The 55,084-nt window shown below is 70.8% G+C and carries 52 protein-coding genes (1 of these 52 cut by a window edge); 23 read left to right on the top strand and 29 right to left on the bottom strand.

What is annotated here, in order from left to right; translation table 11 throughout:
• Positions 1–1,776: the 5' portion of a diguanylate cyclase gene (locus tag N5D62_RS06390; RefSeq protein WP_279756820.1), read on the bottom strand. 141 nt of this gene lie to the left of the window's left edge; only the first 1,776 of its 1,917 coding nucleotides appear in the window; its start codon is at positions 1,774–1,776; its stop codon lies off the left edge, out of view.
• A 137-nt stretch (positions 1,777–1,913) separates the two neighbouring features.
• Here N5D62_RS06390 and N5D62_RS06385 point away from each other — a divergent pair, with 137 nt between their 5' ends.
• Genes N5D62_RS06385 through N5D62_RS06375 form a run of 3 tightly spaced genes read left to right on the top strand, consistent with a single transcriptional unit; the run spans position 1,914 to position 4,392 of the window.
• On the top strand, positions 1,914–3,155 hold the full coding sequence (locus N5D62_RS06385) for a low temperature requirement protein A (protein ID WP_279756819.1): 1,242 nt from the start codon (positions 1,914–1,916) through the stop codon (positions 3,153–3,155).
• The gene (locus tag N5D62_RS06380; RefSeq protein ID WP_279756818.1) at positions 3,152–4,099 is read left to right on the top strand and encodes an alpha/beta hydrolase; all 948 of its coding nucleotides are present in this window, start codon (positions 3,152–3,154) and stop codon (positions 4,097–4,099) included. Before N5D62_RS06385 ends, N5D62_RS06380 begins: the two co-directional genes overlap by 4 nt.
• Before the next feature lie 59 nt (positions 4,100–4,158).
• The gene (locus N5D62_RS06375; RefSeq protein WP_279756817.1) at positions 4,159–4,392 is read left to right on the top strand and encodes a hypothetical protein; all 234 of its coding nucleotides are present in this window, start codon (positions 4,159–4,161) and stop codon (positions 4,390–4,392) included.
• 12 nt (positions 4,393–4,404) lie between these two features.
• On the opposite strand, the gene N5D62_RS06370 is transcribed toward N5D62_RS06375, so the two are convergent.
• The 6 genes from N5D62_RS06370 to N5D62_RS06345 all read right to left on the bottom strand — a co-directional run bounded on the left by N5D62_RS06370 (position 4,405) and on the right by N5D62_RS06345 (position 12,595).
• A complete protein-coding gene (locus N5D62_RS06370) occupies positions 4,405–4,710 on the bottom strand; it encodes a HigA family addiction module antitoxin (RefSeq protein WP_279756816.1) in 306 nt (101 codons plus the stop codon).
• 69 nt (positions 4,711–4,779) lie between these two features.
• The gene (locus N5D62_RS06365; RefSeq protein WP_279756815.1) at positions 4,780–5,211 is read right to left on the bottom strand and encodes a type II toxin-antitoxin system RelE/ParE family toxin; all 432 of its coding nucleotides are present in this window, start codon (positions 5,209–5,211) and stop codon (positions 4,780–4,782) included.
• Positions 5,212–5,624: 413 nt separating this feature from the next.
• Positions 5,625–7,040 carry an efflux transporter outer membrane subunit gene (locus N5D62_RS06360; protein WP_279756814.1) on the bottom strand — a complete coding sequence of 472 codons (1,416 nt, stop codon included), beginning with the start codon at positions 7,038–7,040 and terminating at the stop codon, positions 5,625–5,627.
• Positions 7,041–7,134: 94 nt separating this feature from the next.
• A complete protein-coding gene (locus N5D62_RS06355) occupies positions 7,135–10,398 on the bottom strand; it encodes an efflux RND transporter permease subunit (protein ID WP_279756813.1) in 3,264 nt (1,087 codons plus the stop codon).
• A 48-nt stretch (positions 10,399–10,446) separates the two neighbouring features.
• The gene (locus N5D62_RS06350) at positions 10,447–11,697 is read right to left on the bottom strand and encodes an efflux RND transporter periplasmic adaptor subunit (RefSeq protein WP_279756812.1); all 1,251 of its coding nucleotides are present in this window, start codon (positions 11,695–11,697) and stop codon (positions 10,447–10,449) included.
• A gap of 49 nt (positions 11,698–11,746) precedes the next feature.
• The gene (locus N5D62_RS06345; protein WP_279756811.1) at positions 11,747–12,595 is read right to left on the bottom strand and encodes an alpha/beta hydrolase fold domain-containing protein; all 849 of its coding nucleotides are present in this window, start codon (positions 12,593–12,595) and stop codon (positions 11,747–11,749) included.
• Positions 12,596–12,851: 256 nt separating this feature from the next.
• On the opposite strand from N5D62_RS06345, the gene N5D62_RS06340 reads away from it, so the two are divergent.
• Complete coding sequence (locus N5D62_RS06340; RefSeq protein ID WP_279756810.1) at positions 12,852–13,865, top strand: LysR family transcriptional regulator; 1,014 nt, start codon at positions 12,852–12,854, stop codon at positions 13,863–13,865.
• 286 nt (positions 13,866–14,151) lie between these two features.
• Positions 14,152–15,630: a reverse transcriptase family protein gene (locus N5D62_RS06335; protein ID WP_279756895.1), complete on the top strand. Its 1,479-nt coding sequence runs from the start codon at positions 14,152–14,154 to the stop codon at positions 15,628–15,630.
• Here the strand turns inward: N5D62_RS06335 and N5D62_RS06330 are convergent.
• The 3 genes from N5D62_RS06330 to N5D62_RS06320 all read right to left on the bottom strand — a co-directional run bounded on the left by N5D62_RS06330 (position 15,616) and on the right by N5D62_RS06320 (position 18,249).
• Positions 15,616–16,011, bottom strand: coding sequence for a DUF488 family protein (locus tag N5D62_RS06330; protein ID WP_279756809.1), 396 nt, complete (start codon positions 16,009–16,011; stop codon positions 15,616–15,618). The genes N5D62_RS06335 and N5D62_RS06330 overlap by 15 nt on opposite strands.
• Before the next feature lie 133 nt (positions 16,012–16,144).
• The gene (locus tag N5D62_RS06325; RefSeq protein WP_279756808.1) at positions 16,145–17,542 is read right to left on the bottom strand and encodes a sensor histidine kinase; all 1,398 of its coding nucleotides are present in this window, start codon (positions 17,540–17,542) and stop codon (positions 16,145–16,147) included.
• An 11-nt stretch (positions 17,543–17,553) separates the two neighbouring features.
• Entirely contained in the window at positions 17,554–18,249 is a 696-nt protein-coding gene (locus tag N5D62_RS06320; protein ID WP_279756807.1) for a response regulator transcription factor, read from the bottom strand.
• 135 nt (positions 18,250–18,384) lie between these two features.
• On the opposite strand from N5D62_RS06320, the gene N5D62_RS06315 reads away from it, so the two are divergent.
• The 5 genes from N5D62_RS06315 (at position 18,385) to N5D62_RS06295 (ending at position 21,483) form a co-directional block, all read left to right on the top strand.
• Entirely contained in the window at positions 18,385–19,308 is a 924-nt protein-coding gene (locus tag N5D62_RS06315) for an alpha/beta fold hydrolase (RefSeq protein WP_279756806.1), read from the top strand.
• A complete protein-coding gene (locus N5D62_RS06310) occupies positions 19,292–19,567 on the top strand; it encodes an acyl carrier protein (RefSeq protein ID WP_279756805.1) in 276 nt (91 codons plus the stop codon). Before N5D62_RS06315 ends, N5D62_RS06310 begins: the two co-directional genes overlap by 17 nt.
• A gap of 14 nt (positions 19,568–19,581) precedes the next feature.
• The gene (locus N5D62_RS06305; RefSeq protein WP_279756804.1) at positions 19,582–20,811 is read left to right on the top strand and encodes a beta-ketoacyl-[acyl-carrier-protein] synthase family protein; all 1,230 of its coding nucleotides are present in this window, start codon (positions 19,582–19,584) and stop codon (positions 20,809–20,811) included.
• 80 nt (positions 20,812–20,891) lie between these two features.
• Positions 20,892–21,197, top strand: coding sequence for a type II toxin-antitoxin system RelE/ParE family toxin (locus tag N5D62_RS06300; RefSeq protein ID WP_279756803.1), 306 nt, complete (start codon positions 20,892–20,894; stop codon positions 21,195–21,197).
• Positions 21,190–21,483 (top strand): addiction module antidote protein, encoded by a 294-nt coding sequence (locus tag N5D62_RS06295; RefSeq protein ID WP_279756802.1) that lies wholly within the window; start codon positions 21,190–21,192, stop codon positions 21,481–21,483. The genes N5D62_RS06300 and N5D62_RS06295 overlap by 8 nt, the downstream gene beginning before the upstream one ends.
• On the opposite strand, the gene N5D62_RS06290 is transcribed toward N5D62_RS06295, so the two are convergent.
• Both N5D62_RS06290 and N5D62_RS06285 read right to left on the bottom strand, forming a co-directional pair.
• Complete coding sequence (locus N5D62_RS06290) at positions 21,477–22,115, bottom strand: response regulator (protein ID WP_279756801.1); 639 nt, start codon at positions 22,113–22,115, stop codon at positions 21,477–21,479. The two genes, N5D62_RS06295 and N5D62_RS06290, sit on opposite strands and share 7 nt — an antisense overlap.
• The gene (locus tag N5D62_RS06285) at positions 22,112–24,031 is read right to left on the bottom strand and encodes a PAS domain S-box protein (protein ID WP_279756800.1); all 1,920 of its coding nucleotides are present in this window, start codon (positions 24,029–24,031) and stop codon (positions 22,112–22,114) included. Before N5D62_RS06285 ends, N5D62_RS06290 begins: the two co-directional genes overlap by 4 nt.
• A 174-nt stretch (positions 24,032–24,205) precedes the next feature.
• Between N5D62_RS06285 and N5D62_RS06280 the strand changes: the two genes are divergently transcribed.
• From N5D62_RS06280 to N5D62_RS06270, 3 genes are all read left to right on the top strand, one after another.
• Entirely contained in the window at positions 24,206–25,228 is a 1,023-nt protein-coding gene (locus tag N5D62_RS06280; protein WP_279756799.1) for a TRAP transporter substrate-binding protein, read from the top strand.
• A gap of 130 nt (positions 25,229–25,358) precedes the next feature.
• The gene (locus N5D62_RS06275; RefSeq protein ID WP_279756893.1) at positions 25,359–26,009 is read left to right on the top strand and encodes a TRAP transporter small permease; all 651 of its coding nucleotides are present in this window, start codon (positions 25,359–25,361) and stop codon (positions 26,007–26,009) included.
• Positions 26,006–27,334, top strand: coding sequence for a TRAP transporter large permease subunit (locus tag N5D62_RS06270; RefSeq protein ID WP_279756798.1), 1,329 nt, complete (start codon positions 26,006–26,008; stop codon positions 27,332–27,334). Before N5D62_RS06275 ends, N5D62_RS06270 begins: the two co-directional genes overlap by 4 nt.
• Positions 27,335–27,393: 59 nt before the next feature.
• Here N5D62_RS06270 and N5D62_RS06265 read toward each other — a convergent pair whose 3' ends face one another.
• Both N5D62_RS06265 and N5D62_RS06260 read right to left on the bottom strand, forming a co-directional pair.
• Entirely contained in the window at positions 27,394–28,095 is a 702-nt protein-coding gene (locus N5D62_RS06265) for an SDR family oxidoreductase (protein ID WP_279756797.1), read from the bottom strand.
• A 91-nt stretch (positions 28,096–28,186) separates the two neighbouring features.
• On the bottom strand, positions 28,187–29,320 hold the full coding sequence (locus N5D62_RS06260) for a thiolase family protein (protein ID WP_279756796.1): 1,134 nt from the start codon (positions 29,318–29,320) through the stop codon (positions 28,187–28,189).
• Between the two features lie 154 nt (positions 29,321–29,474).
• Here N5D62_RS06260 and N5D62_RS06255 point away from each other — a divergent pair, with 154 nt between their 5' ends.
• From N5D62_RS06255 to N5D62_RS06240, 4 genes are all read left to right on the top strand, one after another.
• Complete coding sequence (locus tag N5D62_RS06255) at positions 29,475–30,596, top strand: HlyD family efflux transporter periplasmic adaptor subunit (RefSeq protein ID WP_279756795.1); 1,122 nt, start codon at positions 29,475–29,477, stop codon at positions 30,594–30,596.
• Positions 30,593–31,633, top strand: a complete 1,041-nt coding sequence (locus N5D62_RS06250) for an ABC transporter ATP-binding protein (RefSeq protein WP_279756794.1) — start codon at positions 30,593–30,595, stop codon at positions 31,631–31,633. The genes N5D62_RS06255 and N5D62_RS06250 overlap by 4 nt, the downstream gene beginning before the upstream one ends.
• Positions 31,630–32,835, top strand: coding sequence for an ABC transporter permease (locus tag N5D62_RS06245; protein WP_279756793.1), 1,206 nt, complete (start codon positions 31,630–31,632; stop codon positions 32,833–32,835). The genes N5D62_RS06250 and N5D62_RS06245 overlap by 4 nt, the downstream gene beginning before the upstream one ends.
• Before the next feature lie 310 nt (positions 32,836–33,145).
• Positions 33,146–33,550 (top strand): hypothetical protein, encoded by a 405-nt coding sequence (locus N5D62_RS06240; protein ID WP_279756792.1) that lies wholly within the window; start codon positions 33,146–33,148, stop codon positions 33,548–33,550.
• A gap of 116 nt (positions 33,551–33,666) precedes the next feature.
• Here the strand turns inward: N5D62_RS06240 and fdhD are convergent, their stop codons facing one another.
• The 4 genes from fdhD to N5D62_RS06220 all read right to left on the bottom strand — a co-directional run bounded on the left by fdhD (position 33,667) and on the right by N5D62_RS06220 (position 39,110).
• Complete coding sequence (fdhD, locus tag N5D62_RS06235) at positions 33,667–34,515, bottom strand: formate dehydrogenase accessory sulfurtransferase FdhD (protein WP_279756791.1); 849 nt, start codon at positions 34,513–34,515, stop codon at positions 33,667–33,669.
• Between the two features lie 82 nt (positions 34,516–34,597).
• On the bottom strand, positions 34,598–34,912 hold the full coding sequence (locus tag N5D62_RS06230) for a hypothetical protein (protein WP_279756790.1): 315 nt from the start codon (positions 34,910–34,912) through the stop codon (positions 34,598–34,600).
• Between the two features lie 10 nt (positions 34,913–34,922).
• A complete protein-coding gene (locus N5D62_RS06225) occupies positions 34,923–37,280 on the bottom strand; it encodes an FdhF/YdeP family oxidoreductase (protein WP_279756789.1) in 2,358 nt (785 codons plus the stop codon).
• 159 nt (positions 37,281–37,439) lie between these two features.
• Positions 37,440–39,110, bottom strand: a complete 1,671-nt coding sequence (locus tag N5D62_RS06220; RefSeq protein ID WP_279756788.1) for an OFA family MFS transporter — start codon at positions 39,108–39,110, stop codon at positions 37,440–37,442.
• Between the two features lie 470 nt (positions 39,111–39,580).
• Here N5D62_RS06220 and N5D62_RS06215 point away from each other — a divergent pair, with 470 nt between their 5' ends.
• The 3 genes from N5D62_RS06215 to N5D62_RS06205 are packed head-to-tail and all read left to right on the top strand — an operon-like array spanning position 39,581 to position 43,851.
• Positions 39,581–39,958: a hypothetical protein gene (locus N5D62_RS06215; RefSeq protein WP_279756787.1), complete on the top strand. Its 378-nt coding sequence runs from the start codon at positions 39,581–39,583 to the stop codon at positions 39,956–39,958.
• A 55-nt stretch (positions 39,959–40,013) separates the two neighbouring features.
• On the top strand, positions 40,014–40,865 hold the full coding sequence (locus tag N5D62_RS06210; protein ID WP_279756786.1) for a hypothetical protein: 852 nt from the start codon (positions 40,014–40,016) through the stop codon (positions 40,863–40,865).
• Between the two features lie 10 nt (positions 40,866–40,875).
• The gene (locus tag N5D62_RS06205) at positions 40,876–43,851 is read left to right on the top strand and encodes a TonB-dependent receptor (protein ID WP_279756785.1); all 2,976 of its coding nucleotides are present in this window, start codon (positions 40,876–40,878) and stop codon (positions 43,849–43,851) included.
• Between the two features lie 19 nt (positions 43,852–43,870).
• On the opposite strand, the gene N5D62_RS06200 is transcribed toward N5D62_RS06205, so the two are convergent.
• From N5D62_RS06200 to N5D62_RS06190, 3 genes are all read right to left on the bottom strand, one after another.
• Positions 43,871–44,296: a type II toxin-antitoxin system HicB family antitoxin gene (locus N5D62_RS06200; RefSeq protein WP_279756892.1), complete on the bottom strand. Its 426-nt coding sequence runs from the start codon at positions 44,294–44,296 to the stop codon at positions 43,871–43,873.
• Positions 44,297–44,307: 11 nt separating this feature from the next.
• A complete protein-coding gene (locus N5D62_RS06195; RefSeq protein WP_279756784.1) occupies positions 44,308–44,490 on the bottom strand; it encodes a type II toxin-antitoxin system HicA family toxin in 183 nt (60 codons plus the stop codon).
• 209 nt (positions 44,491–44,699) lie between these two features.
• The gene (locus N5D62_RS06190; RefSeq protein WP_279756783.1) at positions 44,700–46,022 is read right to left on the bottom strand and encodes an epoxide hydrolase; all 1,323 of its coding nucleotides are present in this window, start codon (positions 46,020–46,022) and stop codon (positions 44,700–44,702) included.
• 260 nt (positions 46,023–46,282) lie between these two features.
• Here N5D62_RS06190 and N5D62_RS06185 point away from each other — a divergent pair, with 260 nt between their 5' ends.
• Complete coding sequence (locus tag N5D62_RS06185; RefSeq protein ID WP_279756782.1) at positions 46,283–46,828, top strand: cysteine hydrolase family protein; 546 nt, start codon at positions 46,283–46,285, stop codon at positions 46,826–46,828.
• 81 nt (positions 46,829–46,909) lie between these two features.
• Here N5D62_RS06185 and N5D62_RS06180 read toward each other — a convergent pair whose 3' ends face one another.
• From N5D62_RS06180 to N5D62_RS06160, 5 genes are all read right to left on the bottom strand, one after another.
• On the bottom strand, positions 46,910–47,677 hold the full coding sequence (locus tag N5D62_RS06180) for a hypothetical protein (protein WP_279756781.1): 768 nt from the start codon (positions 47,675–47,677) through the stop codon (positions 46,910–46,912).
• 168 nt (positions 47,678–47,845) lie between these two features.
• Positions 47,846–48,595 carry a flagellar basal body L-ring protein FlgH gene (locus N5D62_RS06175; RefSeq protein WP_279756780.1) on the bottom strand — a complete coding sequence of 250 codons (750 nt, stop codon included), beginning with the start codon at positions 48,593–48,595 and terminating at the stop codon, positions 47,846–47,848.
• Positions 48,596–48,608: 13 nt separating this feature from the next.
• The gene (locus N5D62_RS06170) at positions 48,609–49,142 is read right to left on the bottom strand and encodes a cell division protein FtsI (protein ID WP_279756779.1); all 534 of its coding nucleotides are present in this window, start codon (positions 49,140–49,142) and stop codon (positions 48,609–48,611) included.
• Positions 49,143–49,218: 76 nt separating this feature from the next.
• Entirely contained in the window at positions 49,219–49,575 is a 357-nt protein-coding gene (locus N5D62_RS06165) for a hypothetical protein (RefSeq protein WP_279756778.1), read from the bottom strand.
• A 20-nt stretch (positions 49,576–49,595) separates the two neighbouring features.
• Positions 49,596–49,844, bottom strand: coding sequence for a hypothetical protein (locus N5D62_RS06160; protein ID WP_279756777.1), 249 nt, complete (start codon positions 49,842–49,844; stop codon positions 49,596–49,598).
• Here N5D62_RS06160 and N5D62_RS06155 point away from each other — a divergent pair.
• Complete coding sequence (locus N5D62_RS06155) at positions 49,839–50,060, top strand: hypothetical protein (RefSeq protein ID WP_279756776.1); 222 nt, start codon at positions 49,839–49,841, stop codon at positions 50,058–50,060. The two genes, N5D62_RS06160 and N5D62_RS06155, sit on opposite strands and share 6 nt — an antisense overlap.
• Here the strand turns inward: N5D62_RS06155 and N5D62_RS06150 are convergent.
• The 3 genes from N5D62_RS06150 to dmeF all read right to left on the bottom strand — a co-directional run bounded on the left by N5D62_RS06150 (position 50,036) and on the right by dmeF (position 51,702).
• Complete coding sequence (locus N5D62_RS06150) at positions 50,036–50,266, bottom strand: hypothetical protein (protein ID WP_279756775.1); 231 nt, start codon at positions 50,264–50,266, stop codon at positions 50,036–50,038. The two genes, N5D62_RS06155 and N5D62_RS06150, sit on opposite strands and share 25 nt — an antisense overlap.
• Positions 50,267–50,498: 232 nt before the next feature.
• Positions 50,499–50,639 (bottom strand): hypothetical protein, encoded by a 141-nt coding sequence (locus tag N5D62_RS06145; RefSeq protein WP_279756774.1) that lies wholly within the window; start codon positions 50,637–50,639, stop codon positions 50,499–50,501.
• 55 nt (positions 50,640–50,694) lie between these two features.
• Positions 50,695–51,702, bottom strand: coding sequence for a CDF family Co(II)/Ni(II) efflux transporter DmeF (gene dmeF / locus N5D62_RS06140; RefSeq protein ID WP_279756773.1), 1,008 nt, complete (start codon positions 51,700–51,702; stop codon positions 50,695–50,697).
• Between the two features lie 126 nt (positions 51,703–51,828).
• Here dmeF and N5D62_RS06135 point away from each other — a divergent pair.
• The coding region (locus N5D62_RS06135; protein ID WP_347881805.1) for a CheR family methyltransferase at positions 51,829–55,084 on the top strand (3,256 nt) is incomplete at its 3' end.

Raw genomic sequence — 55,084 nt, 5'->3', positions numbered from 1 at the left:
GATGCTGGCCGAGATCGCCACGTCCGCCGGCCGCGCGGCCCGCACCGCCTCGACGATCTTGGCGGCCACCTGCTCGGCCTCCTCGGCCCGGTTCAGGCCCTCCAGCACCGCGACGAACTCGTCGCCGGCGATCCGCGCCACATGGTCGCTGCCGCGCACCGCGCGCCGCAGCACCGCCGCGAACTCGCGCAGCACCGTGTCCCCGACGCCGTGGCCGTGGGTGTCGTTGATCGACTTGAAGCGGTCGATGTCCAGGAACAGCAGCGCCATCACGCGGCCCTCGCGGGCCAGGCGCCGCTGGCGGGCCAGCGCGCCGGCCAGCGCCTGGTCGAACTCGCGCCGGTTCGGCAGCCCGGTGAGCGCGTCCGAGCTGGCCAGCCGCGCCAGCTGCGCCTCGGCCTGCTTCATCACGGTGATGTCGATGGACAGCGTGAAGATGCCGCGCACCTGGCCGTCCCCGGCGACGTCGGGCACGTAGATCGAGCGCAGGTGGCGCTGCTTGCCCAGCATGGTCTCGGTGATCTCGAACTCGACCCGCTCCCCGCCGAGCGCCAGGTCCAGCTGCGCGCTGCGCCGGCCGGTGCTCGCGGGTCCGAAGACCTCGTCGATCGGCAGCCCGATGGCGGCCTGCGTGTCCAGGCCGAACCAGGTCCGCAGCGTCTCGTTGGCGTAGCGCAGCCGCCGCTGCGCGTCGATGTAGGTGATGAACACCGGCAGGTTGTCGGTGACCGCCTTCATGCGGCGCTCGCTGGCGGCGACGCGTTCCTCGGCGCGCTTGCGCTCGGTGATGTCCATCGAGCAGGCGTAGAAGCCCTCGACCTTGCCGCCGGCCATCTCGGGCACGAAGCGCTGGTGGAAGTGCAGCGTCTCGCCGTCGATGACCTGTTCGGCGTCGAACTCGACGGCCTCGCCGCGCAGCGCGCGTTCGATGAAGGGCTGCATCTGCGCGGCGTTGGCGCTGCCGCGGACCTGCTCCAGCGTCTGGCCGTCCAGCGCGGCCGGATCGACGTGGAAGACCCGGCCCACCTCGGCGTTGGCGAAGCGGATCCGGCCGCGGCCGTCGTAGTGGCAGATCAGCGCGGGCACGTTGTCGGCGATGCCCTTGAGCCGCTTCTGCGCGCGCAGCAGCTCGCGCGAGCGCAGCACCACCTGCGTCGTCGCCAGCACGCTGAACAGCGCCAGCATCGCCAGGCCGGCCAGCATCAGCAGTTCGGTGTGGGTGGCCTCGCGGCTCAGCCGCTCGCTGATCGCCGCGCGCTCGGCGCGCAGCGACGAGGTCAGCTCGCCCAGCACGTCGCGCAGTTCGTCCATGTGGTGCAGGCCCTGGTCGCCGAACACCAGTTCCAGCGCTTCCTCGTGGCGGCCCGAGTCGTGCATCCGGATCGTCTGGCTGAGCTCGTTCATCTTGAGCTGCACCAGTTCGCGGACGCGGGCGAGCCGCGCGGCATGGGCGGGGTCCTGGTCGCGCGCCATCAGGTCGTCGACGCGGCGTTCCAGGTTGCGCATCGCGTCGCGGTAGGGCTGCAGGTAGCCCGCGCGCTGGGTGAGGAGGTAGCCCCGCTGGCCGGTCTCGGCGTTGAGCAGGTCCTCCATCAGCATCGTCATCGCGGGCAGCACGCCGTTGATGCGGTCGGCGCGGCGCAGGTCGTCCAGCGTCGCGCGGGCCCGCCAGGCCAGCAGCGCGACGATCACCGCCATCGCCAGCAGCGCCGCCATCAGCAGCCCCACGCCGCGACCGAGGCTGCTGCGGTGGATCGTCTGGGCGGAAACACGCATGCGACGTTTCGGGCAGGTCGTTCTCGGCGGCGCGAGAGCGCGGACGGTGCGGCCGATTATGGGCGCTGGCGTGCGGCGTGCGTCAAGCTGGCATCGGCCCCGGTGGACGGGCCCGGCGCCCATGCGACAGTCCGGGGATGACTCCGATTCCCCCTTCCCCGGCGGCGTCCGCGCCCGGCCGGATCCCGCTGCTGCGGCCGCCCGATCCGCACGGGCATGCCAAGGTCACCTTCGTCGAGCTGTTCTTCGACCTGGTCTTCGTCTTCGCCGTCACGCAGCTGTCGCACACGCTGATCGGGCACTTCTCGCTGGCCGGCGTGCTGCAGACCGGGTTCCTGATGCTGGCGGTGTGGTGGGTCTGGATCTTCACCTCATGGGTGACCAACTGGCTGGACCCGGAACGCGTGCCGGTGCGGCTGTGCCTGTTCGCGATCATGCTGGCGGGGCTGCTGATGTCGGCGGCGCTGCCGCAGGCCTTCGGCGAGCGCGCGTTGATGTTCGCCGGCTCGTTCGCGGCGATCCAGCTCGGGCGCACGCTGTTCTTCCTCTGGGCGGTGCGCGGCGCCGACGTGACGATGGTGCGCAACTTCCAGCGCATCGGCACCTGGCTGACGATCTCGGCGGCGCTGTGGATCGCCGGCGCGATGGACCCGACGCTGCGGGTACCGCTGTGGGTGGCGGCGCTGGCGATCGAGGTGGTGGGGCCGTCGATGGGCTTCGCGGTGCCGGGGCTGGGCCGGTCGACGACCTCGGACTGGAACGTCTCCGGCGGCCACCTGGCCGAGCGCTGCGCGCTGTTCGTGATCATCGCGCTGGGCGAGTCGCTGCTGGTGACCGGCGCGACCTTCGCCTCGGAGCCGCTGACGGCCACGGGGCTGCTGGCCTTCCTCGTGTCCTTCGCGGGCAGCCTGGCGATGTGGTGGCTGTACTTCGACACGACCAACGACTTCGCCGCCGGCCGCATCGCCCACAGCGACGACCCCGGGCGGCTGGCGCGGCTGGCCTACACCTATCTGCACCTGCCGATCGTGGCCGCGATCATCGTCAACGCGGCGGCGGACGAGTTCGTGCTCGCGCATCCGGGCGGCCACACCGACCTGCGCACGGCGGTCTGCCTGCTGGGCGGCGTCGGGCTGTACGCGACCGGCGTGGGGCTGTTCAAGCGCGCGGTGGTCGGGCGCTGGCCGTGGTCGCACGCGGTGGCGGTGATCGTGCTGGCGGCCGCCGGACCCTTCGTCGGCGCCTGGCCGCCGGTGGCGACCAGCGCCTACGCCTGCGCGGTGCTGATGGCGCTGGCGGCCTGGGAACGCCATTCGCGGGCCCGGTGTCTCGTGCCCGACAGCGCCGGGCAGGACGAGGCGCCTAGCATCGGGCCATGAGCACCTTCACGCCTTCCGCCGAGTTCGTCACCGCGCCGCATCCGGCCGACGCGCTGTTCCCGCCGGCCGCGCGGCGCCTGTTCGTCGAGGTCGAGCCCGGCGTGCGCGTCCATGCGCGCGTGTGCGGCGACGGCCCGCCGCTGCTGTTGATCCACGGGCATCCGCAGACGCTGGCGATCTGGCATCGCGTGCTGCCGGCGCTGGCGGCGCGCTTCACCGTCGTGATGCCGGACCTGCGCGGTTATGGCGACTCGACGAAGCCGGCGGGCGACGCGGACCATGGCAACTACAGCAAGCGGCGGATGGCGCTGGACCTGGTCGGCGTGATGGCGGCGCTGGGCCATGCGCGTTGCCGCGTCCTGGCGCACGACCGCGGCGCGCGCGTGGCGCATCGGATGGCGGCGGACCACCCGGCGGCGGTCGAGCGGCTCGCGCTGCTGGACATCGCGCCGACGCTGGCGATGTACGAGCAGACCACCGAGGCCTTCGCCCGGGCGTACTGGCACTGGTTCTTCCTGATCCAGCCGGCGCCGATGCCGGAACGGCTGATCGGGGCAGATCCGGCGGCCTACGCGATGGAGACGATGGGACGGCGGCATGCGGGCGCGGCGGCCTTCGACCCGCGCGCCTTCGCGGAGTACCAGCGGGCGCTGGCGCTGCCCGGCACCGCGCACGGCATGTGCGAGGACTACCGCGCGGCGGCGGGCATCGACCTGGCGCACGACCGCGCGGACCGCGATCGCGGCGCCCGGCTGGCGATGCCGCTGCGGGTGTACTGGGGCGCGCAGGGCGTGGTGGCGAAGTGCTTCGACCCGCTGAAGGAATGGCGACGCGTGGCGGCGGACGTCGACGGGGGCGAGCTGCCGTGCGGTCACTACATCCCGGAGGAGGCGCCGGAGGCGCTGCTGGCGGCGGTGATGCCGTTCCTCCTCGAAGGGCTTTGACGGCGGATGGCCGCGGGGCCCGTTAGGCTGCGCCCTTTGCCGTCTCGCGGAGTGTTGGAATGGACAAGCTGGTCGCCCTTGGGCAGTTGGTGGGCGGAGCCGTGTTGTGGATCGCGGCGGTGGTGGCGGGCGTGAACGCGCTCAGGCCGCTGATCGGTGCCGGCGAGGACGCGGCCGCGCCGGCGGGCGCCGGCGGCGCGTTCGTGATCGTGCTGCTGCTCGCGGGCGTCGGCACCTGGCTGATGCGGGCCGGCTGGCGCCGGTTCAGGGCGCGGGCCGGCGGGCATTGTTGAGCGAGCAACGCTTCAGGCCGCCAGCGCCAGCGGGCGGATGTCGCGCTTGATGATGCGACCCGCAGCCTTCTCCGCGCGACGCAGGTCGTAAGCCGATTGCAGGTTCAACCACCCCTGGGCATCGCTGCCGAAGTAGCGCTCCAGCCGCAGCGCGGTATCGGGAGACACGCTGCGTTGGCCATCCACGATCTCCCGCAGCCGCGAGTACGGCACATGCAGCGCCTTCGATAGCGCATGGACGCTGATGCCCATCGGCTTGATGTAGTCCTCGAAGAGGATTTCTCCGGGGTGGATCGGGCGCATTCCGTTCCTGAACATTGCGTACCTCGTTCGTCTCTGCTGGCTGGAGTCACTGTCGGCGATACCCGAAGGCGGGTTCCACATCCTTCAATGCGGATCCTCGATCTTGACGTCGAAGGGGCCTTCGAGCCCCCATCGGAAAGTCAGCCGCCATTGGTCGTTGATTCTGACGTGCCAGGCCTCTTCGTACCACTTGAGGTCATTGCCCGGCGGTGTCCGCATGAACTCGACCGCGGGTGCGGCGTCGAGCTGCGCCAGCCTTCGCTCCGCGGTTGCCCTCACGTTCACGAAGCGCGTCGAACGCCCCATCGTGAAGAGGCGCTCGGTCTCCCGACAAGCGAAGGACTGGATCGACATCAGCCCAAGGTAACGATGCGCCCGGTGCCGCTCAACGAGACGAACTTGTGTTGATGCGGCCGCGCTCACCAGTTCTTTGCGATCAAGCTGATTGGAATCACTGATCGGCGTCGAGCCCTTCTGGTCCCGGAAGGGAAACCGCTTGGCGAGCCGTGCCGACATCGCCTCAAGCTCACCACCCCGAGCACGGAGAGCCTCATCCAGGGCGACGCGCTGCCGATCGCTGCATCGGCGAAGCGCGATCTCGCTCGAGGTTCCAGGGCGTCCCCGCATGCGCTCGCGACGTCGCGCGCGGCGTGATGTCCGGTCGATCGTTGTCGCCGTTCGTCAACTACCCGCCCCATGTCGTTCCTCCAGTCCTGTGTTGATGGGGCAGTCACCTTAGGCAGGCGGTTGTCACGCCGCCATGGCCTCCACTCGTGCGATTCGCCCCCTCGCCCACGCCGGCAAGTCAGGGCGCTGACTGGAACTGTTGGCGCATGAAAAAAGGGCGTGCATCACTGCACGCCCAACGGGGCACACCGGTAAAGATCGATCGCGAGGACAGGGGCCAGGCCTTGCCCGGCCCCGGGCCGTCAGGCCGGCGTGTTCTGCCAGCCGCCGCCCAGCGCGCGCACCAGCCCGACCGTCGCCTGGTACTGCGCCGCCTGCACCTGCAGCGCCGCGCGGCGGTTGCGCAGCTCGCTGCGGCGCGCGTCCAGCAGGTCCAGCTGGCTCACCAGCCCGTTGCGGTAGCGCGAGTCCGACAGCGCCGTCGCCCGCACCGACGAGGTCACCGCCTGGCCCTGCACGTCCGCCTGCTGCGACAGCGTGCGCAGCCCGCTCAGCGAGTCCTCGACCTCGCGCAGCGCCTGCAGCAGCTGCTGCCGGTAGCTCGACATCGCCAGGTCCAGGCCCGCCGTCGCCGACGCCACGCCCGCCTTGCGCCGCCCGCCGTCGAAGATCGGCAGCGACAGCAGCGCGTCGACCGACCAGGCCCGCGCCGACCACTTGAACACGTCGCTCAGCTCCGGCGACGCATAGCCGCCGTTGGCCGTCAGCGACAGGCTCGGGAACCACGCGGCCTGCGCCACGCCCACCCGCGCCTGCGCGGCCAGCAGCCCGCGCTGCGCCGCCGCCACGTCCGGCCGCCGCGCCAGCATCGCGCTGGGCAGCCCCGCCGGGATCGCCGGCAGCGCCGCCAGCGCCACGTCCTCCGCGACCTGGAAGCCCGACGCCGGCTCGCCCAGCAGCACCGCCAGCGCGTTCTCCAGCTCGGCCCGGCGGCGGTCCAGGCTGATCGCCTCGGCCTCCGTCGCGGCCACCTCGGTCTGCACCCGCGCCAGGTCCAGCTCGGCGACGTCGCCCGCCTGGTAGCGGCGCTGCGTCAGCGCCAGCGTCTCGCGATAGGCCGCCACCGTGTCGCGCACCAGCCGGCGCTCCTGGTCGGTGAAGCGCAGCGCCAGGTAGGTCTGCGCCACGTCCGCCTGCACGATCAGCCGCGTGCTCTGCAGCAGCGCCTCGCGCGACTGCGCATCCAGCGACGCCGCGCGGCTGGCCTGCGACAGGCGGCCGGAGATGTCGACCTCCCAGCTCGCGGCCAGGCCGGCGTTGTAGACCGTCGTCGCGGCCGGGCCCTGCCCGGCCACCGTGCCGCGCGCCGCGCCGGCGCTCGCGCCCAGTTGCGGCAGGCGGTCGGCATCGGCGATGCGCAGCAGCGCGCGCGCCTGCGCCAGCCGGGCCGCCGCGCCCTGCAGGTCGGTGTTGCCCACCAGCGAGCGGCGGATCAGGTCGTTCAGCGTGGCATCGCCGAACGCGACCCACCAGTCGCCGCGCGGCTCGGCATCGGCCGGCGGCACCACCGCCCAGCGCGCCTCGCCCACCGTCGCGGTCTGGGACTTGAAGGCCGCCGGCGTCGCCGGCAGGCGCGACTCGTCGATCGGCGGCGGCGTCGCGCAACCGGCCAGCACCAGGGCGGCCAGCAGCGTCGTCATCATCAGTTTCGTTTTCATGGCATCGACTCCTTGGAGCCCCGCCCGACTCGGGAAGGGCTCCGCCGGCCCCGGCGTCGGATCGACGCCGGGAGTCCGGATCACGGTTGCGGGATCACTCGTGCTCGTGGCGCGGCGCGGCCGGGTGCGGCCGGGCATTGCCGCCCGGGCCGAAATCGTGGCCCGCGCCCTGCTCGGGCTGGACGAAGGCCTCCACGTCGTGCGGTACCTCGCCGTGCTGCTTCAGCGGGCGGTTGCCGGTGAGGCGGCGCACCACCACGTAGAACACCGGCGTCAGGAACAGGCCGAAGGCCGTCACCCCGATCATCCCGGCGAACACCGCCACGCCCATCGCGTTGCGCATCTCGGCGCCGGCGCCGGAGGCCAGCACCAGCGGCAGCACGCCCATCACGAACGCCATCGACGTCATCAGGATCGGGCGCAGCCGCAGCCGGCTCGCCTCGATCGCCGCCTGCAGCGGACTCCTGCCGGCGAACTCCAGTTCGCGGGCGAACTCCACGATCAGGATCGCGTTCTTCGCCGACAAGCCCACCAGCACGATCAACCCGATCTGGGTGAAGACGTTGTTGTCGCCCTTGCTGAGCCACACGCCCGTCATCGCCGCCAGCAGGCCCATCGGCACGATCAGGATGATCGCCACCGGCAGCGAGAGGCTCTCGTACTGCGCGGCCAGCACCAGGAACACCAGCAGGATCGCCAGGGGGAAGACCCACACCGCGGAATTGCCGGCCAGGATCTCCTGGTAGGTCAGCTCGGTCCATTCATAGCTGATGCCCGGGGGCAGCGTCTCCGCGGCGATGCGCGCGATCGCGTCCTGCGCCTGGCCGGTCGAATAGCCCGGCGCCGGGCCGCCGTTGATGTCGGCGGACAGGAAGCCGTTGTAGCGCATCGCGCGTTCCGGACCGAAGCTCGGCTCGACCTTCATCAGCGCCGACAGCGGCACCATCTCGCCCGAGGCCGACCGCACCTTCAGCAGGCCCACGTCCTCGGCGCGCGCGCGGTAGGCGGCGTCCGCCTGCACCCGCACCGTGTAGGTCCGGCCGAACTTGTTGAAGTCGTTGACGTAGAGCGAGCCCAGGTAGATCTGCATCGTGTCGAACACGTCCGTCACCGCCACGCCCAGCTGGCGCGCCTTGGTGCGGTCCAGGTTCGCGTACAGCTGCGGCACGTTGACCTGGTAGCTGGTGAACATGCCGGCCAGCTCGGGCGTCTGGTAGGCCTTGGCCATGAAGGCCTTGACCGCCTGGTCCAGCGCCTCGTAGCCCAGGCCGCCCTTGTCCTCGAGCTGCAGCTTGAAGCCGCCGGTCGTGCCCAGGCCCTGCACCGGCGGGGGCGGGAACATCACGACGAAGGCATCCTGGATCTGGCCGAACTGCGCGTTCAGGTTGGCCGCGATCTCGCCCGCGGACAGGCCCTTGCCGGTGCGCTCGTCGAAGGGCTTGAGCGGCGTGAACACGATGCCCGAGTTGGAGCTGTTGGTGAAGCCGTTGATCGACAGGCCGGGGAAGGACACCGCGTGGTCGACGCCGGGGGTCTTCATCGCGATCTCGCTCATGCGGCGGATGACGTCCTCGGTACGGTCCAGCGTGGCGCCGTCGGGCAGCTGCGCGAAGCCGATCAGGTACTGCTTGTCCTGCGCCGGCACGAAGCCGCTGGGCACCGCCTTGAACAGGCCCACCGTCAGGCCCAGCAGGCCGCCGTAGACCACCAACATGATCACCTTGCGCGAGATCGCCTTGGTGACGCCGCCGCTGTAGGCCTTGGCGCCGCGGTTGAACAGCCGGTTGAAGCCGCCGAAGAAGCGGCCCAGCACCTTGTCCATCGCGCGGGTCAGCCAGTCCTTGGGCTCGTCGTGGCCCTTGAGCAGCATCGCGGCCAGCGCGGGCGACAGCGTCAGCGAGTTGACCGCCGAGATCACCGTCGACATCGCGATCGTCAGCGCGAACTGCTTGTAGAACTGGCCCGTCAGGCCGGTGATGAAGGCCAGCGGCACGAACACCGCCACCAGCACCAGCGCGATCGCGATGATCGGGCCCGACACCTCGCGCATCGCGCGGTAGGTCGCGTCGCGCGGGCTGAGGCCCGACTCGATGTTGCGCTCCACGTTCTCGACGACCACGATCGCGTCGTCCACCACGATGCCGATGGCCAGCACGAGGCCGAACAGCGACAGCGCGTTGATCGAGAAGCCGAACAGGTGCATCACCGCGAAGGTGCCGATGATCGAGATCGGCACGGCCAGCAGCGGGATGATCGACGCGCGCCAGGTCTGCAGGAACAGGATCACGACCAGCACCACCAGCGCCACCGCTTCCAGCAGCGTGTGGATGACGGACTCGATGGAGGCCCGCACGAACTGCGTCGGGTCGTAGACGATCGAGTAGTCGACGCCCTCGGGCATCGCCTTCTTCAGCTCCGCCATCGTGGCGCGCACGTTGTTGGAGATCTCGATCGCGTTGGAGCCCGGGGCCTGGAAGATCGGGATCGCCACCGCGGACTTGTTGTCCAGCAGCGAACGCAGCGCGTATTCCGACGCGCCCAGCTCGATGCGGCCCAGGTCGCGCAGGCGCGTCACCTGGCCGTTGGCGCCGGACTTCACGATGATGTCGCCGAACTCCTGCTCGTTGTTCAGGCGGCCCTGCGCGTTGATCGGCAGCTGCAGGTCGATGCCCTGCAGGCCGGGCGACGCGCCGACCACGCCGGCCGCGGCCTGCACGTTCTGCTCGCGGATCGCCTGGACGACGTCGCTGGCCGACAGGCCGTGCTCCGCCACCTTCTGCGGGTCCAGCCAGACGCGCATCGAGTAGTCGCCCGAGCCGAACAGCTGCACCTGCCCCACGCCCTGGATCCGCGCCAGGCGGTCCTTGACGTTGAGCACCGCGTAGTTGCGCAGGTAGGTCATGTCGTAGCGGTCGTTGGGCGACAGCAGGTGCACGACCATCGTCAGGTCGGGGCTGCTCTTGACCGTGGTCAGGCCCAGGCGGCGCACTTCCTCGGGCAGGCGCGGCTCGGCCTGCGAGACGCGGTTCTGCACCAGCTGCTGGGCCTTGTCCGGGTCGGTGCCCAGCTTGAAGGTGACCGTCAGCGTCATGAGGCCGTCGGTGGTGGCCTGGCTGCCCATGTAGAGCATGCCTTCGACGCCGTTGATCGATTCCTCGAGCGGCGTGGCCACGGCTTCGGCGATGACCTTGGGGTTCGCGCCGGGGTACTGCGCGCGGACCACGACCTGGGGCGGCACGACCTCGGGGTATTCCGAGATCGGCAGCACCCGCACCGCGAGCAGGCCCGCGACGAAGATCAGCACCGACAGCACGCCCGCGAAGATCGGGCGGTCGATGAAGAATTTGGAGAGATTCATGTCAGTCTTTCAAGTCGACTGTGAAGGGCGTTCAGCGGAGGCGTCCGATCAGGACTTGTCCGCCTTGGCCTCGCCTTCCTTGGCTTGCACGTCCTTGGCCGCGCCGGTCTTGGCCTGGATCTCGGCCTTGGCGTTCATCGGCACGACCGTCGGCGCGACCAGCGCGCCCGGGCGCACCCGCTGCAGGCCGTTGACCACGACGCGTTCGTTGGCCTTCAGGCCGGTGGTGACGATGCGCAGGCCGTCGACGCTGGCGCCGAGCTGCACCTCGCGGTAGCTCAGCGTGTTGTCCGCGCCGACCACCATCACGAAGCGCTTGCTCTGGTCGGTGCCGACCGCGCGCTCGTTGACGAGCACCGCCGGACGCGACTTCGACTGGCCCAGCCGGATGCGGGCGAACTGGCCCGGGATCAGCGCGCCGTCCTTGTTGTCCAGCACCGCGCGCACGCGCACCGTGCCGCTGCGGGCGTCGACCTGGTTGTCGATCAGCTGCAGCTTGCCGTTGAACGGCGTGTCCGCGGTCGCGGCCGTGCCGATCTGCACCGGGATGCTCGACAGGTCGCCCAGGCCGCCGACGGCGCCCTTGTCGTTGCCGTGCAGCTCGTTGAGGGCGCGGGCGACGGTGCGCTCGTCGGCGTCGAAGCTGGCGTAGATCGGGCTGACCGAGACCAGCGTCGTCAGCACCGGCGCGCCGGGGCCGGCGGCCACCAGGTTGCCCTGCGTCACCTCGAGCTTGCCGACGCGGCCGGCCACCGGCGCGCGGACCTGCGTGTAGCCCAGGTTCAGCTTGGCCGACTGCAGCGCCGCCTGCGACGCGCGCAGGTTGGCGTTGGCCTCGTTGGAGGCGTTGCTGCGCTCGTCGAGCTCGCGCTGCGCGATGGCGCGCTCGCTCCACAGCCGGGTGGAGCGCTCCAGCTCGCTCTTCGTGTAGCTGACGCGGGCTTGCGCGGCCAGCACCTGCGCCTCGGCGCGGTCGACCTCGGCCTGGTAGGGCGCGGGATCGATGGTGATCAGCAGGTCCCCGGACTTGACCAGCGCGCCTTCGCGGAAGTGCACCGACTGCACCGCGCCGGAGACGCGGGCGCGGACGTCGACGCGCTCGACGGCCTCGAGGCGGCCGGAGAACTCGTCCCAGGCGGCCACGTCCTGGGCGGCGACGGTGGCGATGGACACGGGGATCGCCTGCGGCGCTCCCGAGGGCTGGTTGGCGACCGCCTGCTGGCTGTGCAGGCCGACGACGACGGCCCCGACGACCGCGGCGACGGCGGTCAGCGAGGTGGCAAAGATCTTCTTGTTCATGGTGGTGCTCCGTGGACGGGGGTAGACGTTGGGAGTTCTCGGGATGGCCTCAGGCCGGTTGGAGCCGGGCCTTGCCGGCGGGTGGGATCAGGGACAGGAAATCGGCGAGCCGCTGGCGCAAGGCCGCGGCCCAGGGCAGCTGCAGCGCGGCCAGCGACGGCAGCTTCATCAGGCTGCAGGGCCAGCCGGTGGCGCCGGGGATCAGCGCCTGCTGGACCTGGACGCCGGCGCGCTTCATCGCGCGGGCGTAGGCCAGCGCCTCGTCGCGCATCGGGTCGTCCTCGCTGCTGACGACCAGCGCCGGCACCAGGCCCGCCAGGCGGCTGGTGTTGGCGGGCGCGGCGTAGGGGTGGTCGCCGTCCTCGCACTGGCCGAGGTAGGCGCGCCAGCCCTGCATCCAGCGGCATTCGCCGTAGCCGGCCTCGGCCTGGCGCAGCGAGGCGGTGGCCATGCAGGGGTTGAGCATCGGCCCGATCAGGATCTGGCCGGCGAGCTTGCGGTGGCCCTGGTCGCGCGCCATCAGCGCCAGCGCCGCGGCCAGGTTGCCGCCGGCTTCCTCGCCGGCGACCAGCAGCGGGGCGCCCTTGCCGGAGAGCTTGGCGCGGGCCTTGTGCAGGCCGGCCAGCAGCGCGTCCAGCGTCTTGAGCGCGGCGGGGAAGACCTGGTCGTCGCCGGTGGGGTAGTCGACGTCGACCACCACCGCGCCGGCGTCGGCCAGCAACCGCGACACCCATTCGCCGCTGTCCAGGTCGCCGCCGGTGAAGGCACCGCCGTGCAGGTGCATGACGACCGGCGCGTCCTTGCGGCGTGCGGCACCCTTGTACACGCGCACCGGCACGACGCCGTCGCCGGCGGGCAGGAGGTCGTCGTGGCAGGAGGTGAGCGGCAGCGCATCCATGGCGGGAGCAAAGGCCTGCTCCCCGTGGGGGCAGGCCGGTTCATGTTGCAATGCAGCGAAATTTAGAGATCGGACGCCGTCCGATAAACAGGTCCCGACGCGAATCAGCGTTTCATCGACGAAACAATCGATCGGGCAGGATGGCGACCTCGCGCACGCGCAAGACGTGCCGTTCCGATCGGACCGCGCCCTCGGGGGGCGCGTCGGCATCAGTCTCGGAAGCAGTCGCGGCGCACGCCGCAATCAGGGGTTCAGGATGGACAAGCTCAATGCCATGCAGGCTTTCGCGCGCGTCGTGGAAGCGGGCACCTTCACGCGGGCGGCGGAATCGCTGGACCTGCCCAAGACCGCGGTGACGCGGCTGATCCAGTCGCTGGAGGACCATCTCAAGGTCAAGCTGCTGAACCGCACGACGCGGCGCGTGAGCGTGACGCCCGATGGCGCCGCGTATTACGAGCGGGTGACGCGGCTGCTGTCGGACATCGAGGAGCTGGAGGGTTCCGTCTCGCATGCGCGCGCGGCGCCGAAGGGGCGCATCCGGGTGGACGTCGCGTCGAGCGTGGCGCGGCTGCTGCTGATCCCGGCGCTTCCGGAGTTTTATGCAAGACATCCGGACATCCAGATCGACCTGGGCGTGTCGGACCGGCCGGTCGACCTGATCGGCGACAACGTCGACTGCGTCGTGCGCGGCGGCGAGATCACCGACCAGTCGCTGGTGGCGCGTCGCATCGGCGACTGGGGGTACGGCTGCTGCGCGTCGCCGGAGTACATCCGCCAGCACGGCATGCCGCAGCATCCGCTGGACCTGGAGTCGGACCAGCACCACGTGGTCAGCTACTTCTCGACGCGCACGGGCAAGCGCTTCCCGTTCGACTACAGCAAGAACGGCCAGCGCTACGAGATCTACGGCCACTACAAGGTGTCGGTGAACGACGGCAACGCCTACATGACGGCCGGGCTGACCGGGCTGGGCGTGATCCAGGCGCCCTACTTCATGATCAAGCCGCACATCGACGCCGGCGAGCTGGTGCCCTTCCTGTGCGACTGGGAATCGGATCCGCTGCCGCTGTACGTGGTGTACCCGCCGAACCGGCACCTGAGCACCAAGCTGCGGGTGTTCGTCGACTGGGTCGCGGAGCTGTTCGACCGCCACGGCCAGTGGCAGAAGCAGTTGGTGGCCAGCTGCGAGGCCAAGCGCGCCGAAACGGACGAGGCCTACATCCCGCTGCAGGCGAATGCGACGAAGCAGGCGGTGTTGAGCGCGGCTTGAAGGCGCGCGGGCCGGCCACGGCCCGGCGTTCCTTGCCGGCTTGACGGACGCATGACGCGCGCTTGAACGCCGTCACGCGCCGCCACCATAATCGCCGCCGACCTCCGACGCCGCCAAGCCTTCGGAAGCGTTCGCGCCTCCGGCCGCGGGGTTGCCCCGCGGCGCTCTCCACAGTCGGACATCCGGCGCCGGGACCTCCCCGCACGTCCGTGCGGATCCGTCCCGGTCCAGACCGGTGAGTTGGCGGCGTCCGGGGGTCACCTCTTGCCTCGCCGCGTCCTTGCCGATGCCCCTTGCCGCGCCGTTGACCTATGCCCGATGGATCGCCCTGGCGCTCGCCCGCGCGCTGCAGGCCGACGACCACCGGCCGCGCGCCCGCGAGGCCGAGTCGCTGCAGGCGCGCGCCGAGCAATGCCTGGGGCTGGAGGCCCGGCCGTGGCTGAAACCCCTGTGCGTCGAGCTGGCGCGGATGCCGGAACCGGTGTGGCGCGCGCACTCGGTGGCCAGCCTCGCGACGATGCTGGAAGACACCACGGCCTTCTTCGACGGCTTCGACCCCGAACGCTTCCCGCGTCCGGCGGTGCATCGCCTGCTGCTGCGGCCGTCGCGGATGCGGCCCAGGCCGTTCGCGATCGAGCACCTCGCGCTGCCGGCTTGGCCGACCGAGGCGGACCTCGCCGCCTGGCTCGGACTGAGCCTCGATGACCTCGACCTGTTCGCAGGTCCGGCGCAGCGTTTCCGCGAGGCGATCCCCACGGCCCTGCGGCCGCGGGCCGAGGCGACGCGCCACTACCGCTGCCTGCTGATCCCGAAGCGCCGCGGCGGCCTTCGCCTCATCGAGGCGCCGATGCGCCGCCTTCGCGCGCTGCAGCGGCGGCTGCTCGACGGCCTGCTGAACGCGCTGCCCTGCCACGAGGCCGCGCACGGCTTCGTGCCGGGGCGCAACGTCGCCAGCCATGCGGCGATGCACGTCGGGCAGGACGTGGTGATCCGATTCGACCTGCGCGACTTCTTTCCGAGCGTGGGCGCGGCGCGCGTGGCGGCGATCTTCCGCACGCTGGGCTACGGCGACGCGGTCGTGGCGCGGTTGACGACGCTGTGCACCGCGCGCACGCCGGCCATGGTGCGCGAGCGGCTGCGCGAGGACGGCTCGATCGATCGCGACGGCGCGACGCGCCTGGCGTCGCCGCATCTGCCGCAGGGCGCGCCGACCTCGCCGGCGCTGGCCAACCTCAGCCTGTTCTCGATGGACCTGCGACTGGCGGGACTGGCCGGACGCTTCGGCGCGAGTTACTCGCGCTACGCGGACGACCTGGTGATCTCCGGACCGGCGACGCTGCGCCGCGACCAGGACCGGCTGCGCGCCTGGGTCGCGGCGATCGTCGAGGACGAAGGCTTCCGGCTGCGGCGCGACAAGACACGCGCGATGCCGGCGGGCGGGCGGCAGCAGGTGACCGGTGTCGTCGTCAACGAGAAGCCCAACCTTCCGCGCGAGGACTACGACCGCTTGAAGGCGGAACTGCATCGGCTCGGCGCGATGGCGTCGGTCGACGCGGCGCTGCGCGCGCCACTGCTGGGGCGGCTCGCCTGGGCGGGGCAGTTCCTCGCGCCGTCGCGGATGGAGAAGCTGCGGCGGCAGTTCGACGCGATCAGGTTCGACGATCGCGGCGCTCAAGGAGACCGCGGAGATCGCCCCGGTCCGGGGGATCCCCCTGTCGGGGACGACCGCGATGCGGCGTCCTCTTCCGGCTCACTCGACGCGTAGCTCCGCGCCGCGTTCCTCGAGCAGCCGCGTCAACAGGCTGCGATGGCAGCGCGCGGGGTCCTCGCAGTAGCAACCCATCGACAGGTTGGCCGTGCGCGACATCGCCGCCAGCGCGTCCAGCACCTGCGACGGGGCGGCCTCGCTCATCTCCTTGCGATAGGCCTTCGCGAACGCGGCCCAGGCCTTGTCGTCGTCCGCGGCCTTGCCCTGGGCCATCAGCTCGGCGCTGGGCGACAGCAGGGGCAACCAGCTGTCGTAGTAGTCCAGGCGGGCGTAGTCCTCCTTGCGGACGCCACGCGGCGGACGGCGGACGGTGCCGAGGCGGGGGCCCTCGTCGGGCAGGCGCGGCGTGACGCCGAGTCGGACGATGCGGATGCTCATCGCGCGATGATCGCCGCCACCCGGCCGGCGGCCAAGCGCGGCCTTTCCCGGATCGCCCGTCGGATCGCGAGCCGGATCATCGCCATGGCCAGGCGCCCGCGCGGCACCGTGCGCCGGCCCCAGGGCCGTGCGATCAGGCCGCCGCGCGCAGCCTCGGCAGGCTCAGCCGCACCCGCAGCCCCTGCCCCGCCAGCGCGTCCAGCAGCTCCAGCCGCCCATCGTGGCGCTGCGCGATGTCCAGCGCGATCGCCAGGCCCAGCCCGCTCCCGGTGCCCTTGGACTCGCTGCCGCGCTCGAAGCGGCGCAGCGCGCGCTCGCGCTCGTGCGGCGGAATGCCGGGGCCGTTGTCCTCGACCTCCATCCGCGACCAGTCCTCGTCGCAGCCGGTGCGCACCGTGATGCGCGGTCCCGGCCCGGCGTAGTTCAGGCTGTTGTGCAGCACGTTGGCCAGCAGCTCGCGCAGCAGGAAGCTCTGGCCCAGCGCCGGCGCGCTCTCGAGCTCGAACTCCAGGTCCGCGCCGGCCTGCAGCGCCCGCGGCACCCAGTCCTCGGCCACCTGCGCCGCGATGTCGCGCAGGTCCAGCGGATGCTCCCGGCCGCCGGGCTCGGCCTCGGCGCGCGCGATCGACAGCATCTGCGTGGCCAGCCGCGCGCTGCGGTCGACCGAGCCCTGCAGCCGCTTGAGCAGCGGCTCGACCTGCGGGTCGTGCGGCTCCAGCAGCGCCAGGTCGATCTCGGTGCGCAGCGAGGTCAACGGCGTGCGCAGCTGGTGCGCCGCGTTGGCCAGGAAGTCCTGTTGCGCCGAGGACGCGCGGCGCAGCCGCTCGAACAATCGGTTGAAGGCCGCGATCAGCGGACGCAGCTCGCCGGGCACGTCGTGCTGCAGCGGCTCCAGGCGGGCGAGGTCGCGCTGCTCGAGCTCCGCGCTCAGCCGCGCCAGCGGGCGCAGGCCGCGGTAGGTGGCCCACCAACCGGCCGCGGCCAGCAGGATCGCCATGCCGCCGATCAGCAGCGCCACCACCGCCACCAGCTGCTGCTGCAGCGCGTCGCGCTTGTTCAAGGTCTCGGCCACCAGCACCTGGCAGACCTGGGCCTGGCCGCAATGGGTGCCCAGCGCCGCCGCCCGCAGTTGCTCGCCGTCCAGCGTGACGGCGGCGAAGTACCACTCGTTGGGCCGCCGCGGCGGCAGCTTCAGCGTGGCCAGTTGCGCGTCGCCGAGCAGCACTTCCCCGGCCGGGTCCAGCACCAGGTAATAGACGCGGTCGGTGCGGTCGAAGCGCAGCGCGCGGTCGGTCGGGCCGGAGACGTCGACGAAGACCTGCCCGTCGCGCTCGCGCAGCAGGCCGGCCACGGACAGCGCGGTGTCGCCCAGCGCCTGGTCGAGCCAGGAGATCGCCGTGTCGTGCATCACGTTGTAGAGCACCAGCCCGGCGGCCGGCACCGCCACCAGCACCGGCACCATCAGCCAGATCAGCAGCCGCTGCTTCAGGCTGAAGGAGCGGCCCCGGGTCCGGCGTGGCGCGTGCGTCATGCCGCGGCGCGTCAGGCCTTGGCCGCCGGCGCGCCCGCGCCGGGCATCTCTTCGAGCAGGTAGCCCAGGCCGCGCACCGTGCGCAGCTGCAGCCCGGCGGGCTCGATCTTGGCGCGCAGGCGCGAGACGCAGACCTCGATCGCGTTGTCGCTGACGCCCTGCTCCCAGCCGTTGCTGGCCGAGGCGATCTGCTCCTTGGCCACGACCTTGCCGGCGCGCGCCAGCAGGAAGCCCAGCACGTCCCATTCGCGCGCGGACAGCGCCAGCGGTTCCTCGGCGATGTAGGCGCGTCGCGCCTCCAGGTCCATGCGCAGCGAGGACAGCCGCAGCTCGTTGCCGGTGCGCGCCTGGCTGCGGCGCACCAGCGCACGGGCCCGCGCGATCAGCTCGCTCAGCGCGAAGGGCTTGACCAGGTAGTCGTCGGCGCCGCCCTCCAGGCCGCGCACGCGGTCCTCGACCGCGTCGCGCGCGGTCAGGAGCAGCACCGGCGTCGTGCTGCCCTGCGCGCGCACGCGCCGCAACGTCTCGAAGCCGTCGATGCCGGCCAGGCCGATGTCCAGGATCAGCAGGTCGTAACGGTCCTCCCGCAGCGACAGCGGAACGGGCTCGCCGCGGGCGCTGACATCCACGACCCAGGACTGCGAGCGCAGCGCCCGGGCGGTGGATTCCGCCAGGAACTCATCGTCTTCGACCAGGAGGATTCGCATGGGGCGGCAGCATAAGCCTTGGGCCTTTCGCCGGCCAATCGGCGACCTGTCAGAAACCTGAGCGCAAAGGCGGCGACAGGTTTCCGACAGCTTCGCGTCAAGTCCGCAACAGCGAGCTTGGCCAGACTGCCGCCCATGCTCAAACCCGTTCCCTCGCCGTCCCCGGCATCCGCGACGCCGGAGTCGCCGGCGGCGCTCGATCCCCGCCCCGCGGTGCTGCTGCTGCACGGCCTGTGCGCCAACCCGCTGGAAATGATGCCGCTGGCGCGCTCGCTGCGCGAGGCCGGCTACGTCGTGGAAGCGCCCGCGCTGGACGGCTATGGCGTCGCGCCGCCGCTGGCGGGCCAGCCCCGCGCCCCGGGACGCCGCCGGGTGCCGGCGTTCGAGCGCTGGGTCGAGATGGCCGCCGCGCATTTCGACGCGCTGGCCGCCCGGCACGCGCGCGTCGCCGTGGGCGGACTGTCGATGGGCTCGGTGCTGGCGCTGGCCCTGGCGCTGGAGCGCCCCGCCGCGGCGCTGATGCTGCTGTCGACCAGCCTGCATTTCGACGGCTGGAACGTCTCGCCCTGGCGCCGGCTGCTGCCGCTGGCCTACGTGCCGCCGCTGCGGCAGTGGCTGGCCTTCCGCGAGACGCCGCCCTACGGCATCAAGAACGAGCGGCTGCGGGAGTGGGTGGCGCAGGCGATGACCTCGGACCAGGTCTCCGCGGCCGGCGCCGACCGGCTGCCGGCGGCGTCGCTGCACCAGGCCTCGCGCCTGATCCGCCACGTGCGTGCGCGTCTTCACGAGATCGACACGCCGGCCGTCGTGTTGCATGCTAGCGAGGATGACGTCAGCGGTCCGCGCTCCGTGCTGGAACTGCAGCGCCGCCTGGGGACCACCCCGGAGGTGCACTGGTTCCATCACAGCTATCACATGCTGACGCTCGATAACGAACGCGGCGCCGTCACGCAGGCAGCCCGTCAATTCCTGCTGCGCCAGGTGCCCGTCGCGCACCCGGCCGAACGCTTTGTCATTTCCCCCGCGACCGAGGACCTCCGCCATGAGCAACACGCTTGAAGAACTGCGCCGTCTGGCCTGCCACGACCTGGGCATGAAGGACGACGAACTGAAGAACGACGTCACGTTCGCCGAACTGGGCCTCGATTCGCTGATGCTGGTCGACTTCATGTTCGCGGTGGAGGACAAGTTCCTGATCGAGATCGACCACGAGACGGCGATGAAGCAGCCGACGATCGCCGGCCTGGCCGCGATCGTGGACGAGCAGCTGGCCGCCAAGGGCGCCGGAGGCGGCACGGCCGCGCCGGTGGCCGCCTGACGGGCGCCGCGCGCATGAGCGTGGAAGCGGTATGGATCACCGGCATCGGCGCGTGCAGCGCGCTCGGCCCGGACGCGGGCTCGCTCGCGGACGCGCTGGCGCAGGGGCGCTCGGGGATCGCGCTGCAGCCGGGCGAACCGACGCGCGGCGTGCCGCCGTTCGCGGCGGCGGCGGTGACCGAGCCGCTGGGCCAGGACATGCCGCCGGCGCAGCGCAACCTGCACGACCGGCACAGCCTGATGGCGCTGCAGGCGGCGCGCGAGGCCTGGACGCAATCCGGCCTGCCGGCGACGTCCGTGGCGCCGGAGCGCTCGGCCATCGCCTGGGGCACCGGGCTGGGCGGGTCCAACGCGCTGCAGCAGTCCTACACCGAGCACCTGACCAAGACGCCGCCGCGCATCCATCCGTACTCGGTGGTGCGGGTGATGAGCAACTCGGCCGCGTCGCACCTGGCGATGAAGTACGGGTTGAAGGCGGCGATGCTGACGATCTCCAATGCCTGCGCCTCGTCGGCGCAGGCGATCGGCGAGGCGCTGATGCTGCTGCGCCACGGCCGGGCGGACATGGCGCTGGTGGGCGGCTCGGAGGCGATGCTGAACCCGGGGTCGGTGGGCGCCTGGATGGCGATGGGCGTGATGGCGCCGGCGGATCCGGAGGATCCCTCGCGCAGCTGCCGGCCGTTCGACGATGCCCGCAAGGGCCTGGTGCTGGGCGAAGGCGCCGCGGCGCTGGTGCTCGAGACGGCATCCCACGCCCGCGCACGCGGCGCCACGGCGCTTGCCGTGCTGGCCGGCTACGGGCATAGCGTCGACGCGGTGCACCTGTCGCGGCCCGACGCCGACGGGCAGGAGCGCGCGCTGCGGGCGGCGCTGAAGGACGCGGGGATCGAGCCGGCGGAGGTCGGCTACGTGAACGCGCACGGCACGGCGACCGATGTCGGCGACGCGGTCGAGGCCGAATCGCTGGCGCGGGTGTTCGGCCCGCGCGGCGTGCCGGTGAGCGCGACCAAGGCGCTGCACGGCCACCTGATCGGCGCGGGCGGCGCGCTGGAGCTGGTCGCCTGCGTGCAGGCGTTGCGCCGCGGCGAGCTGCCGCCCAGCGCCCATGTGCGCGCCAGCGCGCTCGAGGAGATCGCCGACGTGATCCGCGAACCGCGGCCGTTCGACCCGTCCAAGGCGATGGTCAGCAACTCCTTCGCGTTCGGCGGGAGCAACGTGTCACTGGTAATCAAGTCGGCCGACTGACCTTCAACTTGGTCGGAAGCGACCATCCCGGCATCAATGCATCATTCCCGAAACAGTAGCGTATAAACTACTGTCTCGGGGTGCTTCGCATTGCCCGCTCCTCATCCTTCATGCATTGGTGGTCACGCCTGCGTGATGGGCGAGCGCGTGCACTGATCACCTCCCGCATTGACCGCATGGCTTTCGGCCATCTGGGCGATGCGAAGAGCGTCGGCGAAGGAATCAGCGAGCTGCGGATCCACTACGGTCCGGGCTACCGCGTCTATTTCAAGCAGCACGGCGACACCCTGGTTGTCCTGCTCTGTGCGGGGGACAAAAGCACGCAGTCTGCGGATATCAGGACCGCAGCGCGTTTGGCGCAACAGTGGAGCTATGAAGATGGCTGAAAAGTTCTCTCCCTTCGACCCCGCCGAGATGCTCTCGTCAGAAGAAGAGATTGCGATCTACCTGGACGAAGCGTTGAAGACGAACGACGCGGCCTATGTCGCCCATGCCCTGGGCGTGGTCGCGCGTGCAAAGGGCATGAAGACCGTTGCCGCGCAGACCGGCCTGTCGCGCGAACACCTCTATCGCTCTTGCAGTGCCAGCGGCAATCCAACGCTGAAGACGCTGCTGGCGGTGCTCAGCGCGGTGGGCGTCGAACTCACGACGCGCCCCGCGACGGCTCACTGAGCCCCCATCTCCCGCTTCAACTCGAACCGCTCCAGCAAGGTCGCCAGCTCCGCCGCGGAGCGCAGGCCGAGCTTGGTGAACGCCCGCGCGCGGTGGACCTCCACCGTGCGGATCGCGATGCCCAGTTCGTCGGCGACCTGCTTGTTGAGCTTGCCCGCCGCCACCAGCACCGCCACCTCGCGCTCCCGGTCGGTCAGGCTCGCCAGCTTGCCGGCCACGTCCGCGTGCGCGCGGGACTCGCGCCAGCGGTGGATGTCCAGCGCGATCGCGCGCTGCACCTTGTTCACCAGCGCCTGGTCGTTGAACGGCTTCTCCACGAAGTCGATCGCGCCCTTCTGCATCGCGTCCACCGCCATCGGGATGTCGCCATGCCCGCTCAGGAAGATCACCGGCAGCGGCACGCCGCGCGCGATCAGCTCGTCGTGCACCTGCAACCCCGACAGCGGCTCCATCCGCACATCCAGCACGATGCAGCCGTGCGGCTCGATCGCGCGGTCCAGCGCCTCGAACAACGCCGGCCCGCTCGCGTGCGGCTCGACCCGCAAGCCGTGCGAGCGCATCAGGAAGGCCAGCGCGTCCCGCACCGCCGCCTCGTCGTCCACCAAGTGGACCGTCGCCTGTGGGTCGCTCATCGCGCGCCCTCCTTGTTGGAATCGATCGGCGCCGCGCACAGCGGCAGCGTGAAGCTGATCCTCGCGCCGCCCAGCGCGCCCGCGCCGGCCTCCATGCCGCCGTGGTGCGCCTCGATCACCGATCGGCAGATCGCCAGCCCCATGCCCATGCCCTCGGCCTTGGTCGAATAGAACGCCGTCGTCAGCTGGTCGATGCCGCGTCCCTGCAGCCCCGGCCCGTTGTCGTCCACGTCCACCCGCACGAAACGCTCGCCGACGCGCTGCGCCCCGATCCGCACCGCCGGCGCCGGCCGGCCGTGCAACTCGTCCAGCGCGTTGCGGACCAGGTTGATCAGCACCTGCTCGATCAGCACCGCGTCGGCCTGCACCTCGGGCAGCTCGGGCGGCAACGCGATGTCGACGCGCACGCCCTTCAGGTCGCGCTTGAGCAGCGCCAGCACCCGTGCCACCAGTTCCGGCACCGCGCAGCGCTCGGGCTGCGGCGCGCGCCGCGTCAGGAAGGCCCGGATGCGCTGCACGATGCGCCCGGCCTCCTGCGCCTGCTCGCCCAGCCGGCGCAGCGCCTCCATGACGATGTCGTCGTCCGGATGCCCGGCCCGTTCCAGCGATCGCAGCGCGCCCGCGTTGTAGCCGGCGATCGCCGCCAGCGGCTGGTTGAGCTGGTGCGCCAGCGCCGAGGCCACCTCGCCCAGCGTGCTCAGCCGCGCCTGGTGCGCCAGCGCCTCGGTGCGGCGGCGCTCGCGGTCCTCGGCCAGCTTGCGCGCGCTGATGTCGACGATCGAGCCCATCCACCCGATCTGCAGGCCGTTGGCGTCCACCAGCGGCGCCTCGAAGATCATCACGTCCAGCACGCTGCCGTCGCGGTGCATCCAGCGCGCCTCGTAGCCCTCGCGCGGCGCGCCGCCGGCCATGTTGCGGCGGTGCCGGCGCAGGCTGTCCTCCATCTCGTCGGGCAGCCAGTACGGCATCGGCGGCAGGCGCCCCAGCAGCTCGTCCGCGCCGTAGCCCACCAGGTCGCAGAACGCGCGGTTCACATGCGTCAGCCGGCCGTCCAGGTCGCGCCCGCGCAGGCCCACCGTCAGCGAGTCCTCGACCGCGCGCCGCCAGGCGGCCTCGGTGCGGGCCTCGCCCTCGGCGCGGCGCACCTCGCGCATCTGCCGCCGCAGCATCGCGCTGGCCAGCGCCGACAGCAGGATGAACACGCCCATCAACGCCGCCGCCAGCGTGTACCACCACGGCCGGTGCGGCACCCGGGTGTTGAGTTCCAGCCAGGTCTCGCGCATCGCCGGATCGACGCTGACGCGGTAGCTCTGCGTGTCCGGCAACGCGAGCGCGTCGCCGGTCTGCGCCAGCCGCTGGCCCAGGCCGTCGACCAGGCGCACGTCGTACTTCTGGGAGAGCCACCACGGCAGCGTCTGGCGCAGCAGCGCGCTCGGCGCGAAGCGCACCACCAGCCGCCCGCCCTGCGGCCGCGGCGCGCTCCAGTGCGCGGTCAATCCGCCCTCGTCCAGGCTGACGCCGCTGCGCTCGCGCTGCGGCGCGACCGTCTGCGGCACCTGCTGCGGCACATGCGCGATGACGCGGTTGTTGGCGTCCAGCACCGTCACGCTGACCCACAGCCGCCGCAGCCCGTCGACCACGGTGCGGTGCCGCAGCAGCGCGTTGTCGTCGACGTCGCCCGGCAGCTGCTGCGCGAGCCGGTCCACCGCCGCGTGCTCCGCGTTGAGCCAGTCCGAGATCCGCGCCTCCAGCGACAGCGCGTCGGCGATCAGCGTCAGCCGTTCCTCCTCGAGGTCGCGCATGTCGCTCAGGCGCAGCCACGCGCCGACCGACGCGGCGAAGGCCAGCGCCAGCAGCAGCGGCAAGGCCCAGCTCGCGCGCTTGACCAGGTGGAGGAGACGTCGGGGCACGGCCATGGCGGCAGTCTAGGCGCTGGTCGCACGGCCCGCCGGGCCCCGTGCGCTGCGTGTTCCCCCAATGTGGAAGTCCACAACTGGTCGCGCCAGGACCGGATTTCCACAATCCGCTCCATTCCGGCCACCCGCGCCCCTCGCGAGCGGACCGGCATCCCGAGAACACCAGGAGACCCCATGTCCGCCACCTTCCCCCGCCGCGTGCTGCTGGCCGCGGCCCTCGCCGTCGCCGGCCTCGGCGCCACGACCAGCGCCTTCGCGCAGGCGCCGATCGTGATCAAGCTCAGCCACGTCGTCGCCCCCGACACGCCCAAGGGCAAGGGCGCGCAGCGCTTCAAGGAACTGGCGGAAGAGCGCAGCAAGGGCCGGCTCAAGGTCGAGGTCTATCCCAACAGCCAGCTCTACAAGGACAAGGAAGAGCTCGAGGCGCTGCAGCTCGGCTCGGTGCAGATGCTGGCGCCGTCGCTGGCCAAGTTCGGGCCGCTGGGCGTGAAGGAGTTCGAGGTCTTCGACCTGCCCTTCCTGTTCAAGGACGACGCGTCGTTCCGCAACACCACCAACACGCTGGGCATGGAGCTGTTCAAGAAGCTCGAGCCCAAGGGCATCAAGGGCCTTGCCTTCTGGGACAACGGCTTCCACATCATGAGCGCCAACAAGCCGCTGCACCACGTGGCGGACTTCAAGGGCCTGAAGATGCGCATCCAGTCGTCCAAGGTGCTGGACGCGCAGATGCGCGCGCTGGGCGCGATCCCGCAGGTGATGGCCTTCTCCGAGCTGTACCAGGCGCTGCAGTCGGGCGTGGTCGACGGCACCGAGGGCGTGCCGTCCAACTTCTACACGCAGAAGACCTACGAGGTGCAGAAGCACACGACCCTGAGCAACCACGGCCACCTGGCCTACGCGCTGATCATCAACAAGAAGTTCTACGACGGCCTGCCCGCCGACCTCAAGGCGGTGGTGGACAGCAGCGTCAAGGACGCCACCACCTACGCCAACGCGATCGCGCAGACCGAGAACCAGCAGGCGCTGGAGAAGATCAAGGCCAGCGGCAAGACCACGATCTACACGCTGACGCCGGCCGAGACCAACGAGTGGAAGCTGGCGCTGATGCCGGTCCACAAGGAGATGGAAGGCCGCGTCGGCAAGGGCACGGTCGAGGCCGCCTACAAGGCCGCCGGCTTCGTCCCGCCGACCAAGTAAGCCGCTCCCCGCTTTCCTGAGACGTCGCCGCTCGCCGGCGACCTTGCATGCCGCGCCGGCCCACGGCGGCGCGGCATTTCTTTCGTCCGTACCTTGCGTCGGACTCACTCCCGAGGAGATCGCCATGTCGCTGAGATGGCTCGATCGATTGGAGGAAAGCCTCATCGCCTTCCTCATGGGCGCGGCGACGCTGGTCATCGCGATGGCGGTGCTGCACCGCTTCCTGGCCGGCGTGCCGCACCTGCAGGACGCGATCATCCGCATCGACGTCAGCTGGGCGCAGGAGCTGTGCATCTACATGTTCGTGTGGATGGCCAAGTTCGGCGCGGCCTACGGCGTGCGGGCCGGCACCCACGTCGGCGTGGACGTGCTGGTGCGCAAGCTCAAGCCCGGTCACGCGAAGTACCTGGTGATCTTCAGCCTGCTGGCCGGCGCGGTGTTCACCGCCACCATCGGCACGCTGGGCGCGACCTTCGTCTGGGAGAACGGCGCGCACTACGCGTTCACGCACGCGCTGGGCATCGACAACCCCGACCTGTTCGAGGGCCCGACCTCGCCGGACCTGGAGATCCCGACCTGGATCGCCTACTCCTGCGTGCCGCTGGGGTCCTACCTGATGTGCTTCCGCTTCCTGCAGGTGTGCTGGCATTTCATCCGCACCGGCGAGGCGCCGCACGCGGACCACGGCCATGTCGAGGGCATCGAGGACGACGTGGCGGCCGCCGCGTCGGCCAAGACCGCCGAGGAAGCGCTCAAGTCCTCGAAGGGAGATCGCGCATGAACACGCTGATCATCTTCTCGCTGCTGGTGGTGCTGATGCTCACCGGCATGCCGATCTCGATCTCGCTGGGCCTGACGGTCCTGACCTACCTCTTCACGATGACCAACGTGCCGATCGAATCGGTCGCGTTGAAGCTGTTCACCGGCATCGAGAAGTTCGAGATCATGGCCGTGCCGTTCTTCATCCTGGCCGGCAATTTCCTGACCCATGGCGGCGTGGCGCGGCGGATCATCCATTTCGCCACGACGATGATCGGCCACTGGTACGGCGGCCTGGGCCTGGCGGGCGTGCTGGCCTGCGCGATGTTCGCGGCGATCTCCGGCTCGTCGGTCGCGACGGTGGTGGCGGTGGGCTCGATCATCCTGCCGGCGATGACCAAGCAGGGTTACCCGAAGCAGTTCGGGGCGGGGGTGATCACGACGTCCGGGGCGTTGGGCATCCTGTTCCCGCCGTCGATCAACCTGGTGATGTTCTCGATCGCGACGGCCGGCATGTCGGCCACCGGCCCGAACGGCGAGGTCGTCGGCACCGCGTCGGTCGGCCAGCTGTTCATGGCGGGTGTCGTGCCTGGCGTGTGCCTGTCGCTGCTGCTGGGCCTGACCACCTGGTACCGCGCCAAGAAGTACGACTACCCGCGCATGGTCAAGGCCACCTGGGGCGAGCGCTTCAAGGCCTTCCGCGACAGCTTCTGGGGCCTGATGCTGATCGTCGTCGTCATCGGCGGCATCTACAGCGGCAAGTTCACGCCGACCGAGGCGGCGGCGGTGGCGGCGGTGTACGCCTTCATCATCTCGGTCTTCGTCTACAAGGACATGGGCCTGAAGGACGTGCCCAAGGTGCTGCTGAAGGCCGCGGCGATGAGCTCGATGCTGCTGTACATCATCACCAACGCGGTGCTGTTCAGCTTCCTGATGGCCTCGGAGCAGATCCCGCAGACGATGGCGGCGTGGATGTCGGCGCAGGGCTTCGGGCTGTTCGTCTTCCTGCTGCTGGTCAACCTGATCCTGCTGGGCGCGGGCAACTTCATGGACCCGGCGGCCATCGTGCTGATCATGGCGCCCATCCTGTTCCCGGTCGCGGCCAAGCTCGGCGTCGATCCGGTGCACCTGGGCATCCTGATGGCGGTGAACATGGAAGTCGGCCTGTGCCACCCGCCGGTGGGGCTCAACCTCTACGTGGCATCGGGCATCACCAAGATGGGGATCACCGAGCTCACCGTCGCGGTGTGGCCGTGGCTGCTGACGATGCTGGGCTTCCTGCTCGTCGTCACCTACTGGCCGGCGCTGTCGCTGGCGTTGCCGAGGGCGCTCGGGTTGGTGGGATGACCCCATGAAGAAAAAGGGCCCCGCGGCGACATGCCGCGGGGCCCTTTTCGCTTGTCGGGTCAGACCCCGCCGCGGTAGCTGCCCGCCTCGGCCGACAGGCCCGCCTTCACGCTGCGCGTCAGCTCGTCGGCATAGACCTCGTCGCGGCCGTTGGCCACGGCGTCCAGCACCTGCCTGGCCACGTCCAGCGGATCGGCCTTCGGCGCGTCCAGGCGCGCGGTCATGTCCGTGTCCATGAAGCCCACGTGCAGCGCGACGACCGACGTGCCCTGCCCCTTCAGCTCCTGCCGCAGGCCGTTGGTCACCGACCAGGTCGCCGCCTTCGACACGCTATAGGTCGCCGCGCCCGTCAGGTTCAGCCAGCTCAGCACCGACAGCACGTTCACCACCGCGCCGCCGCCGTTTTCCTTGAGCGCCGGCGCGAACGCCCGCGTCAGCGCCAGCGGACCGACGACGTTCGTCTCGAATTCATCCCGCAGCGCGGACAAGGCGTTGTCGCCCAGCAGCGGCGTGCCGCGCGAGATGCCCGCGTTGTTGATCAGCAGCGTGACGTCGCCCGCCGCGCGCACCGCGGCGTCGATCTGGTCGGGCTGGTTCACGTCCAGCTTCACCGGCACGACGCCGGGCAGGTCGATCGTCGACGGGTCGCGCGCGGCGGCGTAGATCTTCTTCACGCCCGCGGCCTGCAGCGCCTTGACGAAGCTCTTGCCCAGCCCGCGGTTGGCGCCGGTGACGAAGGCGACGGTGTTCTTGAGGTCCATGGTGTTTCCTTGAGGGATGAAAGCGGCCGATGACGATCGACCTGAGGTTTTCTAAGGTTCCTTGAGGGAGTCCGCGACAGCCAATGCGCGGTCAGACCCGCTCGAGCACCGTGGCGATGCCCTGCCCGCCGCCGATGCACTGCGTCGCGACGGCATAACGGCCGCCGGTGCGTCGCAGCAGCGCTGCGGCCTTGCCGGTGATGCGCGCGCCGGTCGCGCCCAGCGGATGGCCGATCGCCAGCCCGCCGCCGTCCAGGTTGACGCGCGCCGGATCCAGGCCCAGGTCGCGGATGCAGGCCAGCGCCTGCGACGAGAAGGCCTCGTTGAGTTCGACCACGTCGATCTGGCCCGCCCACAGCCCCGCGCGCTTGAGCGCCAGTTGCGTCGCCGGCACCGGGCCGATGCCCATCACCGCCGGATCCACGCCGACGCTGGCGAAGCTGACGACGCGCGCCAGCGGCGCCAGGCCATGGCGTTGCGCGAAGTCCTCCGTGCAGACCAGCACCACCGACGCGCCATCGGTCAGCGGCGACGACGTCCCCGCCGTGACCACGCCGTCCGGCCGGAACGCCGGCTTCAGCCCGGCCAGCGCCTCCAGCGTCGTGCCGGGACGGATGCAGCCGTCCTCGGCCACCGTCTCGCCGGCGGCATTGAGCACCGGCACGATCTCGTCGCGCAGCAGGCCGTCGGCGCGCGCCGCCGCCGCCTTGCGGTGCGAGGCCAGCGCGAACGCCTCCTGGTCCGCCCGGCTGACCTGCCAGCGCTCGGCGACGTTCTCGGCCGTGTCGCCCATCGAGATGTAGGCGTCCGTGTCCGCCTGCAGCGCCGGATGCGGCGAGAAGTTGAAGCCGCCCTGCGGCACGAAGCTCATCGACTCGACGCCGACGCACAGGTAGGCCTCGCCGATCCCCGCCTCCAGGTTGGCCGCGGCGATGTGCACCGCCTGCATCGACGAGCCGCAGAAGCGGTTGACCGTCATGCCGGGCACGCTGTGCGGCAGGCCCGCCAGCAACCCGACGATGCGCGCCAGGTTGTTGCCCTGCGCGGCCTCGGGATAGGCGCAGCCGAGGATCACGTCCTCGATGTCCGCGCCCGCGATGCCGGTGCGGGCCAGCAGCCCGCGCACGGCCTGCGCGGCCAGGTCGTCCGGCCGCGTCTGGGCCAGCGCCCCCTTCTTCGCGAAGGTGAACGGCGTGCGGGCATAGGCGGCGATCAGCGCTTTCATTCGGATCTCCTTGGAGCGTTTTCAATGTTGCTCGACATGAATAATGTAATGTCGACCGTCATCGAAACGGCGCTGGGTCCGCGACTTGCCCCTGTCGGCGGCAGGGATGTCCCGTCCTAAACTGCGTCCTTCCCGTCGCCGGAGCCCGCGTCGAATGCCCAAGATGCCGCGTCGCCAGAAGCACCGCCTCCCCCGTTGGAGAGAAGGAACGATCGGTCTGTCGCTGCTGGCGTGCGCCGCCTGGCTGGGCGGCTGCTCGAAGGAACCGCCGCCGGCCTGGTCCGGGTACGCGGAGGGCGATCCGGTCTACGTCGCGGCGCCGGTCGCCGGCCAGTTGATGGCGCTGGCGGTGCAGCGCGGCGACACCGTCGAGGCTGGCGCGCCGCTGTTCCGCATCGACGCGACGCCGACCGGCGCCGCCCGCGCCGAGGCCGATGCCCGCTTGGCCGCCGCCCGCGCCGAGCAGGCCGACGCCGCCAAGGGCCGCCGTCCGGACGAGATCGCGATGAGCCGCGCCCAGCTGGCGCAGGCGCGCGCGCAGTCGGCGCTGGCCGACTCGGACCTGGCGCGGCAGCAACAGCTGATCGGCCAGGGCTTCATTTCCGCCTCGCGCCTCGACGACGCCCGCGCCGCGGCCGCGCAGGCGCGCCAGCGGGTGCATGAACTCGAATCCTCGCTGCGCGTGGCCGAGCTGCCGGCGCGCGCCGACCAGCAGGCCGCCGCGCGCGCGAACGCGGCCGCGGCGTCGGCCGCGCTCGAGCAGCAGCAATGGCGCGAATCGCAGACCCGGCAGGCCGCGCCCGCTGCCGGCCTGGTCGACGACACCTTCTATCGCGTCGGCGAGTACGTGAACGCCGGCCAGCCGGTCGTGTCGCTGCTGCCGCCGGCGCAGCGCAAGGCGCGCTTCTACGTGCCGGAGCCGGAACTGGCGTCGCTGCGGCAGGGCCAGTCGGTGCAATTGAGCTGCGACGGCTGCGGCGCGCCGATCGCCGCGCGCGTCAGCTACATCTCGCCGCAGCCGGAGTACACGCCGCCGGTGATCTATTCCAACAGCCAGCGCGCGCGGCTGGTGTTCCTGGTCGAGGCGCGGCCCGAGCCGTCGCAGGCGCTGCGGCTGCATCCAGGCCAGCCGCTGGAAGTACGACCCATCGTGTCGACCGACGCCGCGTCGTCCTCGCCCTCCTCGGCGCCGCCGACCGCTTCGCCCACGGCACCGGCCTCGACCGCGCCGTCCGCTGCAACCACCGCGCCGGTCGCCTCGACCGCCCGTCCATGAGCGAGGTCGCCATCGACGTCCGCGGCCTGACCAAGCGCTATGGCCGCCGGACCGTGGTGGACCACGTCGACTTGCAGCTCGGACGCGGCCGGATCTGCGGCTTCCTCGGCCCCAACGGCAGCGGCAAGACGACGACGATCCGCATGCTCTGCGGCCTGCTGACGCCCGACGAGGGCGAAGGCACCTGCCTGGGCCTCGACATGCGCAAGCAGGCCGGCGAGATCAAGCGCCAGGTCGGCTACATGACGCAGCGCTTCGGGCTGTACGAGGACCTGTCGATCCGGCAGAACCTGGACTTCATCGCGCGCTTGTTCGAGCTCGACGCGCGGGCGCGCCGCGTCGACGAGGCGCTCGACCGGCTGGGACTGAAGTCCCGCCAGGACCAGCTCGCCGGCGCGCTGTCGGGCGGCTGGAAGCAGCGCCTGGCGCTGGCCGCCTGCCTGCTGCACGACCCGAAGCTGCTGCTGCTGGACGAGCCGACGGCCGGCGTCGATCCGAAGGCGCGCCGCGACTTCTGGGACGAGATCCACCGGCTGGCCGCCGACGGCATCACCGTGCTGGTGTCGACGCATTACATGGATGAGGCCGAGCGGTGCCACGAGCTGGCCTACATCGCCTACGGCAAGCTGCTCGCGCGCGGCACGCAACGCGAGATCATCGACCAGGCCGGCCTGACGGTCTGGGCGCTGCACGCGGACGACCCGCAGCAGCTGACCGAGGCGTCGACCGCGCTCAACGGCGCGCCGGGGGTGCTCAGCGTCGCCGCGTTCGGCAACAGCCTGCATGTCGCCGGGCAGGACGAGGCCCCGCTGGAACAGGCGATCGCGCCGTTCCGCGAGCGACCTGGACTGCGCTGGGACCGCGCCGAGGCCAACCTCGAGGACGTGTTCATCAGCCTGATCAGCCGCAGCCCCGACAACTTCGAGGACGCGCCGAAGACCCCTGTGCCACCGCCAGGGCCCCCTCCCTCGCAACCATCGTCATCGTCGTCTTCGTCGCCCCGGCCCGAGGCGCCCGACGAGGAGAGACCGCGATGACCGGGCAACCCGCCACCCGTCCCTCCCGCTTCAGCTTGGCGCGGGTGCTGGCGATCTTCATCAAGGAGGTCCAGCAGATGCTGCGCGACCGGCCGACCTTCGCGATGGCGGTGGGCGTGCCGATCCTGCAGCTGCTGCTGTTCGGGTACGCGATCAACACCGATCCCAAGGGGCTGCCGACGGCCGTCGTCACGCAGGATCGCGGGCCGATGGCGCGCAGCCTGGTCGCGGCGCTGGAGCAGAGCGGCTATTTCCGCGTCCAGGCCCGCCCGGCCTCGGAACGCGATGGCGACGCGATGGTCGAGGACGGCGAGGTGCAGTTCCTGATCGTCATCCCGCCCGACTTCACCCGCCGCGTGGTGCGCGGCGAGCAGCCGGCCGTGCTGGTCAGCGTCGACGCCACCGACCCGTCCGCGTCGAGCAACGCGCTGGCGGCGCTGGCGCAGCTCGGCGCGCAGGCGTTGCGGCGCGATCTCGTCGGGCCCGTGGGACCCGCCGCGGCGGCGGCGGCCGCCGGCGCCACGGAGGGGGCGGCGCTGCCCGGCGCCTCGTCGACGATGCCCTTCGAATGGCGCATCCATCGGCGCTACAACCCGGAGGGGCTGTCCCGCTACAACATCGTCCCGGGCCTGATCGGCACGATCCTGACGATGACGATGGTGATGCTGACCGGCCTGGCCATGACCCGCGAGCGCGAGCGCGGCACGATGGAGAACCTGCTGGCGACGCCGGTGCGGCCGCTGGAAGTGATGATCGGCAAGATCCTCCCCTACATCGTGCTGGGCTACGTGCAGCTGGGCGTCATCCTGCTGGCCGCGGCGCTGCTGTTCCAGATCCCGATGGCAGGCAGCTTCACGCTGCTGCTGGCGATGATCGGCGTGTTCATGCTGGCCAACCTGGCGGTGGGCTTCACCTTCTCGACGCTGGCGAAGAACCAGCTGCAGGCGCTGCAGGCGACGTTCTTCTTCTTTCTGCCGTCGATGCTGCTGTCGGGCTTCATGTTCCCGTTCCGCGGCATGCCGCGCTGGGCGCAGGCGATCGGCGAGGCGCTGCCGCTGACCCACTTCCTGCGCATCGTGCGGGGGATCATGCTCAAGGGGACCTCGTTCGGGCAGCTCGTGCCGGAGCTGTGGCCGATGCTCGTGTTCCTGCTGGTGGCCGGGACGATCGCGTTGATGCGATATCGGCAAACCCTGGACTGAGGCGCGCCTCGGAGGCCCCATGCCCACGGGGAACTCCCAATCCCAGCTTCAGCCGCGCTTCAGGCCGGCTTCAGGACGCCTTCAGCGCCGCCGCGCACCGTGAGGACTCGCGGTTTGGAGGCTGGAGGACAGCATGGGACACCCCTCGCGGAAGACATGGCGGCGGGTCGGCGCGCTCGTCGCGCTCGGATGGGCGGGCATCGCCGCGGCGGCGCCACCGGCGGCTGCATCGCCCCTTCCACCAGCCGTGAACACGGCCATTGCGGCCAGAGCCGGTGCCGGTGTCGGCGCAGCCGCCTCGGCGTCCGACGTGGTGGCAGCCGAGTCGGTTGCGACCGAGGCCGCACCGACCGACCTCGCGTCACGCCGCCCGCTGGCGCTGCAGGCCTCGCTGGCCGCGTTGCGCGCGCGGCTGCGGCCGGACGCCGGCCCCGCGCCGGGCCAAGGCGAGCGCGGCGTGATGCTGCATCGCGGGTTGGACCTGCGGGTCGTCGAGCTGCCACGCGAAGGCGCGCCCATCGGCCCGCCGCCCAAGCGCGCGCATCACGCGCTCAGCATCGGCATGGAAGGACCGAAGCAGATGCTGCGCGGCCTGGGCCTCGACGCGACCGAGTGCGCGGGGCGCTTCCGCATGCCGTCCAAGCTCGGCCGCAAGAGCGACGGCAGCGCGCAGGTCGACATCACCGCCCAGTTGGGCATGGCCTGCAAGTTCTGAGGACTGGCACGCTCCCACCCTCACCCCGGCCCTCTCCCGCCCCGCGGGAGAGGGAGAGGAAGAAAGGGAGAGGAAGAAGGGGAGAGGGAGAGGGGTTGGGGGTGAGGGTCTTCGCGTCAGGCGTAAAGCGTCGCGCGGCCGTCGCGGACGAAGCCGGCGAGGCGCAGCCCGCAGGCCGTCGCGGTGCGGATCGCCAGGTGCGTCGGCGCGCTGACCGCCGCCAGCATCGGCATGCCGGCCAGCGCCGCCTTCTGGACCATCTCGAAGCTCGCGCGGCTGGTCACCGCGGCGAATCCCGCCGACGCGTCGATGCCGCCCTTGGCCATCGCGCCGATCAGCTTGTCCAGCGCGTTGTGGCGGCCGACGTCCTCGCGCACCAGCGCGACCTCACCGTCGGGCCGGCACCAGGCCGCCGCGTGGATGCCGCCGGTGCGCTGCTGCAGCGGCTGCGCCGCGGCGAGCTCCCGCATCGCGCGCGACAGCGCCGGCACCAGCCGCTGCGGATCGTCCAGGCCCGCCGGCAGCGGCGGCACCGGCCGCTGCGGTGGACGGAAGACCTGGTCCAGGTTGTCGGTGCCGCACAGCCCGCAGCCGGTCCGGCCGGCCATGCTGCGGCGGCGTTCCTTGAGCAGTGCCTCGCAGCGCGCGGTCACCCGCAGCTGCAACGCGACGCCGTTCGACCGCGTCCGGACCTCGACATCGAGCAGGTCCGCCGGCGACGCCAGCAGCCCCTCGGTCAGCGAGAAGCCGAGCGCGAAGTCCTCGAGATCCAGCGGCGTCGCCAGCATCACCGCGTGCGACAGCCCGTTGTACTCGAGCGCGATCGGCACCTCCTCGGCGACGAACTCCTCGTCGGACGCGCGCGTAGCGCCGAGCCGCTCGGGCCGCACCGCGACCAGCGCGGACGGCAGCGGCGCGTCGTCGGCGCCATCGCCGGCGCCATCGGGCAGGTCGCAGACCGTCATGCGGTGGGCTCCTCGCCGGCGGGCCTTCCCGGCCTTCCCGGCGTTCCCGGCGTTCCTGGCCCTCCCGGCCACTCGCGGGCGATCATTCGGCCGACTCCTCGTCGCCGCGCCCGGCCGGCGTGATCCGCGCGATCCAGCGGCCATCCCCGTCGACCTGCAGGCGCACCCAGCCGGGTCCCTGCGCGTCGCCGACGCGGGCCTCGCTCATCAGCGTGTAGAGCCGCAGCAGCACGCTCACCCGCAGCCCCGTGCGCTTGGCCAGCCGCGGCAGCGAGACACCGTTGCCGCCGTCCAGCTCCGCCAGCGTCTCCAGCGCGAAACGCGCCTGCGCGGCCATGTCGCCGTCGTCGCCCTCCTCCTGGAGGTCGTCGGCGGCGGGCGCGTCGGCGCGGTTCATGCGGCCAGGCTCAGGCCTGCGCGCCCGCGATCGAGCGCGCCTGGTCCTGCGGCAGCGGCGCGTCCTGCTCGCGCAGGGTCAGCACCACCGGGATGGACTTCGACGTCGGCGTGCCGGCGCCGATGGACACGCTGCTCAGCGGCACCAGCGCGTTCGTCTCCGGGAAGTAGCTGGCCAGGCAGCCGCGCGGGATGTCGTACTCGATCAGCACGAACTTCTCGGCGCGGCGCGTGTCGCCGTCGCTGTAGACGCTGGTGAGGTCGACCCACTGGCCGGCCTTCATGCCGATCTGCTTGAGGTCGTCCTTGTGGATGAAGACCACACGGCGATGGCCCCAGACGCCGCGGTAGCGGTCGTCCATGCCGTAGATCGTGGTGTTGTACTGGTCGTGCGAACGCACCGTCGCCAGGTTGAACACCACCGTCTTGTGCTCCCGCGCCCGCGCCTGCGCCAGGTGGAAGGGCGTGTCGGTCGGCAGCGCGTGGGCGACGAAGTTGGCCTTGCCGGTCGGCGTGTTCCAGACCCGCTCCGACGCGGTGTTGCGCAGCCGGAAACCGCCGGGCTGCTTGATCTTCTCGTTGAAGTCCTTGAAGTCGTCGAAGACCGCTTCGATCTTGTCGCGGATGCGCGAATAGTCCTCGACCAGCCACAGCCACGGCGTCTTGGAACGGCCCTTCAGCGTCGCGGCCGCGAGCCGCGCCACGATCATCGGCTCCGACAGCAGGTGCTCCGACGCCGGCGCGTTCATGCCGCTGGAGATGTGGACCATGCTCATCGAGTCCTCGACCGTCACGCCCTGCGGGCCGGCGGCCTGCATGTCGATCTCGGTGCGGCCCAGGCAGGGCAGCACCAGCGCCTGCCGGCCGTGGATCGTGTGGCTGCGGTTGAACTTGGTGGTGACGTGCACCGTCAGCTCGGTGTTGCGCAGCGCGCGCCAGGTGGCCAGCGTGTCCGGCGTCGCCGCGGCGAAGTTGCCGCCCAGCGCGAAGAACACCTTGCCCTTGCCGTCCAGCATCGCCTGGATGGCCTCGACCGTGCCGTAGCCGTTCTCGCGCGGCGGCTCGAAACCGAAGACCTGGCCCAGCCGGTCCAGCAGCGCCTTGGGCGGCTTCTCGTAGATGCCCATCGTGCGGTCGCCCTGCACGTTGGAATGGCCGCGCACCGGGCAGGCGCCCGCGCCTTCGCGGCCCAGGTTGCCGCGCAGCATCAGCAGCGCGGCGATGTGCTGGATCGTCGCCACCGAGTGCTGGTGCTGGGTGATGCCCATGCCCCAGCAGATGATCACGCGCTTGGCCTGCGCGTACAGGTCGCCGGCGGCGCACAGCCGCTCCTGCGACAGGCCGGACTCGGCCTCCAGCGCCTCCCAGGACTCGGCGCGGATGCTGGCCTCGAATGCCTCGAAGCCATGGGTGTGCTCGGCGATGAAGCCGAGGTCGAGCACCCGCTCCCCGCCCGCGGCGACGGCCGCGTCGTCCAGCTCGAAGACGCGCTTGCACAGCGCCTTCATGACGGCCATGTCGCCGCCGATGCGCAGCTGGAAGTAGTGCGTGGAGATCGGCGTGCTGCCCAGCGTCGCCATCTCCATCTTGTCCTGCGGATCGGCGAAGCGCTCCAGGCCGCGCTCGCGCAGCGGGTTGAAGCTGACGATCTTGCAGCCGCGCTTGGATGCCTCGCGCAACTCGCCCAGCATGCGCGGGTGGTTGGTGCCCGGGTTCTGGCCGAAGATGAAGATCGCGTCCGCCTGCTCGAAGTCGTGCAGCGTCACCGTGCCCTTGCCGATGCCGATCGTCGGCTTCAGGCCCTGGCCGCTGGGCTCGTGGCACATGTTCGAGCAGTCGGGGAAGTTGTTGGTGCCGAACTCGCGCACGAACAGCTGGTAGAGGAACGCGGCCTCGTTGCTGGCGCGTCCCGAGGTGTAGAAGATCGCCTCGTTGGGGTCCTGCAGCGCGTTGAGCTCGCCGGCGACCAGCGCGAAGGCGTCGTCCCAGGAGATCGGCACGTAGCGGTCGCTCGGGGCGTCGTAGACCAGCGGCTCGGTGATGCGGCCCAGGTTCTCGAGGTCGAAGTCGGACCACTCGGCCAGCGCGCTGACGGTGTGCCCGCCCAGCACCTCGGCGGTGGCGCGGTGCGAGGTCGCCTCGGCGGCGATCGCCTTGGCGCCGTTCTCGCAGAACTCGAAGGTCGAGCGGTGATCCCGGTCCGGCCAGGCGCAGCCCGGGCAGTCGAAGCCGTCCGGCTGGTTGGCCGACAGCAGCGTCTTGGCGCCCTTGACCGCGATGCCCTGCTGCTGCAGCGTCCTGGCCACGCTCTTCAGCGCGCCCCAGCCGCCCGCCGGGCCCTTGTAGAAGTGGATCTTTTGCTCGCTCATCGAGTCCTCCGGAATCGTTCTGTCCGTCCGGTCCTCGCCCAACGGGGAGGTCAGAAAACGGAGTCGCCCCGTGGACGTCGTGCAACGACGGCCGCCGGGGCGAGGGTCATGCTAGCCGGTCGGGCGTTTCCGCGCCGGCCGGCGGACAAGCGGTCAAGCTCAGTTGAAGAACTTGGCCACGGTCAGCAGCGTCTTGTAGATGCCCCAGGCCAGCGGGATGCCGACGGCCAGCCAGGCCAGCGCGACCAGCGCCGCCGGCGTCGCCTTGCCGGCGCCCGGGCCGCTGCCCACTTCGCTGGCGGCGGCCTTCTCGTGGGCCAGCTTCTTCTCGACGGCCAGTTCGGCGTCGGTCATGAAGTGCTTGTCGGCCACCGGGCGGATCAGCAGGTTGGCGATCAGGCCGATCACCAGCATGCCCACCAGCACGTACATGGTCTGGTTGTAGACCTGCTCGCGCGGGATGCCCAGGCCCAGCTGGTATTCACGCATGTAGCCGATCACCACCGGGCCCAGGATGCCCGCGGTCGCCCAGGCGGTCAGCAGCCGGCCGTGGATCGCGCCCACGAACTGCGTGCCGAAGAGGTCGCCCAGGTAGGCCGGCACGGTGGCGAAGCCGCCGCCGTACATCGACAGGATCACGCAGACCGCGCCCACGAAGGCCAGCTTGTGGCCCGCGGCGGCGCTGCTCGGCAGGCTGGCGTACAGCAGGCCGCCCAGCACGAAGAACACGGTGTAGGTCAGCTTGCGACCCAGCTTGTCCGACAGAGACGCCCACACGAAGCGGCCGCCGATGTTGAACAGGCTCAGCAGCGCGGCGAAACCGCCGGCGATCGCCGCGATGGCGGCCAGCTGCGTCTTGTCGAGCTCGGCGAACTTGGCCGACACGCCGATCAGCGAGCCGCCGAAGATCTCCTGCAGCATCGGGCTGGCCATGCCGATCACGCCGATGCCGGCGGACACGTTCATGCACAGCGCGACCCACACCAGCCAGAACTGCGGGATGCCCCAGACCTTCTTCACGTGCACGTGGCGCTGCGTGATCATGGCGTTGTTGACCTGCGCCGCGGGCGGGGTCCAGCCTTCGGGCTTCCAGCCGCTGGGCGGCACGCGGTAGCCGAGCGCGCCGGCGACCATGAACACGAAGTACACCAGCGCCATCACGACGAAGGTCTGCGTCACGCCCGGGTCGGTCGGGGTGGCGAAGCGCTTCATCAGCTCGACCGCCAGCGGCGAACCGATCATCGCGCCGCCGCCGAAGCCCATGATCGCCATGCCGGTGGCCATGCCGCGACGGTCCGGGAACCACTTGATCAGCGTGGACACGGGCGAGATGTAGCCCAGTCCCAGGCCGATGCCGCCGATCACGCCGGAGCCCAGGATCATCATCCAGAACTGGTGGGTGTGGATGCCGACCGCGGAGATCAGCATGCCGCCGCACCAGCACAGCGCCGACACCAGGCCCGCCTTGCGGGGACCGGCGCGTTCCAGCCAGCCGCCCCAGATCGCGGCGGCGCAGCCCAGGAACACGAAGAACAGCGTGTACATCCAGCCCAGCGTCGCGACGCTCCAGTCGCACTCGGTGGTGAACAGCTGGGCGAAGAAACTCACGTCCTTGCCGCACGCGGCGCCGGTGCCGGCCGTCTGCAGCATCTTGGACAGCGGCAGCCAGAACACCGAGAAGCCGTAGGCCATCCCGATGCACAGGTGAATGGCCAGCGCGCTCGGCGGCACCAGCCAGCGGTTGAAGCCAGGAGCGGCGATGGTGCGCTCCTTGTCCAGCCAGCTCGAGCCAGCGGATCCGACGTTCGCGTCGGTCAGCACAGTAGACATGGGTCCTCCTCAATCAATGGGTAGCGGCCGCGTCGAGCCGTTAGGGCTCGCTTACTTGTTTCGCGTTGAAATTTCTGGCGCAGAACGCTCACGGCGGGCGCGATATTGACGCAACTCATTGACATCCGCTGACAACCCCACATAGCAAACGGACATCTATCGCACGAAACCGACAGCCGGTTCCTATCGTGCGCTGGGCGGTAGGTGCATACGGATCGCGTACTTCGGGCGATTGGCGCGCGCAATCAGGGACACACCGGGGGACACGGGCGGACTTTCCCGGGGGTCGGGCGAAGGACGTCCGGGAAGGCCGATTGCCCCCGGACCATCGGCGGATGTATCGGGGTGAAACCTGCCGTTTGTCCTACAGGACCTCGCGCCATCAGCCCACGGACGCCTCCCCCCGGACGGTCCACAGTAGGTCCTAACCGATCTCGCCGATCGGCCCCTTAGCCCAAAGGAGAGACTGAATGAACGCGACCAAATCCCTCGTGACCGGTGCCGTGGCCCTGACCGCTTTCGCCAGCGTGCTGGGTCTGGCGTATGCGCAAGTCGAGAACTCCACGGAGTCGACCCAGCCGCAGACGACGCAGGAACAGCAGTACCCCGCGACGCAGACCGAGCAGCAGGCGCCCGCCGACCAGAGCATGACGCCGGCGGACCAGTCGACCCAGTCGACCGACCCGAACGCCCAATCGCAGCAGACGCAACCTGAAGCGCAGTCGCAGCAGGCCCAGCCGCAGTCCTCGGACCAGTGGCAGAACCAGCAGCCGCAGTCGCAGCAGGATCCGCTGCCGACCGAGCCGACCAGCGCCGGCACCCCGGCCCCGCGCGCCGACCGCAACTGATCGGTGAGCGCTGAACGCCGCCAACCCCGGTAAGCCAGACACCTGAAAGCTTCCCATGCTGCGCGCCTCCAGCGGGTACTTCCTCGGCGATCCGCCGCCACCTCCCCCGGTGCCGTCGTGGATGTCCGAACCCGTCAGGGAGCGCGCCGGCTGGGCGGTGCAGGGATTGGCGCTGGGCTTGGCCGGCGCGCTGCTGGCCTGGCCGGCGGCGACCTTCGTGATGAAGCAGCTGCGTCCGGCGCCCGTGGTGGCCCGGCACGTGTCCTCCCCTCCCGCGGTCCATCCCGTCGCCCAAGCCCCCGCGCCAGTGCCGCGGACCGGCAAGGCCGATTTCGGATCGACCAAGAAGATTTCCAAGCAGGCTCGCCAGCTCGCCCAGTGGGTGATGGCGGGCTGGGACCACAACGGCCGGCCGTTCGCGATCCTGGACAAGCGCCAGGCGCAGGTCCTGGTGTTCAGCGCCGACGGCAAGCTCCAGGCGACCACGCCGGTGCTGCTCGGCTACGCGGCCGGCGACGACAGCGTCGCGGGCATCGGCCTGCGCCCGATCGCGCAGGTCCGGCCGTCCGAGCGCACGACGCCGGCTGGCCGCTTCGTGGCGCAACCGGGCAAGAACGCCTCGCACGAGGACGTGCTGTGGGTCGACTACGACGCCGCCGTCTCGATGCATCGCGTGCGTCCGACCAATCCGGCCGAGCGCCGGCTGGAGCGACTGGCCTCGCCGACGCCCAAGGACAACCGCATCAGCTTCGGCTGCATCAACATGCCGGTGAAGTTCTTCGAACAGACGCTGTGGCCGACCTTCGGCAAGCGCGGCGGCATCGTCTACGTGCTGCCGGAGAAGAAGTCGCTGGAACAGGTCTTCGCCGAGCAGATGCGCCGCGCCCAGGCCGGTCCGTCGGCCTGACGCGCGGTCCATGACCGCGACCTCCCGCGCGACCCATCACGCCCTCGCCATCGCGGTCGCGGTGCTGCTGGGCGCGGGCGCCCTGTCCCCCTCCCACGCCCAGGTCAGCCGCGCGACCGTGCGCGGCTTGGTCACCGCGCCCGCCGGCATGTCGGCCGGCGGCCTGTCCGTGACGGCGACCAACAGCGCCACCGGCGCCCGCTACCGCACCGCCACGCGCGCCGACGGCCGCTACGCGCTGGTCGGCCTGGCGCCGGGCGAGTACATCGTCAGCGTCGCCGGCGCCGATGGCGCGCCGCTCAAGACCGAGCGCCTCACGCTGTCGGTCGGCGAAAGCGCCGCGCTCGACCTGCCGGCGGCGTCCGCCACGCCGGCGCAGGGCGAGGCGGTCCAGCTCGGCAAGGTGACCGTCGAGGGCACCGCGATCCGCCAGGGCGTCAAGGACTCGCAGCTTGGCACCGTCGTGTCGCAGCGGATGATCGAAGCGCTGCCGCAGAACACCCGCAACTTCCTCAGCGCGGCCGATCTCGCGCCGGGCGTGGCCTTCTCCAGCGACGCCAGCGGCCTGAGCCGGGTGCAGTCCGGCGCCCAGGACTTCGACCACCTGAACGTGTTCATCGACGGCGTCGGGCAGAAGAACAACATCCTGCGCGGCGGGCTGAGCGGCCAGGACAACTCGCGCGGCAACCCGTTCCCGCAGTCGGCGATCTCCGAATACAAGGTGCTGACGCAGAACTACAAGGCCGAGTTCGACCAGGTCAGCAGCGCCGCGATCACGGCGGTGACGAAGTCCGGCACCAACGAGTTCCACGGCGAGGTCTACGCCGACCGCACCGGCACCAACTGGCGCGGCATGAACGCGCTCGAGAAAGAGCGCGAGCGCCAGGGCATCCCGCGGCCCGCGTCGGAGAAGTACGAATACGGCGGCAGCGTCGGCGGCCCGATCGTCAAGGACAAGCTGCATTTCTTCGTCGCCTACGACGGCAAGCGGATCGAGGACTCGCGCCAGATCGCCGGGCAGAACTTCGAGAAGCTGCCCGACGCCGGCATCGTGCCGGGGCTGCGGGCGCGCCGAGGCAGCCAGGTCGATCCGTTCCACGAGGACCTGCTGTTCGGCAAGCTCGACGCGCAGCTCAACGACGAGCACCGGCTGACGCTGAGCGCGCGGCTGCGCCGCGAGACCGACCGCATCGCCGAGGACCGCAACCTCTCGCTGCCCGGCAACGACAAGGAGCGCCGCAACGACGAGACGCGCGTCGACCTGAAGCACGAGTGGTCGCGTGGCGACTGGCTCAGCGAGGCGCGCGTCGGCTACGAGGACTACGTCTGGAATCCGCGCTCGGCGGCGGACTCGCCGCTGGTCCGCTACAAGGTCTCGACCGCGTCGCCGCAGGTGCTGACGACGTCGCAGGACGTGATCCTGGACGGCGGCTCGCCCGACGCGCAACGGCGCCAGCAGCGCGGCACCTTCTTCTCGGAGGAACTGACCTTCACCGGCCTCGACGACCACGTGATCAAGGGCGGCGTGAAGCTCAAGGACATGCGCTACGACCTGAGCGGCACGGCCAACTCGGTCGACCGGGTCGAGACGCTGATCGACACGACGACCGGCCTGCCCTACTGGGACGGCGCGAACTGCACCGGCACGACGGTGTCCAACAACGGCACCTCCAGTGACCAGTGCCGGATCACGCGCGCGGCGGCGCCGGCGGTGGCGAACTTCAAGAACAAGCAGTGGGGGCTGTACCTGCAAGACGACTGGAGCGTCACCGAGAAGCTGGAGCTCAACCTCGGCATCCGCTGGGACTACGAGGACAACATGCTCAACAACGGCTACGCGACGCCGGCCGACCGGATCGCGGCGTTGATGGCGCCGGACGTGGCGCGCTACGGCCTCACGCCGCCGCCGGGACAGACCTACGCGCAGTCGCTGGCCAAGGGCGGCATCGACATCTCGCAATACATCAGCGACGGCAATTCCCGCCGGGCGTTCAAGAACGCCTTCGCGCCGCGGGTCGGGTTCTCCTACGACGTCTTCGGCGACCGCAAGTCGGTGGTCTTCGGCGGCTACGGCCGCAGCTACGACCGCACGATGGCCAACCACGCGCTCGACGAGTTGCAGAAGAACCAGGCCGCCGCCGGCGAGATCTGGCTGATCCGCAACGATCTCAAGATGCCCTACGCGGACCAGTTCAGCCTGGGGCTGCGCCAGGCGCTGACGCCGAGCTGGAACGGCGAGATCGCGATCAGCCGGATCGAGGCGAAGAACCAGTTCGTCTGGTTCAGCGGCAACCGCGACGCCAATGGCGGATTCGCGCAGCAGTCGGGCATCGATCCGCTGTGGGGAGGGCCGAACGGCTACGGGCAACTGGTGCTGGGCGATTCGATCGGCCGGACGCGGACCGATTCGATCTTCGTGAAGGCGGAGAAGCCGTACACGGCGAGTTCCGGCTGGACGGCGACGCTGGCCTACACCTACAGCGACGCCAAGACCACCAACCTGCAGTGGAGCAACGACACCTTCGACTGGACCTACGGCCGCGCGGGCCGCGGCTGGAACCCGAGCACGCTGGTGGACCGGCACCGGCTGGTGGGCGCCTTCATGACGGACAAGCTGCTGCCGTGGGGGCTGACGTTCTCGGCCAAGGGCACGTACGCGAGCGGCTTTCCGCGGCGCCTGACGAACTGCCTCGGCGGCACGCCGCAGTGCTTCCTGCAAGAGGGCGAATCGCCGAGCTACCGGCAGGTGGACATCAGCGTGGGCAAGCGCTTCAAGTGGGGTCAGCAGGAGGTCGGGTTGCGGCTGGACGTGCTGAACGTGTTCGGCGCCGACAACTACAACGGCTTCGACGACTGGATCGGCAACGCCCCGGCGGCCGGCGCGCCGGCCAACCGCCTGGGCGGCGACAACCTCAACCTCGACAAGCCCAACAGCGCCCGGGGAGACAACCGGGCGCTGCGGGTGGTGGTGAACTACAAGTTCTGAGGCGCGAACGCCTCGGGCCTCAACAAGCGTCCGCGAGGCTCAGTTCGAGCCGCTTCCCCAATGCCTTCAATGCGACCGCGATCGTGTCGATCTTGGTCGGGTGCTTCAGCGTGGTCAGCCGATTGATCTCTTGCGGCCGGACGTTCATGAGGCGCGCGAGATCGGCGTTGCGCGTGCCTTGCGCCAACATCTCGTTCAGCAACAGGACCTTCGCGCCGATGCTCGGTGGCAGGTCGATCAGCACCTGGCCACGCTTCAGCCGGGAGGGCTCGGGAACAGGACGCTTGTCCTCGAAGTAGAAATCCATGGCGGTCGCCAGGGCGTCCGCCGCCATCTCCAGGGCATCCTCCAGGGTGTCGCCCCCGGTGACCGCCTCGGGAATGTCCGGAAACACCACGAGGAATCCGTCCTCGTCCGGCGTGATTCGAGCTGGATATCGCAGCAGCATTGACTGGCTCACTTTCGTGGAATCCGAAGGTGCGAAAGGATCGCCATCCGCAGGCCTTCTCTCATCTCCTTCGACGGATGGCGGGGAATCACGGACTGGTATCCGTTCAGGAACACCTTGGTGTGCCGGCCTCCCTCGACGAACGTCGCGCCTTGCGCCTGCAACCATCGCTTGAACTCGCTCGCCTTCATGAAGTGCCTCGCATCGGGAGGCATGAAGTCTGGCGAGAACCCAAGCGCTTGTGGCGATCCATCCCTCTTCAAAACGCCGACGCCCCCATCGTGGGGGCGTCTGTCAGTTCCGGGGAAGGAATCTCCATCGATCGGTCACGAGACGCCAAGCGAGATTAAACAAAAATGTTTATCTTCGCAATGACTCGACTCCGCCACCGGATCACACATCAACGCAGCGGCTTGAACGCCGCGCGCAGTTCCCGCGCGAAGAGTTCCGGCTCTTCCCAGGCGGCGAAGTGGCCGCCCTTGTCGACCTCGTGGAAGTAGCTCAGCGTCGGGTAGGCCTTCTTCGCCCACGAGTGGGGCGCCTGGTAGATCTCGCCCGGGAACACCGTCACCGCCACCGGCACCTTGATCTCGCGGGTCCGCTGCTCGACGACGTTGAAGTTGTTGGTGTTGTTCTCCCAGTAGAGCTGCGAGCCCGACGTTCCCGTGTTGGTCAGCCAATACAGCGAGATGTCGTCCAGCATCTCGTCCCGGGACAGCGAACGTTCCGGCACGCCGCCGCTGTAGGTCCAGTCGGCGAACTTGTCGTAGATCCACGCGGCCTGGCCCGACGGCGAGTCCGACAGGCTGTAGCCCAGCGTCTGCGGCCGCGTGACCATCATCCCGGCGTAGCCCCCGCCGCGCGTGTACAGGCGGTTCATCGATTCGTAGGCGGCCTTCTCCTTCGCGGAGAGACCCGCCGGCGCGGGCTTGCCGGCCTTCAGCGCGGCGGCGATGTCCGACGGCACCGTGGCCGGCATGTTCACGTGGATGCCCACCAACCCCTGCGGTGCCAGCCGGCCTTGCGCCTGCGCGACGACCGATCCCCAGTCCCCGCCCTGCGACACGTAGCGCGTGTAGCCCAGGCGCTTCATCAGCACGTCCCAGGCACGGGCCATGCGCTCCGGGCCCCAGCCGGTGCCGGTCGGCTTGCCGGAGAACCCGTAGCCGGGCATCGACGGGATGACGAGGTCGAAGGCGTCCTCGGCGCGGCCGCCGTGGGCCGTCGGATTGGCCAGCGGATCGATGATCTTGAGCTGCTCGAAGACCGAGCCCGGCCAGCCGTGCGTGACGATCAACGGCAGCGCGCCGGGATGCTTCGAGCGCACGTGGATGAAGTGGATGTCCAGCCCGTCGATGCGGGTCACGAACTGCGGGTAGGCGTTGAGCGTCGCTTCCGCCTTGCGCCAGTCGTAGTCCGTTCCCCAGTAGCGGACCAGCGACTGGAAGCCGTCGAGCTGCACGCCCTGCGAGCGGTCGCCGACCGTCTCGCGGTCGGGGAAACGCGTCGCGGCGATGCGCTGGCGCAGGTCGTCGATCGCGGCTTGCGGGATCGCGGCGGTGAAGGGGCGGATCGCGGTGTCCTCGGCGCCGTCGAGCTGGACGGCGGACGAGGCGCTCGCGGCGGGCGTCTGCGCATGGCCCGGCAGCGGGATCAGGATCAGGCTGAAGGTGCTGGCGATGGCGGCGGCGGTGGCGGCCAGGAGGTGGTGCTTGGCTTTCATGGGGCGCTGTGGAAGTGGGTTCGAGCGAGCCGGGATTCGGCACGGAACGCATTCCATCGGCCTGGCGTATCCACGGGATGTCATCGACCCCGTCGATTGGTCGACTCCTGTGTGCGGACCCGCCCCGGATACACAGGCATACGCTTCGGTCCCGCGCGGCCGTCCCGTCGCGATGACCCGCGAGGACCCGCGATGACGAACGGCCGCGTCAGATGCCGGCCGTATGCTGGCCGCTTCCCCGTCAACCACGACCTCGCCCCATGACCACTGCCCTGCTGATCATCGATCTCCAACGCGCGCTGTGCACCGGCGAATACGCCTGCCACGACGTCGACGCCGTGATCGGCCGCGTCAACGAGCTGATCGCGCGGGCGCGCGAGACCGGCACGCCGGTCGTGTTCGTGCAGCACGAGGAGGATGGCTGGGAGCCGCTGCGCCGCGGCGGCGAGGGCTGGCAGCTCGACGACCGGCTGCAGGCGCACGCCGACGACCGGCGCGTGTTCAAGACCTCACCGGACTCGTTCCACAAGACGGACCTGGACGCGGTGCTGAAGGGCCTGGGCGTCGACCATCTGGTCGTGTGCGGCGCGCAGAGCGATTTCTGCGTCGACACGACGACCCGCCGCGCGCTGAGCGCCGGCTACGGCGTGACGCTGGTCGAGGACGGCCACACGACGATCGCCAACGGCGACCTCACGGCGCCGCAGATCATCGAGCACCACACGCTGATCCTGCGCAACCTCACCAGCTTCGGCCCGGCGATGAGCGCGGCGAAGGCGGCCGACATCCGCCTCGGCGCGGCCTGACCCAGGCAGCCCGCGCGCGACGGCGCGGGCCTCGCGGCGATCCGTGCCCGCGCATCGCCGGCACGGAGGGCCGCGGGGACATCACTTCAAGCCGGCGCGTCCACTGGCCAGCCGCGACAAGGTCGCATCGCACTGCTCCACCGTTGCGATGCACTCGAGCCCGCGCGCCTCGACCTCGCCCATCAGGCTCAGCCACGCGTTCAGGCCCTCGAGCGTGACCTTCGTGCGCGAGGTCCGGCTCCAGCCGCGCTCGGCCAGCTGGCCCAGGTAGATCCAGGTCTGCCGGCGCGACAGCCCCGACAACTGCCCGATGCTCGCCTGCGACACCGGTAGCGCCAGGCTGTTGCCCAGCGTGCCCGGCCGCGGCGTGCTGCTCAGCGCCGTCGCCAGCGTCGCCAGCACGCTCACCAGGCGCTGGAAGCCGTTGCCGGCCAGCCGCATCGTGATCTGGTCCTGCAGCCGCGACGCGGTCGCCGCGTACAGCTCGCCGGTCGCCGCGTCGCGCAGCGGCGCATGCGGGTCCTTCATCCGCGGCAGCGGGATGTGGATCGTCGTGACGTCCACCAGCGCCGTCACGTCGTAGCGCGCCGCCAGCTTGCCCAGCGGCGAATCCGCCCCGATCACGTCGCCCAGCCACAGCGCGGCCACCGCCACGCGCGTGTCCGCCGCGACCTTGGCCGCCAGGTAGGCCGCCCCGCCGCTGATGGCGATCCACTCGGCCAGCGGGGTGCCGGCCTCGATGATCTTCTGGCCGCGGCGATACGTCCGGACCTGGCCATCGGCCAGCCAGTCGTCGCTCGCCGTTTCCGGCCCGCCGCTGTGCGGCGCTCGTGTCCCTCTCGTGCTCATGCTCGTTCTGGATGAAGTCCGCCGGACAAGGCTCCGCCCTCCGCACCACGCACGGAACTTCGCGAATGCCAGGACGGCGAATCGTGGGTTATAGAAGCGGACCGCGCGCGCCGATCGGTCGATAAGCCCGGTGGCGTCGGTCCGGTTTGCGGCTTGACCGCGCGTCGATCACCAGATCGACAGGCTCCGGGCCAGCACGCGCTGCAGCCAGCTGCGCGAGGAGGCCTCCGACACATCCCCCTGCGCGACGCTCTCCAGGCTCGCGTTCACGACATCGCGTGAGGCCACGACATTCCCGGGGCGGATGTCGCGCGGGTTGACGATCCCCGAGAAGCGCAGCGTGTTCACGCCCTTGTTCAGGCCCACGTTGCGCTCCCCGGCCACCAGCAGGTTGCCGTTGGGCAACACGTTGATCACGCTCACCGCCACCTGCGTGACGAAGCTGTTGTCCGTCTCGGTCGTGCCCGAGCCCTTGAACGAGTCGCTGCCCGAGGCCGTCGCGTCGATGTTGAGCAGCCGCTCCACCGCGCCGATGTTGCTCTTGCCGCCCGGTCCGCGCACCGCCAGCTTGTTGTCGCGCGCGGTGTCGGTGGTCTGCTTCTGCGTGGCCTTGAGCGTCTCCTGGATGTCGACCTTGAGCGTGTCGCCGATCGCGCTGGGACGCTTCTCGCCCGAGAACAGCGAGGTCGGCGCCATGCCGGGCTGGTAGATCGCGCCGTTGTTGGGCCGCTCGATGTACATCGGCGCCTGCGGCGGCGCGACCAGCATCGGCCCGGGCACCGTGGGCGGCGCGCTCGAGCAGCCGCCCAGCATCGCCGCGGCCATCGCCAGCATCGGCGCCAGCGCCGTCGCCTGCTTCATGGCGCCGGTCGCGCGCGCGGCCCTGTCGGACGCGCGCGGCAAGTCGTTCGTCGGCATCACATCTCCCTCCCTAGCTCTGGAAACCGGTGATCAGCGCCTTCACGACCGGCGCGATCTTGTTGCGGGTCCCGGCCCAGCGGGCCAGGCCGAAGTTCTCCTCGGCGACGTAGCTGCTGCTGGACAGCAGCGTCCCGTCGGCCCGGTGCAGGCTCAGCGCCGCGGCGCTGAGGTTGGCGCGGTAGTTGCTCGCCATCGGCGGCACGCCCCATTCGATCGTCGCGACGTAGCGCAGCCACACGCCGCATTGCTGCAGGCCGGTGCCGGGCTCGTACACCCGGCTGTCCACGCCCTGCCCCTTGAGCTCCGCCTGCAGCGCGGGGACCAGGTCCTCCAGCGGCGCGTTGCGGTTGAACTCGATGCACACGACGCGCACCGGCGCGTCGCCGTGATGCACGGTGTTGCTGGCCTTGGCCGGTGCCGTCGTGGCCAGCGCGGTCGAGGTCGCGGTGCCCGCGCTCTTGACCAGCTCCCAGGCGGGGATCGGGCTCAGGACGCTGCAGCCGCCGAGACCGCCCAGCGCAGCCACCGCGAGCAGTGCGAGCAACGCGGCCCGCGCGCCCGGCCTCGGCGCGAGCCGGGACCGGCGGCGGGAACGGCAGGAGGATGTCGTCATCGCGCCCTCACACCAGCTCGTCGAGCACGGCGCCGCCGCCCAGCGCGGCCATCACGCCGTAGCCGACGACATTGCCGACCACGTGGCCCACCACGCCGACGGTGTCGCCGACGACGTCGGTGGCGGTGTCGACCACCGTCCCGACCGCGTGCGCGGCATCGCCGGCCAGGGCTTGCAAGCCCTTGGCGCTGATCGTGGCCGTCACGCCGAGCACCGGCCCGAGCGTCAGGCCGGCCGCGCCGCCGCCGCCGCGGGAGGCTCCCGACGACAGGCGGGTCGACGCGGCGCGGCCACCCTCGGCCGAACCGCCGTCGAGCGCGCTGGCGAGATTGGCCAGGCCGGACAGGAAGGGCACGCTGCTCAAGACGGACTCCCGGCGGCGATTCAGGCGCGGGCGGCCAGCGAGGCCGTGTCCAGCGTCAGCGCGCCGGGCGCGGCGGCCGGACTGGTCGCGGCGGCCGGTGGCGAGGCCATCGGCGCGGTCGCGGCGGAAGCCGGCGCGCCGGCCTTGGCGTCGTTCAGGATCTTGGAGAAATCGGGCGCGCCGTTCTTGGCGCCCTTGGCGGCACTGGCCGAGGCCGGGGCGCCGGCGTGGACCGCCGGCGACGGGGAAGCGGAGGACTTGACTTGCATGGCGAAGCGCTCTCGTTCATTGGGGTGAACGGATTCTTCGCCGCGGCCGCCGGTCCGCATGCCGTGATGAGCGCGACGATCTCAGCGGTCGTCGGGAACTCGGTGAACTGCGTCACCGAGCGGGGAATCTGGGCGGCGCCCGCGCCGCATTTCGGATTCAAGTTCCGCGGCCCGCGGCCGCGTCCGGGCGATCAGCGTGCGGGCGACCGGCTCTGATGGGCCATGGCCTCGGTCCACTCGTCCCAGGTGGACTCGGTGACCTCGAGTCCCTCCAGCGCGGGCGGCTCCTCGATCGGCCAGCCCGACGGGCTGAACGGGATGCGCCGCTGCAGCAGCAACTCGGTCTGCCGCAGGATGTGCTGCATGGCCGAGCTGAACGGGTGGCTGGGGTCTCCCCCGGGGGGCGCGAAGCGTTGTCGCATGGTCCTCTCCTGACGAACCCTCACTATCAAGGGGGGCCTGTGCAAGTGCCATCCCACCATAGGGTGGAGATGGGGGGATGCCGGAGGGGGAAGGACGAAAGGCAGCGATCAGCGGCCAAGCGGCGAGGCGCGAATCAGGGCGGCGTGAAGACCGGCGGCGATTCCATCAGATCGATCAGATCCACCATCAGATCCACCACTTCCGCCGGGCGCGACGCGCCCCGACGCCGCTTCAGATCACCTGGCGCAACAGCGCATAGAGCGCGATCGCGCCGGAGGCGACGGCGCACGCGGTCTTCATCGAACGGTTGGCCACGAAGGCGCCGACCAGGCTGCTGACCAGGATGGCGGCGAGGAGGTAGTTGGTTTTCATGGGCCGCGATTGTGGAGGCCCGCCGGTACCTCACCGGCGAGCCGCGCGGCGCCGATCAGACAGTCGCGCGCTCGGGACGGTTGATCTCGACGGTGACGTGAACAAGTTCCTCGTGGACCGCCAGCAGCCGGCGGACGTCGTCGGGCCGCGCGTCGGGGCTGTCGGTCACCAGCGAGACGATGCAGGCGTACTGCGCCCGGCCGACGCGCCACACATGCAGGTCGGCGATCGCCGCCGGCCACGGCGCGGCGGCGACGACCTCGCGGATCTCGTCGACGACCGGCGCGTCCATCTCCGCGTCCAGCAGCACGCGCCCCGCATCGCGCAGCAGCCCGCGCGCCCAGACCGCCACCAGCACCGCGCCGGCGATGCCCATCGCCGGATCCAGCCAGTCCGCGCCCCAGAAGCGGCCGCCGAGCAGCGCCACGATCGCCAGCACCGAGGTCGCGGCATCGGCCAGCACGTGCAGGTAGGCGGCGCGGAGGTTGAGGTCGTCATGCCCATGGGCGTGATCGCCGTGGTCGTGCGCGTGGCCGTCGCCGTGCTCGTGGCCGCCATGCCCGTGCCCGTGGCCGTGGCCGTGGCCGTGGCCGTGGCCGTGATGGTGGTCGCCGCGCAGCAGCCAGGCGCAGGCCAGGTTGACCGCGAGCCCCAGCGCCGCCACGGCGATCGCCTGGTCGTAGTGGATCGGCGTGGGCGCGATCAGCCGCTCGACCGACTGCCACAGCATCAGCCCCGCGACGCCGATCAGCAGCAGCGCGCTGCTGTAGCCGCCCAGGATCTCGATCTTCCAGGTGCCGAACGCGAAGCGTCCATCCTTCGCCCACCGCCGCGCCGCGGCATAGGCCAGCAGCGACACGCCCAGCGCCACGGCGTGGGAACTCATGTGCCAGCCGTCGGCCAGCAGCGCCATCGAGTTGAAGACATACCCGCCGGCGATCTCGGCCACCATCATCGCCACCGTCAGCAGCACCGCCCAGCGCGTGTTGCGCGCCGCGAGCGGGTTGCCTTCGTCGAAGACATGGGTGTGCTGCCAGGGGGAGGCGGAAAGCGAGGAAGCCATGGCGATGCGGCGCGCGGGAAGTCGGAGGCGGCGCAGTATCCCCCTGGCGCGCCGGCGCATCGGCAGAGTCCCTGCCCAGGACCGGTCATCCCGCCACGTTAGACTCCGCCGCACAGACAAAAGCACATGGGATCCCGGGTGGACATTGAAGAGCGGCAGCCCTTGCGGGTGGTGGTGCTCGGCGGCTCCGCCGGCAGCCTCGACGTGCTCGGCACCGTGCTCGGTGCGCTACCGCACCAAGCGGGCTTCGCGGTCCTGGTGATCACCCACCTCGATCCCAACGAGGAAAGCCACCTCCCCGAGGTCCTGCAGGACCGCACCGCGCTGCCGGTGGAACGCCTCGAACACCTGGTCAAGATCCAGCACGACCGCGTCTACGTGCTGCCGGAGAACGCCGGCGTCATCGCGCTGGACGGCCACTTCCGGCTGACGCGCCGCCAGCCCGGGCTGCACCTGCCGATCGACGCCTGCCTGGCGTCGATGGCGCAGGACCCGGACGTCGACGCGGCCGCCGTGATCCTGTCGGGCACCGGCGAGGACGGCGCGGCCGGCCTGATCGACCTGAAGGCCGCCGGCGGCCTGGCGATCGCGCAGGCCCCGCACACCGCCGCGCACGACGGCATGCCGGTCGCGGCGATCAACACCGGCCTCGTCGACGACGTGCTGCCGCCCGAGGAGATCGCCCCGGCGCTGGTGCGCCGCTTCGGCCAGCCGCATGGCGAGGCGGGCCTGGCCGGCGCGCACGGCGGCACGCAGGACGTCGACGCGCTGGAGACCGCGCTGACCATCGTGCAGCAGAAGGCCGGTGTGAACCTGGGCTACGTCAAGGACGTCAACCTGCGCCGGCGCTTCCTGCGCCGCGTGCTGCTGCAGAAGGACCGCGACGTCGCCGCCTACCTGCAGTTCCTGCGCGCCGATCCCTACGAGGCCGCCGCGCTGCGCGACGACGTGCTGATCGGCGTGACCGCGTTCTTCCGCGACGCGGAGTTCGTCAACGTGCTGCGCCAGGTCGTGCTGCCCAAGCTGCTGGCGCTGCGCCACGACCCGATCCGGATCTGGGTGCCCGCCTGCTCGACCGGCGAGGAGGTCTACACCATCGCGATGCTGCTCAAGGAGGCGATGAACGCCGACGGCATCGACCGCCGCGTGCAGATCTTCGGCACCGACATCAACGAGGCTTCGATCGAGACCGCGCGCGCCGGCCGCTACAGCGCCGCGGCGCTGGAGAACGTGCCGCAGTCGTTCCGCGACTCCGCCTTCCTGCCCAGCTCCGGCGGCTACCTCGTCGCCAAGGACCTGCGCGAGATGTGCGTGTTCGCGCGGCACAACCTGCTCACCCACGCGCCGTTCTCCGGCATGGGGCTGATCAGCTGCCGCAACATGCTGATCTACCTGCGCAAGGAAGCGCAGCAGCACGTCTTCGAGGTGCTCCACTACGCCTGCCGCAACGACGGCTTCATGCTGCTGGGCCGCGCCGAGGCGGCCTCGGTCGCCGACGGCTTCGAGCACGCCGGCGCGCCGCACCTGTACCGCAAGCTGCCGAACTCGCGCCGGCAGCGGCCGCTGTTCCCGATCGACGCGCTGCGCCCCTGGGTCAGCGACGGCGACGCGCCGCGCGCCACGCAGCCGCCCCCGCCCGACCTCGTCAGCGAGGCGGCCAACCGCGTCGCGCTGGCGCGCTACGTGCCGCCGGGGTTCGTCGTCAACGAGAACGGCGACGTGGTGCAGTTCCGCGGCGACGTCGCCGCCTTCATCGCGCCGGCCAGCGGCGAGGCCACGCTGGCGCTGCCGCGGCTGCTGCATGCCGAGCTCAACGTGCCGGTGCGCACCGCGCTGATCGAGGCCAAGCGCACCGCGCAACCGGTGCGCCGCGAACGCGTGGCCTTCAACGACCGACGCTACGCGCTGGAGATCCTGCCGCTGGAAACGGGCGAGGCGCTGCGCCACTACCTGGTCACGCTCGCGCCGCAGCCCGAGGACGCCGCGGCCGACACGCCGGCCTCGATGTCGACGCCGCCGTTCTCGCCAGGTGGCGCCCGCGCGCGGGTCGACGAGCTCGAGCGCACCGTGACGACGCTGTCCGACGAACTCGAGGCGACCCAGTCGCAGCTGCGCACGCTGGTGATCGAGTTCGAGTCGGCCAACGAGGAACTGCGCACCGCCAACGAGGAGATGCTCAGCACCAACGAGGAACTGCAGAGCGCCAACGAGGAGCTGCAAAGCGCCAAGCAGGAACTCGAGTCGGCCAACCAGGAGCTGATCTCGCTGAACGAGGAGCTCAAGTCGCGCAACGACGAGCTCGACCAGGCCAACGACGACCTCAGCAACCTGGTCGAGGGCATCCCGCTGCCGGTGGTGCTGCTGGACCGCCAGCTGCGGCTGCGGCACGCGTCGCCGCAGGCGGCGCTGCTGTTCGGACTGGCGCCGGAGGCGGTGGGCCAGGCGATCGGCCAGCCGGTCGGGCAGGTCAGCGCGCGTTTCGCGATCGGCCACCTGGAACAGCTGGTCCAGGCCGCCGTGCAAGGCCTGTCCGCGGTCGAGCACGAGCACCAGGACAGCGAGGGCCGCTGGTGGCTGATCAATGTGCGGGCCTACCGCACCGCCGACGACCGCATCGACGGCGCGGTGATCGCCTTCCAGGACATCCATGAACTCCGCGGCGCGCTGGACTCCGCCCAGCATGCCCGCGACGACGCCGAACGCGCCAACACCGCCAAGGACGACTTCCTCGGCATGGTCTCGCACGAGCTGCGCGCGCCGCTGAACGTGATCTCGGGCTGGGCCTCGGTGTTGAAACAGGCGCAGGAACGCGGTGCGCTCGCCGACGCGACCGCGACGCGCGCGATCGGCACCATCCTCAAGCACTGCCAGGCGCAGGCGCAGCTGATCGACGACCTGCTGGACGTGTCCCGCATCGCCTCGGGCCACCTGACGCTCGAGACCCGCCCGATCGACCTGGCCAGCTGCGTGCGCACGGTCGTCGAGGGCCTGCAGCCGACCGCCGAGGGCAAGGGCCTGACGCTGTCGGGCACCGGGCTGCAGCAGCCACACCGCATCCAGGGCGACGCGCGGCGCATGCAGCAGATCGTCGCGAACCTGGTCGGCAACGCGCTGAAGTTCACGCCGCGAGGCGGCCGGATCACCGTGTCGCTCAGCCGGATCGGGCCGACGGTGGAACTGGCCGTCGTCGACACCGGCATCGGCGTGACGGTGGAGATGCTGCCGCGCCTGTTCGACCGCTTCACGCAGGCCGACATCAGCCGCACCCGCGAGTACGGCGGCCTCGGCCTGGGCCTGTCGATCGTGCGCCACCTGGTGCTGGCGCACGGCGGCACGGTGACCGCCCACAGCGACGGCGAAGGCCGCGGCACGCGGCTGACGG

This window comes from Mitsuaria sp. GD03876 (genome assembly GCF_029840635.1).
In the GTDB taxonomy this organism is placed as follows: Bacteria; Pseudomonadota; Gammaproteobacteria; order Burkholderiales; family Burkholderiaceae_C; genus Roseateles.
The sequence above is the reverse complement of the archived record's forward strand: the minus strand, read 5'-3'. Positions and strand labels throughout refer to the sequence as shown.

Coding starts and splice junctions, on each gene's coding strand:
- N5D62_RS06385 (WP_279756819.1), top strand. CDS start 1,914: ATGACTCCGATTCCCCCTTCCCCGGCGGCGTCCGCGCCCGGCCGGATC.
- N5D62_RS06380 (WP_279756818.1), top strand. CDS start 3,152: ATGAGCACCTTCACGCCTTCCGCCGAGTTCGTCACCGCGCCGCATCCG.
- N5D62_RS06375 (WP_279756817.1), top strand. CDS start 4,159: ATGGACAAGCTGGTCGCCCTTGGGCAGTTGGTGGGCGGAGCCGTGTTG.
- N5D62_RS06370 (WP_279756816.1), bottom strand. CDS start 4,710: ATGTTCAGGAACGGAATGCGCCCGATCCACCCCGGAGAAATCCTCTTC.
- N5D62_RS06365 (WP_279756815.1), bottom strand. CDS start 5,211: ATGTCGGCACGGCTCGCCAAGCGGTTTCCCTTCCGGGACCAGAAGGGC.
- N5D62_RS06360 (WP_279756814.1), bottom strand. CDS start 7,040: ATGAAAACGAAACTGATGATGACGACGCTGCTGGCCGCCCTGGTGCTG.
- N5D62_RS06355 (WP_279756813.1), bottom strand. CDS start 10,398: ATGAATCTCTCCAAATTCTTCATCGACCGCCCGATCTTCGCGGGCGTG.
- N5D62_RS06350 (WP_279756812.1), bottom strand. CDS start 11,697: ATGAACAAGAAGATCTTTGCCACCTCGCTGACCGCCGTCGCCGCGGTC.
- N5D62_RS06345 (WP_279756811.1), bottom strand. CDS start 12,595: ATGGATGCGCTGCCGCTCACCTCCTGCCACGACGACCTCCTGCCCGCC.
- N5D62_RS06340 (WP_279756810.1), top strand. CDS start 12,852: ATGGACAAGCTCAATGCCATGCAGGCTTTCGCGCGCGTCGTGGAAGCG.
- N5D62_RS06335 (WP_279756895.1), top strand. CDS start 14,152: ATGCCCCTTGCCGCGCCGTTGACCTATGCCCGATGGATCGCCCTGGCG.
- N5D62_RS06330 (WP_279756809.1), bottom strand. CDS start 16,011: ATGAGCATCCGCATCGTCCGACTCGGCGTCACGCCGCGCCTGCCCGAC.
- N5D62_RS06325 (WP_279756808.1), bottom strand. CDS start 17,542: ATGACGCACGCGCCACGCCGGACCCGGGGCCGCTCCTTCAGCCTGAAG.
- N5D62_RS06320 (WP_279756807.1), bottom strand. CDS start 18,249: ATGCGAATCCTCCTGGTCGAAGACGATGAGTTCCTGGCGGAATCCACC.
- N5D62_RS06315 (WP_279756806.1), top strand. CDS start 18,385: ATGCTCAAACCCGTTCCCTCGCCGTCCCCGGCATCCGCGACGCCGGAG.
- N5D62_RS06310 (WP_279756805.1), top strand. CDS start 19,292: ATGAGCAACACGCTTGAAGAACTGCGCCGTCTGGCCTGCCACGACCTG.
- N5D62_RS06305 (WP_279756804.1), top strand. CDS start 19,582: ATGAGCGTGGAAGCGGTATGGATCACCGGCATCGGCGCGTGCAGCGCG.
- N5D62_RS06295 (WP_279756802.1), top strand. CDS start 21,190: ATGGCTGAAAAGTTCTCTCCCTTCGACCCCGCCGAGATGCTCTCGTCA.
- N5D62_RS06290 (WP_279756801.1), bottom strand. CDS start 22,115: ATGAGCGACCCACAGGCGACGGTCCACTTGGTGGACGACGAGGCGGCG.
- N5D62_RS06285 (WP_279756800.1), bottom strand. CDS start 24,031: ATGGCCGTGCCCCGACGTCTCCTCCACCTGGTCAAGCGCGCGAGCTGG.
- N5D62_RS06280 (WP_279756799.1), top strand. CDS start 24,206: ATGTCCGCCACCTTCCCCCGCCGCGTGCTGCTGGCCGCGGCCCTCGCC.
- N5D62_RS06270 (WP_279756798.1), top strand. CDS start 26,006: ATGAACACGCTGATCATCTTCTCGCTGCTGGTGGTGCTGATGCTCACC.
- N5D62_RS06265 (WP_279756797.1), bottom strand. CDS start 28,095: ATGGACCTCAAGAACACCGTCGCCTTCGTCACCGGCGCCAACCGCGGG.
- N5D62_RS06260 (WP_279756796.1), bottom strand. CDS start 29,320: ATGAAAGCGCTGATCGCCGCCTATGCCCGCACGCCGTTCACCTTCGCG.
- N5D62_RS06255 (WP_279756795.1), top strand. CDS start 29,475: ATGCCCAAGATGCCGCGTCGCCAGAAGCACCGCCTCCCCCGTTGGAGA.
- N5D62_RS06250 (WP_279756794.1), top strand. CDS start 30,593: ATGAGCGAGGTCGCCATCGACGTCCGCGGCCTGACCAAGCGCTATGGC.
- N5D62_RS06245 (WP_279756793.1), top strand. CDS start 31,630: ATGACCGGGCAACCCGCCACCCGTCCCTCCCGCTTCAGCTTGGCGCGG.
- fdhD (WP_279756791.1), bottom strand. CDS start 34,515: ATGACGGTCTGCGACCTGCCCGATGGCGCCGGCGATGGCGCCGACGAC.
- N5D62_RS06230 (WP_279756790.1), bottom strand. CDS start 34,912: ATGAACCGCGCCGACGCGCCCGCCGCCGACGACCTCCAGGAGGAGGGC.
- N5D62_RS06225 (WP_279756789.1), bottom strand. CDS start 37,280: ATGAGCGAGCAAAAGATCCACTTCTACAAGGGCCCGGCGGGCGGCTGG.
- N5D62_RS06220 (WP_279756788.1), bottom strand. CDS start 39,110: ATGTCTACTGTGCTGACCGACGCGAACGTCGGATCCGCTGGCTCGAGC.
- N5D62_RS06215 (WP_279756787.1), top strand. CDS start 39,581: ATGAACGCGACCAAATCCCTCGTGACCGGTGCCGTGGCCCTGACCGCT.
- N5D62_RS06210 (WP_279756786.1), top strand. CDS start 40,014: ATGCTGCGCGCCTCCAGCGGGTACTTCCTCGGCGATCCGCCGCCACCT.
- N5D62_RS06205 (WP_279756785.1), top strand. CDS start 40,876: ATGACCGCGACCTCCCGCGCGACCCATCACGCCCTCGCCATCGCGGTC.
- N5D62_RS06195 (WP_279756784.1), bottom strand. CDS start 44,490: ATGAAGGCGAGCGAGTTCAAGCGATGGTTGCAGGCGCAAGGCGCGACG.
- N5D62_RS06190 (WP_279756783.1), bottom strand. CDS start 46,022: ATGAAAGCCAAGCACCACCTCCTGGCCGCCACCGCCGCCGCCATCGCC.
- N5D62_RS06185 (WP_279756782.1), top strand. CDS start 46,283: ATGACCACTGCCCTGCTGATCATCGATCTCCAACGCGCGCTGTGCACC.
- N5D62_RS06180 (WP_279756781.1), bottom strand. CDS start 47,677: ATGAGCACGAGAGGGACACGAGCGCCGCACAGCGGCGGGCCGGAAACG.
- N5D62_RS06175 (WP_279756780.1), bottom strand. CDS start 48,595: ATGCCGACGAACGACTTGCCGCGCGCGTCCGACAGGGCCGCGCGCGCG.
- N5D62_RS06160 (WP_279756777.1), bottom strand. CDS start 49,844: ATGCAAGTCAAGTCCTCCGCTTCCCCGTCGCCGGCGGTCCACGCCGGC.
- N5D62_RS06150 (WP_279756775.1), bottom strand. CDS start 50,266: ATGCGACAACGCTTCGCGCCCCCCGGGGGAGACCCCAGCCACCCGTTC.
- N5D62_RS06145 (WP_279756774.1), bottom strand. CDS start 50,639: ATGAAAACCAACTACCTCCTCGCCGCCATCCTGGTCAGCAGCCTGGTC.
- dmeF (WP_279756773.1), bottom strand. CDS start 51,702: ATGGCTTCCTCGCTTTCCGCCTCCCCCTGGCAGCACACCCATGTCTTC.